56 protein-coding genes and 1 tRNA gene (2 of these 57 running past the window's edge) are annotated in these 56,365 nt (G+C 74.3%); 36 read left to right on the forward strand and 21 right to left on the reverse strand.

The annotated features are described in order from the left end of the window. The 3 genes from O7612_RS15020 to pip form a co-directional block, all read right to left on the reverse strand. Positions 1 to 169: the beginning of an FMN-binding glutamate synthase family protein gene (locus O7612_RS15020; protein WP_282265039.1), read on the reverse strand. 1,406 nt of this gene lie to the left of the window's left edge; the window shows 169 of its 1,575 coding nt (coding positions 1-169); its start codon is at positions 167 to 169; its stop codon lies beyond the left edge, outside the window. Between the two features lie 59 nt (positions 170 to 228). After that, complete coding sequence (locus O7612_RS15025) at positions 229 to 1,428, reverse strand: N-acetylmuramoyl-L-alanine amidase (RefSeq protein ID WP_282265040.1); 1,200 nt, start codon at positions 1,426 to 1,428, stop codon at positions 229 to 231. 154 nt (positions 1,429 to 1,582) lie between these two features. Further along, positions 1,583 to 2,536: a prolyl aminopeptidase gene (pip, locus tag O7612_RS15030; RefSeq protein WP_282265041.1), complete on the reverse strand. Its 954-nt coding sequence runs from the start codon at positions 2,534 to 2,536 to the stop codon at positions 1,583 to 1,585. A gap of 264 nt (positions 2,537 to 2,800) precedes the next feature. On the opposite strand from pip, the gene O7612_RS15035 reads away from it, so the two are divergent. Together O7612_RS15035 and O7612_RS15040 are read left to right on the forward strand one after the other, a co-directional pair. After that, a complete protein-coding gene (locus tag O7612_RS15035) occupies positions 2,801 to 4,423 on the forward strand; it encodes a serine/threonine-protein kinase (protein WP_282265042.1) in 1,623 nt (540 codons plus the stop codon). A gap of 72 nt (positions 4,424 to 4,495) precedes the next feature. Further along, positions 4,496 to 5,554, forward strand: a complete 1,059-nt coding sequence (locus tag O7612_RS15040) for a hypothetical protein (protein ID WP_282265043.1) — start codon at positions 4,496 to 4,498, stop codon at positions 5,552 to 5,554. Positions 5,555 to 5,675: 121 nt separating this feature from the next. Here the strand turns inward: O7612_RS15040 and O7612_RS15045 are convergent, their stop codons facing one another. The 5 genes from O7612_RS15045 to O7612_RS15065 all read right to left on the reverse strand — a co-directional run bounded on the left by O7612_RS15045 (position 5,676) and on the right by O7612_RS15065 (position 10,003). Next, positions 5,676 to 6,098: a YchJ family metal-binding protein gene (locus O7612_RS15045; protein ID WP_282265044.1), complete on the reverse strand. Its 423-nt coding sequence runs from the start codon at positions 6,096 to 6,098 to the stop codon at positions 5,676 to 5,678. Positions 6,099 to 6,276: 178 nt separating this feature from the next. Then, positions 6,277 to 6,909: a class F sortase gene (locus tag O7612_RS15050; RefSeq protein ID WP_282265045.1), complete on the reverse strand. Its 633-nt coding sequence runs from the start codon at positions 6,907 to 6,909 to the stop codon at positions 6,277 to 6,279. 138 nt (positions 6,910 to 7,047) lie between these two features. Then, a complete protein-coding gene (locus O7612_RS15055) occupies positions 7,048 to 7,536 on the reverse strand; it encodes a hypothetical protein (RefSeq protein WP_282265046.1) in 489 nt (162 codons plus the stop codon). Between the two features lie 415 nt (positions 7,537 to 7,951). After that, entirely contained in the window at positions 7,952 to 8,809 is an 858-nt protein-coding gene (locus tag O7612_RS15060) for a class I SAM-dependent methyltransferase (protein WP_282265047.1), read from the reverse strand. 96 nt (positions 8,810 to 8,905) lie between these two features. After that, positions 8,906 to 10,003 (reverse strand): serpin family protein, encoded by a 1,098-nt coding sequence (locus tag O7612_RS15065; protein ID WP_282265048.1) that lies wholly within the window; start codon positions 10,001 to 10,003, stop codon positions 8,906 to 8,908. Between the two features lie 166 nt (positions 10,004 to 10,169). Between O7612_RS15065 and O7612_RS15070 the strand changes: the two genes are divergently transcribed. Then, on the forward strand, positions 10,170 to 11,357 hold the full coding sequence (locus tag O7612_RS15070; RefSeq protein ID WP_282265049.1) for a lycopene cyclase family protein: 1,188 nt from the start codon (positions 10,170 to 10,172) through the stop codon (positions 11,355 to 11,357). A 19-nt stretch (positions 11,358 to 11,376) separates the two neighbouring features. On the opposite strand, the gene O7612_RS15075 is transcribed toward O7612_RS15070, so the two are convergent. Next, positions 11,377 to 12,483, reverse strand: a complete 1,107-nt coding sequence (locus O7612_RS15075) for a serine hydrolase domain-containing protein (RefSeq protein WP_282265050.1) — start codon at positions 12,481 to 12,483, stop codon at positions 11,377 to 11,379. Positions 12,484 to 12,624: 141 nt separating this feature from the next. On the opposite strand from O7612_RS15075, the gene rnhA reads away from it, so the two are divergent. Then, positions 12,625 to 13,101, forward strand: a complete 477-nt coding sequence (rnhA, locus tag O7612_RS15080; RefSeq protein WP_282265051.1) for a ribonuclease HI — start codon at positions 12,625 to 12,627, stop codon at positions 13,099 to 13,101. A gap of 46 nt (positions 13,102 to 13,147) precedes the next feature. Here the strand turns inward: rnhA and O7612_RS15085 are convergent, their stop codons facing one another. Then, positions 13,148 to 13,399: a hypothetical protein gene (locus tag O7612_RS15085; protein WP_282265052.1), complete on the reverse strand. Its 252-nt coding sequence runs from the start codon at positions 13,397 to 13,399 to the stop codon at positions 13,148 to 13,150. A 160-nt stretch (positions 13,400 to 13,559) separates the two neighbouring features. Then, positions 13,560 to 14,432, reverse strand: a complete 873-nt coding sequence (locus tag O7612_RS15090) for a pentapeptide repeat-containing protein (protein ID WP_282265053.1) — start codon at positions 14,430 to 14,432, stop codon at positions 13,560 to 13,562. Positions 14,433 to 14,637: 205 nt separating this feature from the next. On the opposite strand from O7612_RS15090, the gene O7612_RS15095 reads away from it, so the two are divergent. Beyond that, positions 14,638 to 16,113, forward strand: coding sequence for an NAD(P)/FAD-dependent oxidoreductase (locus tag O7612_RS15095; protein WP_282265054.1), 1,476 nt, complete (start codon positions 14,638 to 14,640; stop codon positions 16,111 to 16,113). A gap of 49 nt (positions 16,114 to 16,162) precedes the next feature. Further along, positions 16,163 to 17,062, forward strand: a complete 900-nt coding sequence (locus tag O7612_RS15100; RefSeq protein ID WP_282265055.1) for an SDR family oxidoreductase — start codon at positions 16,163 to 16,165, stop codon at positions 17,060 to 17,062. An 18-nt stretch (positions 17,063 to 17,080) separates the two neighbouring features. Here the strand turns inward: O7612_RS15100 and O7612_RS15105 are convergent, their stop codons facing one another. Further along, positions 17,081 to 18,529 carry a cryptochrome/photolyase family protein gene (locus O7612_RS15105; RefSeq protein ID WP_282265056.1) on the reverse strand — a complete coding sequence of 483 codons (1,449 nt, stop codon included), beginning with the start codon at positions 18,527 to 18,529 and terminating at the stop codon, positions 17,081 to 17,083. Positions 18,530 to 18,794: 265 nt separating this feature from the next. Between O7612_RS15105 and O7612_RS15110 the strand changes: the two genes are divergently transcribed. The 5 genes from O7612_RS15110 (at position 18,795) to O7612_RS15130 (ending at position 23,520) form a co-directional block, all read left to right on the forward strand. After that, the gene (locus O7612_RS15110; RefSeq protein ID WP_282265057.1) at positions 18,795 to 20,120 is read left to right on the forward strand and encodes an MFS transporter; all 1,326 of its coding nucleotides are present in this window, start codon (positions 18,795 to 18,797) and stop codon (positions 20,118 to 20,120) included. A 116-nt stretch (positions 20,121 to 20,236) separates the two neighbouring features. Then, positions 20,237 to 21,325, forward strand: coding sequence for an S-(hydroxymethyl)mycothiol dehydrogenase (locus O7612_RS15115; RefSeq protein WP_282265058.1), 1,089 nt, complete (start codon positions 20,237 to 20,239; stop codon positions 21,323 to 21,325). Continuing rightward, positions 21,322 to 21,951, forward strand: a complete 630-nt coding sequence (locus O7612_RS15120; protein WP_282265059.1) for an MBL fold metallo-hydrolase — start codon at positions 21,322 to 21,324, stop codon at positions 21,949 to 21,951. The genes O7612_RS15115 and O7612_RS15120 overlap by 4 nt, the downstream gene beginning before the upstream one ends. Before the next feature lie 94 nt (positions 21,952 to 22,045). Beyond that, positions 22,046 to 22,504, forward strand: coding sequence for a VOC family protein (locus O7612_RS15125; protein ID WP_282265060.1), 459 nt, complete (start codon positions 22,046 to 22,048; stop codon positions 22,502 to 22,504). Between the two features lie 323 nt (positions 22,505 to 22,827). After that, positions 22,828 to 23,520, forward strand: coding sequence for a hypothetical protein (locus O7612_RS15130; protein WP_282265061.1), 693 nt, complete (start codon positions 22,828 to 22,830; stop codon positions 23,518 to 23,520). Between the two features lie 58 nt (positions 23,521 to 23,578). Here the strand turns inward: O7612_RS15130 and O7612_RS15135 are convergent, their stop codons facing one another. The 3 genes from O7612_RS15135 to O7612_RS15145 all read right to left on the reverse strand — a co-directional run bounded on the left by O7612_RS15135 (position 23,579) and on the right by O7612_RS15145 (position 27,162). After that, entirely contained in the window at positions 23,579 to 25,204 is a 1,626-nt protein-coding gene (locus O7612_RS15135; RefSeq protein WP_282265062.1) for an alkaline phosphatase D family protein, read from the reverse strand. Between the two features lie 175 nt (positions 25,205 to 25,379). Further along, a complete protein-coding gene (locus O7612_RS15140; protein ID WP_282265063.1) occupies positions 25,380 to 26,795 on the reverse strand; it encodes an MFS transporter in 1,416 nt (471 codons plus the stop codon). A gap of 130 nt (positions 26,796 to 26,925) precedes the next feature. Next, positions 26,926 to 27,162: a hypothetical protein gene (locus O7612_RS15145; RefSeq protein ID WP_282265064.1), complete on the reverse strand. Its 237-nt coding sequence runs from the start codon at positions 27,160 to 27,162 to the stop codon at positions 26,926 to 26,928. Between the two features lie 131 nt (positions 27,163 to 27,293). Between O7612_RS15145 and O7612_RS15150 the strand changes: the two genes are divergently transcribed. After that, entirely contained in the window at positions 27,294 to 28,448 is a 1,155-nt protein-coding gene (locus tag O7612_RS15150; protein ID WP_282265065.1) for a geranylgeranyl reductase family protein, read from the forward strand. Positions 28,449 to 28,501: 53 nt separating this feature from the next. Here O7612_RS15150 and O7612_RS15155 read toward each other — a convergent pair whose 3' ends face one another. Beyond that, positions 28,502 to 29,536: an NAD(P)-dependent alcohol dehydrogenase gene (locus O7612_RS15155; RefSeq protein WP_282265066.1), complete on the reverse strand. Its 1,035-nt coding sequence runs from the start codon at positions 29,534 to 29,536 to the stop codon at positions 28,502 to 28,504. Positions 29,537 to 29,614: 78 nt separating this feature from the next. Here O7612_RS15155 and O7612_RS15160 point away from each other — a divergent pair, with 78 nt between their 5' ends. After that, positions 29,615 to 29,800: a hypothetical protein gene (locus tag O7612_RS15160; protein ID WP_282265067.1), complete on the forward strand. Its 186-nt coding sequence runs from the start codon at positions 29,615 to 29,617 to the stop codon at positions 29,798 to 29,800. Positions 29,801 to 29,860: 60 nt separating this feature from the next. Here O7612_RS15160 and O7612_RS15165 read toward each other — a convergent pair whose 3' ends face one another. Then, a complete protein-coding gene (locus tag O7612_RS15165; protein ID WP_282265068.1) occupies positions 29,861 to 31,663 on the reverse strand; it encodes a 5'-nucleotidase C-terminal domain-containing protein in 1,803 nt (600 codons plus the stop codon). A 225-nt stretch (positions 31,664 to 31,888) separates the two neighbouring features. Between O7612_RS15165 and O7612_RS15170 the strand changes: the two genes are divergently transcribed. Then, positions 31,889 to 32,791 (forward strand): SDR family oxidoreductase, encoded by a 903-nt coding sequence (locus O7612_RS15170; protein WP_282265069.1) that lies wholly within the window; start codon positions 31,889 to 31,891, stop codon positions 32,789 to 32,791. Between the two features lie 64 nt (positions 32,792 to 32,855). Here the strand turns inward: O7612_RS15170 and O7612_RS15175 are convergent, their stop codons facing one another. Continuing rightward, positions 32,856 to 33,509: a nucleotidyl transferase AbiEii/AbiGii toxin family protein gene (locus O7612_RS15175; protein ID WP_282265070.1), complete on the reverse strand. Its 654-nt coding sequence runs from the start codon at positions 33,507 to 33,509 to the stop codon at positions 32,856 to 32,858. Continuing rightward, positions 33,506 to 33,835, reverse strand: a complete 330-nt coding sequence (locus tag O7612_RS15180; RefSeq protein WP_282265071.1) for a hypothetical protein — start codon at positions 33,833 to 33,835, stop codon at positions 33,506 to 33,508. The genes O7612_RS15175 and O7612_RS15180 overlap by 4 nt, the downstream gene beginning before the upstream one ends. A gap of 389 nt (positions 33,836 to 34,224) precedes the next feature. On the opposite strand from O7612_RS15180, the gene fdh reads away from it, so the two are divergent. The 8 genes from fdh to O7612_RS15220 all read left to right on the forward strand — a co-directional run bounded on the left by fdh (position 34,225) and on the right by O7612_RS15220 (position 43,613). Beyond that, positions 34,225 to 37,530, forward strand: coding sequence for a formate dehydrogenase (gene fdh / locus O7612_RS15185; protein ID WP_282265072.1), 3,306 nt, complete (start codon positions 34,225 to 34,227; stop codon positions 37,528 to 37,530). After that, positions 37,523 to 38,614 (forward strand): 4Fe-4S dicluster domain-containing protein, encoded by a 1,092-nt coding sequence (locus O7612_RS15190; RefSeq protein ID WP_282265073.1) that lies wholly within the window; start codon positions 37,523 to 37,525, stop codon positions 38,612 to 38,614. The genes fdh and O7612_RS15190 overlap by 8 nt, the downstream gene beginning before the upstream one ends. Positions 38,615 to 38,631: 17 nt before the next feature. Further along, on the forward strand, positions 38,632 to 39,801 hold the full coding sequence (nrfD, locus tag O7612_RS15195) for an NrfD/PsrC family molybdoenzyme membrane anchor subunit (protein ID WP_282265074.1): 1,170 nt from the start codon (positions 38,632 to 38,634) through the stop codon (positions 39,799 to 39,801). 77 nt (positions 39,802 to 39,878) lie between these two features. Next, a tRNA-Sec gene (locus O7612_RS15200) sits at positions 39,879 to 39,974 on the forward strand. Between the two features lie 22 nt (positions 39,975 to 39,996). Then, positions 39,997 to 41,295 (forward strand): L-seryl-tRNA(Sec) selenium transferase, encoded by a 1,299-nt coding sequence (selA, locus tag O7612_RS15205; RefSeq protein ID WP_282273919.1) that lies wholly within the window; start codon positions 39,997 to 39,999, stop codon positions 41,293 to 41,295. A gap of 1 nt (position 41,296) precedes the next feature. Then, positions 41,297 to 43,054: a selenocysteine-specific translation elongation factor gene (selB, locus tag O7612_RS15210; RefSeq protein WP_282265075.1), complete on the forward strand. Its 1,758-nt coding sequence runs from the start codon at positions 41,297 to 41,299 to the stop codon at positions 43,052 to 43,054. 62 nt (positions 43,055 to 43,116) lie between these two features. Then, on the forward strand, positions 43,117 to 43,314 hold the full coding sequence (locus O7612_RS15215; protein ID WP_282265076.1) for a hypothetical protein: 198 nt from the start codon (positions 43,117 to 43,119) through the stop codon (positions 43,312 to 43,314). A 140-nt stretch (positions 43,315 to 43,454) separates the two neighbouring features. Then, positions 43,455 to 43,613: an amidophosphoribosyltransferase gene (locus O7612_RS15220; RefSeq protein ID WP_282273920.1), complete on the forward strand. Its 159-nt coding sequence runs from the start codon at positions 43,455 to 43,457 to the stop codon at positions 43,611 to 43,613. Positions 43,614 to 43,707: 94 nt separating this feature from the next. Here the strand turns inward: O7612_RS15220 and O7612_RS15225 are convergent, their stop codons facing one another. Then, the gene (locus tag O7612_RS15225; RefSeq protein WP_282265077.1) at positions 43,708 to 44,364 is read right to left on the reverse strand and encodes a hypothetical protein; all 657 of its coding nucleotides are present in this window, start codon (positions 44,362 to 44,364) and stop codon (positions 43,708 to 43,710) included. A 135-nt stretch (positions 44,365 to 44,499) separates the two neighbouring features. Here O7612_RS15225 and O7612_RS15230 point away from each other — a divergent pair, with 135 nt between their 5' ends. Beyond that, positions 44,500 to 44,700, forward strand: coding sequence for a hypothetical protein (locus tag O7612_RS15230; protein WP_282265078.1), 201 nt, complete (start codon positions 44,500 to 44,502; stop codon positions 44,698 to 44,700). 137 nt (positions 44,701 to 44,837) lie between these two features. Here O7612_RS15230 and O7612_RS15235 read toward each other — a convergent pair whose 3' ends face one another. Then, the gene (locus O7612_RS15235) at positions 44,838 to 45,755 is read right to left on the reverse strand and encodes a universal stress protein (protein WP_282265079.1); all 918 of its coding nucleotides are present in this window, start codon (positions 45,753 to 45,755) and stop codon (positions 44,838 to 44,840) included. A gap of 194 nt (positions 45,756 to 45,949) precedes the next feature. Between O7612_RS15235 and O7612_RS15240 the strand changes: the two genes are divergently transcribed. The 13 genes from O7612_RS15240 to O7612_RS15300 all read left to right on the forward strand — a co-directional run. Beyond that, entirely contained in the window at positions 45,950 to 47,116 is a 1,167-nt protein-coding gene (locus tag O7612_RS15240) for a PP2C family protein-serine/threonine phosphatase (protein ID WP_282265080.1), read from the forward strand. 47 nt (positions 47,117 to 47,163) lie between these two features. Then, the gene (locus tag O7612_RS15245) at positions 47,164 to 47,634 is read left to right on the forward strand and encodes a MarR family transcriptional regulator (RefSeq protein ID WP_282265081.1); all 471 of its coding nucleotides are present in this window, start codon (positions 47,164 to 47,166) and stop codon (positions 47,632 to 47,634) included. A gap of 277 nt (positions 47,635 to 47,911) precedes the next feature. Continuing rightward, positions 47,912 to 48,547: a CDP-alcohol phosphatidyltransferase family protein gene (locus tag O7612_RS15250; protein WP_282265082.1), complete on the forward strand. Its 636-nt coding sequence runs from the start codon at positions 47,912 to 47,914 to the stop codon at positions 48,545 to 48,547. Continuing rightward, entirely contained in the window at positions 48,544 to 49,464 is a 921-nt protein-coding gene (locus O7612_RS15255; RefSeq protein WP_282265083.1) for a DUF881 domain-containing protein, read from the forward strand. Before O7612_RS15250 ends, O7612_RS15255 begins: the two co-directional genes overlap by 4 nt. Continuing rightward, complete coding sequence (locus O7612_RS15260) at positions 49,461 to 49,793, forward strand: small basic family protein (RefSeq protein WP_067311500.1); 333 nt, start codon at positions 49,461 to 49,463, stop codon at positions 49,791 to 49,793. Before O7612_RS15255 ends, O7612_RS15260 begins: the two co-directional genes overlap by 4 nt. Before the next feature lie 9 nt (positions 49,794 to 49,802). Next, on the forward strand, positions 49,803 to 50,753 hold the full coding sequence (locus O7612_RS15265; protein ID WP_282265084.1) for a DUF881 domain-containing protein: 951 nt from the start codon (positions 49,803 to 49,805) through the stop codon (positions 50,751 to 50,753). Between the two features lie 54 nt (positions 50,754 to 50,807). Further along, positions 50,808 to 51,188 (forward strand): glycine cleavage system protein GcvH, encoded by a 381-nt coding sequence (gene gcvH, locus O7612_RS15270; protein WP_282273921.1) that lies wholly within the window; start codon positions 50,808 to 50,810, stop codon positions 51,186 to 51,188. Between the two features lie 221 nt (positions 51,189 to 51,409). Next, a complete protein-coding gene (locus tag O7612_RS15275) occupies positions 51,410 to 51,862 on the forward strand; it encodes an FHA domain-containing protein (RefSeq protein ID WP_067311506.1) in 453 nt (150 codons plus the stop codon). A gap of 50 nt (positions 51,863 to 51,912) precedes the next feature. Then, the gene (locus O7612_RS15280) at positions 51,913 to 52,608 is read left to right on the forward strand and encodes a MerR family transcriptional regulator (RefSeq protein WP_282273922.1); all 696 of its coding nucleotides are present in this window, start codon (positions 51,913 to 51,915) and stop codon (positions 52,606 to 52,608) included. 179 nt (positions 52,609 to 52,787) lie between these two features. Continuing rightward, positions 52,788 to 53,252 (forward strand): bifunctional nuclease family protein, encoded by a 465-nt coding sequence (locus O7612_RS15285; RefSeq protein WP_282273923.1) that lies wholly within the window; start codon positions 52,788 to 52,790, stop codon positions 53,250 to 53,252. Between the two features lie 212 nt (positions 53,253 to 53,464). Next, positions 53,465 to 54,076 (forward strand): MerR family transcriptional regulator, encoded by a 612-nt coding sequence (locus tag O7612_RS15290; protein ID WP_282265085.1) that lies wholly within the window; start codon positions 53,465 to 53,467, stop codon positions 54,074 to 54,076. 405 nt (positions 54,077 to 54,481) lie between these two features. Continuing rightward, positions 54,482 to 55,675, forward strand: a complete 1,194-nt coding sequence (locus tag O7612_RS15295; RefSeq protein ID WP_282265086.1) for a nitric oxide synthase oxygenase — start codon at positions 54,482 to 54,484, stop codon at positions 55,673 to 55,675. A gap of 2 nt (positions 55,676 to 55,677) precedes the next feature. Then, on the forward strand, positions 55,678 to 56,365 hold the 5' portion of the coding sequence (locus O7612_RS15300) for a globin domain-containing protein (RefSeq protein WP_282265087.1). Its footprint extends 539 nt past the window's final position; only the first 688 of its 1,227 coding nucleotides appear in the window; the start codon lies at positions 55,678 to 55,680; its stop codon lies beyond the right edge, outside the window.

Below are 56,365 nucleotides of genomic sequence, written 5' to 3' on the forward strand. Positions count from 1 at the left end.
CCACGATGTACTGCCGCAGTTCCGGCCCGATCGCCTCCAGCAGGTAGCGGGCCCGTCCCACCAGCGGGAAGTTGCGGAGCAGCGCGTGGTCGCGCTGGAGGACGTCCCGGGCGGCGAGGCCGGCGACGGCGGCGGCGATCACGGGTACGGTGCGGTTGGCCCACGTCATGCCGGCCACACTCCCCGTTGCCGCCGCCGCCCAAACGGCCCGTCCGCGCGGCGCGCGGTTCAGCGGTGGTGGAACGACTGCCGGACGACGCCGCCGACCAGGGCGCACCAGGTGCCGGTGGGAACCCGGCCGGTGCGGGGCAGCCCGTGCAGCGTCTGGATGTCCTGCACGGCCCGGCGGGTGGCGTGGTCGTACGTGCCGGTGACGGTGACCTCGGCGTAGCCCTTCCAGTTCAGGATGAACTGCACCGCCTGCACCGGCAGCCCGGTGGCGTTCCAGTCCAGTTCCGGGACGAGCGTTTCCCAGGTGGGGCCGGTCAGGGTGGCGTCGACGTCGACCGGGATGCCGTTGCGGGCCTGCCAGTCGGCGATCGCGGCGATGGTGGCGGCGTCGAAGGTGCCGTTCGGGGTGACCGGGTAGCCCCGGTGGGCCAGCAGGTACTGGGCGACCTGGACGGCGGGGGAGCTGACGAAGCGCCACAGGTCGGGCCAGCGGCGGGCCGGTACGTCGGTCAACCGGGTGCCGAGCCGCCGGAAGACCCGTCGGCGCACCCCGGGGAAGAGCCGGTAGAACTGCGCGCCGGGGCAGAGGGTGGTGCGGAAGTCCCAGTGGCCGAAGATGTCGTGGGCGTGCAGCCCGTACTGCCGGCAGACGGTGGTGCAGAGCCGCACCAGCGAGTCGAGCAGTTCCTGCGGCGGGGTGTCGGTGACGTAGGTGCCCTCGTTCTCGATGCCGATGGCCCGGCCGTTCTCGCCGGGGCAGTGCGCCGAGACCATCTGCCGGTCGCCGGCCCGCAGCCGGTCCAGGCTGCCGTGCCGTCCCTCCAGGACGTACCCGCCCCGGCTGACGGTGAAGTGCTGCCCGGTGTCGGACCAGCCGTTGCCGTCCATGTGCAGGTCCTGGCAGTCGTGGGCCAGCTTGACCGCCTGCTCCCGGGACTGGTCGGTGACGTTCGGGAAGGCCATGTGGTGCACGATGATCTTGTTGGTGGGGATCGTGCTGACCGACAGCGGGTCGGCCGGCGGCCGGGCGCCCCACCCGGCGCAGTCGATGATCCAGTCCAGGTCGGCCCCGGGCGCCGCCGCCGCGGGGGACGGAAGGGCCAGGTCGGACCCGACGACCGCGACGGTGGCCGCGCCGAGGCCGGCCCGCAGCAGGGTACGGCGGTCGAGTGCGGGGCGTACGGCGGGCATGGCGGCTCCTCGGCGACCGGCGGCGGCACCGCCGGCGAAGGTGAAGACGATCTCCAGCGGGTGCACGTGAAGTGGAGGATATTGTCACCACGCCGGTCGGCGCTAGGGGGCAGCATCGATCGATATCGTGCCGCCGGCCCGGTCCGTGCCGCCGGCCCGCCCGTCCGAGCGCCGGTTGGCCCGGCACCGGATCACCCGCGTCACCGGCCGTCGGGGTGGGTCAGTCGGCCGTGGCGAAGTGGTCGAGGGCGGCCAGCAGGTGCCGGCGGGTCGCCGCGGTGCCGAAGTGGCCCGCCTCCTCGACCAGGTGCAACCGCGAGCCCGGCCACGCCCGGCGCAGCTGCCACGCGGTGACCGGTGGGCTGCCCAGGTCGACCCGGCCGTGGATCAGCACCCCCGGGATCCCGGCCAGCCGGCCGGCGTCGCGGATCAGCTCACCCTCGGTCAGCCAGGCCCCGTGCGAGAAGTAACGGGTGCAGATCCGGACCATGGCGATCCGGTCCGCCGACGGCCGGTCGCCGTACGGGTTGCCCACCCCCTCGGTGGAGACCAGCGCGTCCTCCCAGGCGCACCAGTCCAGCACGGCGCGCTCCCGTACCGCCGGGTCCGGGTCCTCCACCAGCCGGGCGTACGCGCCCACCACGTCGTCGTCCGGGCCGACACCGCCCCCGGCGAGGAACCGTTCCCACTCCCGGGGGAAGTACCGGCCGACGCCCCGGTAGAGCCAGTCGATCTCCGACCTGCGGGTGGTGGTGACGGCGGCGATGACGATTGCGGACACCCGCTCCGGGTGCCGCTGCGCGTACGCCAGCAGCAGCGTCGAGCCCCACGAACCGCCGTGCAGCAGCCACCGGTCGACGCCGAGGTGTTCCCGCAGCCGCTCCATGTCGGCGACCAGGTGCGCGGTGGTGTTGTGCCGCAGGTCGGTGGCCGGGTCGGCGGCGTGCGGGGTGCTGCGCCCGCAGTTGCGCTGGTCGAACAGGACCACCCGGTAGCGGGTCGGGTCGAAGTTCCGTCGGGGCCAGGGGCCGCAGCCAGAGCCCGGTCCACCGTGGACGACCAGCGCGGGCCGACCGGCGGGGTTGCCGCACACCTCCCAGTAGACCCGGTTGCCGTCGCCGACGTCGAGCAGCCCGTGGTCGTACGGCTCGATCGGCGGGTACCGCTCGTCCATCGGTGGCCTCCCCGGGGCGTGGGATACGTCAGCACCGCCACCCTACGGCCGGGCGGGTCACCACCGTCGCCGCCCACCGGGCCGGCGGCGGCCCGGCCGCCGGGGCGTCGACAACGCCCGGGTGACCGGAACTATTCTCCGGGGACGGACGTCCGGACGCGAGGAAACAACCGTTGCGCCGATGGACCGCAGCTCGCCCCGGGTAAGAATGATCAGTGTGGCCCTGACCTGTGACCAGTCCCGGCGGACCGGAAAGGCCGGCGGGTGACCGGCGACTGGCGGTTGTCCGGCTACACCCCGGTACGGCAGCTCGGCGCGGGTGCGTCCGGCCGGGTGCTGCTCGCCACCCACGACGCCACCGGCACCCCGGTCGCCATCCGGTACCTGCCCGCGGCCCTCGGCGACGACCCCGCCTTCCGGCTGGCCTTCCGGGAGCAGGCGCGACTGCTGGTCGACGTGGACGCCCCGCACGTCTGCCGCCTCTTCGAGTACGCCGAGTCGCACGCCGCCGCGGCGATCGTGACCGAACTCGTCAACGGTGTGACGCTGCGTCACCTGCTGCGTGCGCACGGCCCCACCGGGCCGGAGGCCGCGCTCCGGGTTCTCAAGGGTTCCCTCGCCGGGCTCGCCGCCGCGCACGCCCGGGGCGTGGTGCACCGCGACCATCGCCCGGAGAACGTCCTGGTCGGGGTGGACGGCCGGACCAAGCTCACCGGCTTCGGCCTCGCCCCGACCCCCGGTGGCGGCCACGGCGTCCCGCGCCACCTGGCCCCCGAACAGTGGACCGGCGCACCCGCCGAGCCGGCCGGCGACATCTACGCCGCCACCGCCACCTTCTTCGAGTGCCTCACCGGACGGCCACCCTACGACGGCCCGGACCTGGCCACCCTGCGCGCCCAGCACGCCGCCGCGCCGGTGCCGACCGGGCCGACCCCCGCGCCGCTGCACGACCTGCTCCGGCACGGGCTGGCCTGGTGCCCGGCCGACCGGCCCCAGCCCGCCGAGATCTTCCTCGCCGAACTGGAGCACACCGCCGCCCGTTCGTACGGCGGGGACTGGGAGGAGCGCGGGCGGCGTCAGTTGGCCGAGCGGGTCGCGCTGCTCGCCGCGTCCCTCCCCTTCCCCGACGGCGTCCCGGTGCCCGCCGCCGTCAGCGTCGCGACCGAACCCCACGCCACCCGTCGGGGTGGCACCCGCAGCGCCCTGGTCGGGGTGGGGCTGACCGCGGTCCTGCTGACCGGCGTCGTCGGGGTGACCTACGCGGCCCGCCGACCCGGGCCGGTCACCCTCGCCGACGGCACCGCCGTGCCGGGGGCGACCGCCGCCGCCACCCGCAGCGCGGCCCCGCTCGCCGCCGCGCCGGCGATCACCGTCGTGCCGCCGGAGCCGAGCCGCAGCCCGACCCCGGCGGCCACCACCACCGACCCGGCACCCACCACCACCCCGAGCCGGCCCACCGCCGCGACCACCACCCGGGGACGCACCCCGGGCCCCACGCCGGCGGCGACGCCTGTCAGCCCGCTGCTGCCCCCCGACATGTTCGCGCCCACGGTGTCCGCGGTGGACGCCAGCTCGGCCATCGTGGAGCCGCAGGGCTGCCCCGAGACGGTCACGTCGACCACGGTCACCGCCAGGGTGGTCGACGACCGGGCCGGCGGCGACCTGCTCCGGGTGGTGTTCCGCTACACCCTCGACGGGGTGGTCCGCACGGTCGGGATGGACCAGACCGCCCCGGACACCTTCCGGGGCACCCTCGGTGACCTGCCGGTGCCCGCGTCGGTGACCAGGATTCCGGTCGAGGTCATCGCCGTCGACGACGCCGGCAACGCCTCCGCGCCCGCCGGCCCGATCGTGGTGTCGCTGCTGTCCACCTGCACCTCGGGCTGAGCGCCGGGGTTTCCGGCGTCCCGGCCGCGGGTAGCTTCGGGGGTCGGCCAAGCTGACGGTGGAGGACGACGGATGACGGACAATTTCGGCGACGCGGTGGGCGACGCGGTGCGGGCGGTGCTGCTCTTCCTGCCCAAGGCGGTCGCCTTCGTGGCGATCCTGGTGGCGGGTTGGCTGGTCGCCAAGGCCGTCCGCAAGATCGTCGACAAGGTGCTGGAACGGGTGCGCTTCGACCGGGCGGTCGAGCGGGGCGGCATCAAGACCGCCCTGGCCCGCTCCCGCTACGACGCCAGTGACATCGTCGCCAAGCTCGCCTACTACGGGGTTCTGCTGGTGACCCTGCAACTCGCCTTCGGCATCTGGGGGCCCAACCCGATCTCCGACCTCATCGCCGGGGTGATCGCCTGGCTGCCGCGCGCCTTCGTGGCGATCGTCATCGTGGTCGTCGCCGCCGCGATCGCCAACGCCGTGAAGGACATCATCAGCAGCGCGCTGGGCGGCCTGTCCTACGGCCGGGTGCTGGCCAACATCGCCTCGGTGTTCATCCTCGGACTGGGGGTCATCGCCGCGCTCAACCAGATCGGCGTCGCCACCGCGGTCACCACGCCGGTCCTGGTCGCCGTGCTCGCCACCGTCGGCGGCATCCTCGTCGTCGGGGTCGGTGGCGGGTTGATCCGCCCGATGCAGGCCCGCTGGGAGTCCTGGCTGACCCGCGCCGAGCAGGAGTCCCGCACCATCGCTGCCCATGCCCGGGCGTACCAGGCGGGCCGGCGGGACGTCGAGGCCCGACTGAGCCCGCAGCCGCCGGCCGGACCCACCGCGTCGCCCGCTGCCGGGGTGACCGCCCCGCCGACGGCGCTGGACGACGACGCCGAGCGGACCCAGGTCGTGCCCCGTCCCGACGAGGCGGAACTCACCCAGGTCCTGCCCCGCGCCGACGATGCGGAGCGGACCCAGGTGGTGTCCCGCCCCGCCGACGCCACCCCGGCCGTGGCCGCCGACGGCACCGACCCGGTCGCCGCCCCGAAAACCGTGGTGCCGCGACAGGCCGGGTCGGCCGACGGGTCCACCACGGACAGCGACGCCACCATGGTCATCCCCCCGCTGGACCCCGAACCGCCCCGACGCTGACGGTGGCCGGGCCGGTGGGGGAGCCTGCGCGTCGGTCGCGCCGAGGCGGCACGCGCCGGCGGCCGCCACCGACGGACACGTGGTGGCGGTCCCGGCGGCGGGCGTGCCGTGCCTGCGGAGGCTAACCGGGGCCGTCGGGCAGCGCGTCGAGGTAGACCCAGCCGCCGTCCTCCCGGACGAACCGGCTGTGCTCGTCGACCGTCCCGGGCCGCCCGGCGGCCCGGTAGTGGGCGCGGAACGCCACCGTGCCGGCGCTGTCGAGCAGGCCACCGCCGGTGCGCTCGAGGATCTCCAGCCGGGTCCACCGTTGGGCGGGATCGAGTCGCAGCCGCGCCGGCCGGGTGCTGGAGTGCCAACTCCGCAGCAGGTAGTCGGGATCGCCGACGGCGAAGGCGCTGAACCTCGAGCGCATCAGCGCCTCGGCCGTGCCGGCGGTGCCGTCGCCCCGGTGCAGCGGTCCGCAGCAGTCGGGGTACGGCAGGCCGGTGCCGCACGGGCAGGCCGGTGGGGTGCCGCCACGTCGGCGGGGTGCAGTCTTCGCCACGGTGCCCATCCTGCCGGACGCCCGGAACCGACGACCGGCCCGGCCCGGCCCGGCCCGGCCCGGGCCGCGTCGCCCGCCGCTGGGTGTCCTGGGCGCGGGTACGCGGAGAGGTCGTCGCGGGTGGTGATCCGGTCGGCGCGGCCGCCGACGGTGCGGTGGTGGGCGGCGGCCCCGACGGTCAGCCGACCGCGGTGGCCCGGACGACGATGTTGTCGGAGTAGTCGCCGGACCGCTCGTCGAACCGCCCCCCGCAGGTGACCAGCCGCAACGTCGGTCCCGGTCCGCCCGGACCGTAGACCAGCCCGGTGGGGAAACTCCGCTTCGGGTACGCCCCGACACCGTCGACGGCGAAGGTGACCGTCCGCCCGTCGGCGCGGGTGACCCGGACGGTGTCGCCGGGGCGCAGCCGGCCGAGCGCGAAGAAGACCGCCGGTCCCTCCCGGGTGTCGACGTGTCCGACGAGGACGGCGTTGCCCGCCTCGCCGGGGCTGACGCCGGGGCGGTACCAGCCGGCGACGGCGGGGCGGTCCAGGGGCGGCACCTCGAGGACGCCGTTCGGGTCACCGGCCACCGGCACGAGGTCGGCGTGCACCCCGATGCCCGGGATGTCGAGGCGTACCGGGGTGGACCGGGGTAGTGGCGGGATCGGCGAGCGGCTGCCGTTGCCGCCGCTGACGTCGATGCTCGGCTGGGGTGGTCCGACCGGACCGACGGTCAGCCCGGCGGCGAGCAGGGCGATCCCGGTGGTGCCGCTGACCGCGACCGCCGCGATCGCGGTGCGGGTCCGGGCTGCCCGTTCGCGTACGCCCATCGCCCGTCCTCCCCGACGTCCGATGTGGTCGGGGTGCCCGTACCGGTCCGTGCCGGTGCGGGCACCCGTCCCAGGGATGGTGTGTCCCGTCGGCGGGCGACGCCGGTCACGGCCGGGTCGTCGGCGCCGACTGCGTGGTCAGGCGACGGTGGATGCCGCCCGGCGTCGGCGGCGCAGCAGGACGGTCGCGCCGAGCGCCGCCGCGCCGGCGAGCGCGCCACCGGCGGCCAGGAGGCCGGTGTTGTCGGTGCCCCCGCCGCCACCGGCGGGGGCCGCGCCGATCGGGGTGACGGCGAAGGTGGCGCTCCCCGCCGAGCTGCCGTCGCCGCAGGTGGCGGCGACGGTGTAGGTGCCGAGGGTGAAGCCGGCGGTGAAGAGTTCGGCGCTCAGCCCGCCACCCGCCGCGGCGGTGGTGGAGCGGACGTTCTGGTCCCGGTCCGGGCCGGTGACCCGGAAGATCACGTCACCCGATTTCGGATTGCAGGTGGTCGCGGTGAGCACGACCGTTCCGCCGACCGGGGTGGAGGCCGGCGACACCGTGGTGTCCGCGAGCGCGGCCGTCGGGAGCAGGAGCGTGCCGAGTCCCACGCCGAGCGCCGTCGATACGAGAACCTTCTGTGCCTTCATAGCGTCTTCCCTCACTTTTCGTCCGCTGTCTGCGTGGGACGTCGTTCGGGTGGCCAACTCCGTAACTAGCACCGGTGTGCCCAACACTAGGAGGGTTGGCCCCTCGTGCCGGGCTGAATGAGAAATCTTCGTTGCCGTCACGTGTTTTCCCCTGCGCTGCCGAGCGGTGGGAACGCCCGGACAGGACGGACACCGGACCATTCGACGCCGTGGCCGGATCGTCCGGAAAGCTGCTTGCGGGTCCGACCCTGGTGCGTGGTCAGTCCGCCCACCCCACAACCCAGCCTCCTAGGATGCCTTACGCGACGTGCGCCCCACCCCGGAGACCGCACCCGACCCACGGGGGAGCTACGCCCCTCCCGCCACGACCGGCTGTCCGACGACCACCATCCCTGCGCGGGAGCGCCCGCCGGGGTCAGCGGCGGCGGGCCTGGAGGGTGTACGTCTGGGGGAGCCGCCACGGACGTTCCGCCAGCCGCCACTCGCCGTGCTCGTCGCGGACCTGCCGCCCCGGAACGGCGTCCCAGGGGGCGCTGTCGTGCTCGCGCAGCATGGTCAGCTCCAACCCCGCGTCGAGCAGGGCGGTGACGACCTCACCGAGACCGTGGTTCCATTCGTGGGTGGTGTTGTTCGTGAAGGTCGCCTCGGTGCTCACGTAGGTGCCGTCGCCCTGCCACACCAGCGGTTCGGCCCGCTCGAAGTACGGGTGTTCCACCGTCAGCAGGCCGTCGGGGCGGGTCTCGTCCAGCGCCCACAGCATCGGGTGCCCCTCGCGCAGGAACAACCGCCCACCGGGGCGCAGCAGGGCGGCGACCACACCGGCCCAGCGGCGGACGTCCGGTAGCCAGCACAGCGCACCGATGCCGGTGTAGACCAGGTCGAAGCCGCCCGTGCCGAGGACGTCGGGCGCGTCGTAGACGTCGGCCTGGACGAAGTCGACGGCCGCGCCGGTTCGGGCGGCCAGCAACCGGGCCTGGGCGAGGGACTCGCCGGAGAAGTCGAGCCCGGTCATCCGCGCGCCGAGGCGGTGCAGCGACACGGTGTCGGTGCCGATGTGGCACTGCAGGTGCACACCGCGCAGCCCGGCCACGTCACCCAGGCGGGGCAGGTCGAACCGCACCACCTCGCTGAGGTACGCCGGGTCGGCGGTGAAACGGTCCACGGCGTAGTCGGGCGAGGCGGCGTGCGCGGCGGCCCGGTCGTCCCAGTTGGCCCGGTTGAGCGCGCGGTAGTCGGTGTCGGGCCGGTGCTCGCCCTGGTCGTCGTCGGTCACCGGCTGACCGTGCCAGATGCCGGGTGCCCGTTCAACGGCAATTCGCGTCACCGTGACCCGTGCCGGCCCGCCGGGTGACCGGCCGTCGGGGGTGGCTCAGCCCGGCGCGGGGTCGGTGACCCAGCCGGTGACCAGCACCAGACCGGTGGGACGGTGCACGGCGAGGAAACCGAACGGCCGGTCGACGTCGAAGCACCAGCGTCGGCGGCGGACCGTGGCACGGGGCGCCGCGCCACCGGCCCGCAGGCTGATCGCGGTGACCGCCGCGGCGCGCAGGCCGGTGGCGGTGAACTCGGCCATGGCGCTCTGCCGGGCGGCCGAGACGGACAGCCGGGGACTGACGTCGGGGAAGTGGTCGCCGTCGCGGGCGGCGGTGGCCAGGCCGAACAGGTCGGCGTGGTGGAGCAGGTCGTGGTCGCCGGTCACGGTGAACCCGACGGTGCGTACCAGCAGCTCCGGCCGGTCGTCGGAGGCCTCGACGGTCTCCTGGGTGACGCCGGGTCCGACCGCCGGGGGCAGCGTCGCGGGGTGGTCGAGGGCGCCGAGCGCGGCCGGTAGCACCCGGGCCGGCGGCTGCCCGGTCGGGCCGAGGACGAGCAGCACGTCGACGTCGGCCGTCCCGGTGACGGTGAGCAGGCTGACCGCTCCGATGGCGGTGCCGGCCACCCGGAGCGCGGCCGGATCCCCGCCGGGCCGGTGCAGGCCGGCGAGCCGGCGGCCCTGCCACGGCCCGGTCGTCGGCTCGGATCGGGCCGGCCGGAACGGGGTGGCCCAGTCGACGAGCACGGTCAACGCGTTGGCCAGCACCAGTGCGGTGCCCGCGCCGACCGGGACCGGCATCCGGTCGATCAGACCGTCGGTGTGCCGGTGCGCCCACCGGTCGAGCAGCGGCTGGTCGACCGCCGGGTCGCCGGTCAGCTCGCCCCGGATCGAGGCGTCCAACCCGGTGCGCCACCGGGGCCCGAGCGGCAGGCCGGCGCGGGACCAGAAGCCGGTGGCCAGTCGGGTGGTGGGGGAGTCGACCGGTGGCTGGGGGACGGGGGCGACGGCGCGCAGCTCGTCGCGGGCCGGGCCGGTCGCGTACCGGGCGAGCAGGTCGAGCAGCGGGTACAGCCCGGCGCCGGACAGGACGGTCTGCCGGTCGTCCAGGCGGGACGCCCAGTGGGCGGTGAGGACGTTGGCGGGCGGGCTCATGGGGCGGCAGGGTACCCGGCTCGGCGTGCCGCCGTCCGGTGCCGCTCCCGGTGGAGCCGCCCGTGTGGTGCCGTTCCCGGTCGGGGTGCCACCCCGCCGACCCACGGGTGGCCCGGCGGGGTGGGGTCCGTGCCGGTGGTGTCCGGTGGTGTGACAGCGTGACCGGGTGAGCGTGCGCGTACCGGTCGACGTGGACCTGGCCGTCGTCGGTGGCGGTGGGGCCGGTTCGCTGGTCCTCGCCGCGCTGGCCCGGCACGCGCCACCGGGGCTGCGGGTCGCCGTGGTGGATCCGGTGCGCAAGCGCGGCCAGGACCGCACCTGGGCGTTCTGGGGCACCCCCGGTGGTGACCTGGAGCCGATGCTCAGCGCGAGCTGGTCGCGGGTGGAGGTGACCACGCCGGCCGCCGCGCGGGTGCTGGACCTGGCCCCCCTGCGGTACGCGATGCTGCGTTCCGCGCCGCTGTACGAGCGGGCCGCCGAGGCGGAACTGCGGCTCGGTGCGGCCCGGTACGACGCGGCGGTGGGGGCGCTCGACGACGACGGCACGTCGGTGACCGTGCGGGACACCGACGGGCGGGTGGTGCTGCGGGCCGGGTGGGTGCTGGACTCGCGTCCCCGCCCGCCCCGTCGGCCCGGCCGGACGTCCTGGTTGCAGCACTTCCGGGGCTGGTGGTTGGAGTCGGCGACCCCGGTGTTCGATCCGGGGCGGGCGGTGCTGATGGACTTCCGCACCCCGCAGCCGGCCCGGGGGGTGTCGTTCGGTTACGTGCTGCCGGTCAGTGACCGGTTCGCCCTGGTCGAGTACACCGAGTTCTCCCCGGCGGTGATCTCCGACGCGGAGTACGACGCCGGGCTGCGCGGTTACGCGGGGCTGCTCGGGGTGGACCTGGCCGCGTTGCGGGTGCGGGAGGTCGAGGACGGGGTGATCCCGATGACCGACGCGCCGTTCGACCGTCGGCCGTCGCCCCGGGTGGTGCGGCTGGGCACCGCCGGTGGGGCGACCCGCCCGTCGACCGGGTTCACCTTCTCCGCCATGCACCGGCAGGCCGGGCAGGTCGCCGCCGCCCTGGCGGCCGGTCGGCCGCCGGTGCCCCGGCCGGCGTACCCGGGGCGGCACCGGTGGATGGACGCGGTGGCGTTGCGGGCGTGGGACTCCGGCGCGGTGGGTGGTCCGGAGTTCTTCGACCGGCTCTTCGACCGGAACCCGGCGTCGCGGGTGCTGCGGTTCCTCGACGGGGCGACCGGCCCGGTGGAGGACCTGGCGGTGATGTGGTCCAGTCCGCTGCTGCCGATGACGTCGGCGGTGTGGGGCGACGCCGCCGGCCGGTTACGCGCCCGGTGGTCCCGGCGCTGAGCGGGTCGCCCCGGGCCGGTCAGGTCGCGGCGCGCACCGTGTCGCGGATCAGCACCCGCAGGCCCTCCATCGGGTCGCCGTCGTTCGCGCCGAGCCGGTTGCGGGTCGCCGCCACGGTGAGGCCCAGTCCGGGGTACGCGTAGGCGAGGCTGCCGCCGCTGCCGGAGGTGCCGAACGAGCCGTCGTCGTCGACCGTGTAGCCGAGACCGTAGGCCGTCTCCTGCCCGAACACCCATTCGACGCCCCGGACGGCCACCGTGCCGAGCTGGCGCAGCCGGTCGTCGGAGACCAGGCGTACCCCGTCGACCTCGCCGATGAGGGCGGCGAGCATCCGGGCGGCGGCCCGGGCGGTGAGGGTGCCGACGGCGGGCACGTCGGCGCGGAGCACCTCCGGTCGGCTGCCGATGGCGGCGTCGGGCCGGACGGCGGGTGGGGCGACGGCGTCGAAGTTCGGCAGGTGGGCGGAGGCGAACCGCATCAGGTCGGCCAGCCCGTGGTCCTCCAGGGTGGCCAGCCGGGGCAGGTCCGCCCCGGGCACCCCGAGGAACAGTTCCCCGGGTATGCCCAGCGGGGCGGCGACGTCCTCGGCCAGCACGGTGGAGATCCGTCGGCCGGTGACCCGGCGGACCACCTCGCCGACCAGCCAGCCGTACGTCCACGCGTGGTAGGCGATCCGTTCGCCGGGCGCCCAGCGGGGCACCGCGTCGGCGACCAGCGCGCACATCCGGTCCCAGTCGGTGAAGTCGGCCGGGGTGACGTCGGCGGGCAGGGCCGGCACCCCGGCGGTGTGGGTGAGCACGTGCCGCAGGGTGACGGTGTGCTTGCCGTGCCGGGCGAACTCCGGCCAGACGTCGGCGAGGCGCAGGTCGTAGTCGAGTCGGCCCTGTTCGGCGAGCACGTGCACGACGGTGCTGGTCAGGCTCTTGCCGGTGGAGGCGCTGAAGATCGGGGTGTCGGCGGTCAGTGGTCGTCCGGTGGCGGTGTCGGCGGTCCCGGCGGCCTCGTCGACGATCAGCCGGCCGTGCCGGTAGGCCGCCACCTGCACGCCGGCCTCCCGGCCCGAGTCGACCAGCGCGTCGATGGTCCTGCGGACCTCGGCCCGTAGGGCGGTTCCGGCATCGGTCATGGGGGTGCACTCTGCCAGAGGAGGGCGGGAATCCGCCGCCGGTTTCCAGCCGGTCGGGGTCGGCGCGACGACCGCCGGGACGTCGTGACCCGCCGCCCGGCGGTGGACCCGGTGTGCGGCGGCCGGGGTAGGTTCGGCGGCATGGTGGACGGGGCGGCCGGCAGGGTCGTGGAGATCTGGACCGACGGGGCGTGCAGCGGTAACCCCGGGCCGGGCGGGTGGGGTGCGCTGCTGCGCTACGGCGGGCACGAGCGGGAGTTGTGCGGTGGTGAGGCCGGCGCGACGACCAACAACCGGATGGAGCTGACCGCCGCGATCGAGGCGCTGGAGGCGTTGACCCGGCCGGCCACGGTGCGGCTGCACACCGACAGCACGTACGTCCGCAACGGCATCACCGGTTGGCTGGCGGCGTGGCGGCGCAACGGTTGGCGTACCGCGGCCGGGCAGCCGGTGAAGAACGCCGACCTGTGGCAGCGGTTGGCGGCGGCGGGTGCCCGGCACGAGGTGAGCTGGCACTGGGTGAAGGGGCACAGCGGTCACCCGGAGAACGAGCGTGCCGACGCGTTGGCCAACCGGGGGATGACGCAGGCGCGTTCGGCGGCCGGCGCGTCCCGCTGAGGCCGGTCCGCGCCGCCGCCGACCCGCACCGCGACGGTGGGCGGGGCTACTCGGTGGGCGGGTGGGCCGCTTCCTGCTCGGCGGGGTCGCCCGCGCCGGAGACCGCTGTCACGTCGTAGCCGGCGCGGCTGGTGTCGCGGGCCGACAGGTGCTCCTCGGCGGGCAGGTCGGCGAAGTCGTCGCCGGTGTCCCCGCCGTCGCCCAGCGATTCGCCCGGTGGGCGCAGCGACGCCTCGTACGCCGGCACGCCGTCCGGTTCGTCGGTGTCGGCCCGGTCGGTGCGCGGTTGCTCGGTCATAGCCGTCTTCCTGCCCGCCAGGCCGCGCCGCAAACCCGCGCACCGCACCTCGCCGGGCGGCCACCGGGTCGGCGGGTGGTGTCGTGGGCCGGCCCGCTGGGCCGTTCCACCGGCGTCGGGTCGGCGGGTCGTGTCGCCGGCCCGGCGGCGTGCGCCGAGGTCAGCGGCGCGGCCGGCGGCGGGTGGTGCCGGTGGGACGGGCGGCGGGCGGCCGGACCGGGGTGAGGGTCAGCCCGGTCCAGTGCCCGGGGCGCCGCAGTGTCGGGGGGAGGACGGTACGCCGGTCGCCGCTGGCCGCGTCGAGCTGGGACTGGTGCAGGAACAGGGTGCTGGACAGGTCCGCCCCGCGCAGGTCCGCGCCGCGCAGGTCGACGCCCGTGACGTCGGCCCGACGCAGGTCCGCGCCGCGCAGGTCGGCCCCGACCAGGCAGGCCCCGCGCAGGTTCGCCCCGTGCAGGTCGACGCCGCGCAGGTTCGCGCCGAGCAGCATCGCGCCCCGCCGGTCGACCCCGCCGGTGCCGGCGCGGGCGGTGTCGCTGGCCGCCGAGAGCAGCGGGTTGACCCTGCCCCGGTGGGCGTCCACGTCGACCGTGGCCAGTTCCGCGGGGCTGCCGGCGGCCAGGGCGTCGGTGGCGTCCCGGGCGGTGCGCAGCTCGTCGCGCAGCGGACCGGGTGGGGTGAGGGTCAGCGCCTCGGTGAGGTACCAGAGCAGTTCGTGCAGGGGCCGGGCGACGGTGAAGGCGGCGAACATGCCGGCGGCGGTGGCCGGGTCGTCGCGCCAGTCCCGCCCGGGGTAGGTGACCTGGCTGACCCGCTGGCCGGCGCCGAAGCAGTCGAACACGACGCAGCCGGGGTAGCCGCGTTCGCGCAGCTCGTCGTGGATGCCGCAGCGGGAGTCGACGCGTAGGTGGGGGCAGGGCTGGCCGGCGGGTTTGGGTCGGGCGAAGTCGGCGGAGGCGGCGAAGGCGGGGGCGACGCAGCACAACCCGACGCAGCGGGCGCAGTCGCCGCGCAACCCGGTGGTTTCCGCCATGGTGTCCGCCGTCCCCCTGTCCGGTCGCCGGTGCCGGGTGCCCCCGGCGCGTGCCAGCGACCATTGTCCGCCGTCCGGTGCCGCCGTCACCGACCGGGCTGCGGGTGGTCACCCGCGCGGGGAGGCGGGCACCGGCCGGGACGGGTGCGGGGCACCCGCGGTGCGGGGTATGGTCCGGTCACCGCCGCGGACCCCGGAGGATGCGATGGCCACCGAGCATGTCGACGTGCTCATCGTGGGTGCGGGGCTGTCCGGGGTGGGGGCCGCCTGCCACCTGCGGCGCGAGTGTCCGGGCAGGACGTACGCGGTGTTCGAGGCGCGCGGGGCGATCGGCGGCACCTGGGACCTGTTCCGCTATCCGGGTATCCGTTCCGACTCGGACATGTTCACCCTCGGCTACTCCTTCGCGCCGTGGACCGACCCGAAGGCCATCGCCGACGGTGACGCCATTCTGCGCTACGTCCGGGACACCGCCCGCCGGTACGGCGTCGAGGAGCACGTCCGGTTCCGGCACCGGGTGCTGCGCGCCGGATGGGACAGCGCCACCGCCCGGTGGACGGTGCACGCCCGCCGCGAGGACACCGCTGAGGAGGTGGTGCTGACCTGCGACTTCCTCTACGCCTGCACCGGGTACTACCGGTACGACGCGGGGTACACGCCGGCCTTCCCGGGCGTCGAACGGTACGCGGGGCGGGTGGTGCACCCGCAGCACTGGCCGGCGGACCTCGACCTCACCGGCCGGCGGGTGCTGGTGATCGGCAGCGGCGCGACGGCGGTGACCCTGGTGCCGACGCTGGCGCAGCGGGCCGGACACGTGACCATGCTCCAGCGTTCCCCCACCTACGTCCTCGCGTTGCCGTCGCGGGACCGGCTGGCCGACGCGCTGCGCCGGTGGTTGCCGGCCCGGCTGGCGTACCCGCTGGTACGGGGGAAGAACGTGCTGGTCGGGGCCGCCAGTTACCAGTTCAGCCGGCGGGCGCCGAAGCTGACCCGGTCGTTGCTGCGCCGGGCGGCGCGGCGGCTGCTGCCGGTCGGGTACGACGTGGACCGGCACTTCTCGCCCCGCTACGACCCCTGGGACCAGCGGCTCTGTGTGGCCCCCAACGGTGACCTGTTCGCGGCCCTGGCCGCCGGTCGGGCCTCGGTGGTCACCGACACCGTGGATACGTTCACCCCCGCCGGTGTGCGGCTCGGCTCCGGCGACGAGCTGGCCGCCGACGTGGTGGTCACCGCCACCGGGCTGCGGCTGCTCGCCCTCGGGGGGATGACGCTGAGCGTGGACGGTACCGACGTCGATCCGGGGCGGACGGTGGCGTACAAGGGGATGATGCTCTCCGGGGTGCCGAACTTCGCGTTGACCGTCGGCTACACCAACGCCTCCTGGACGTTGAAGGCCGACCTGGTCGCCACCTACGTCTGCCGGCTGCTGCGCCACCTGGACGCCACCGGTCAGCAGGTGGTCACCCCGGTCGCGCCGGCCGACGGCGAGCTGTCGCCGCTGATCGACCTGCGGTCCGGGTACGTGGTGCGCAGCCTGCACACGCTGCCCCGGCAGGGGGCGCGGGCACCGTGGCGGCTGTATCAGAACTATCCCCGGGACGTCCTGCTGATGCGGTACGGCCGGCTCGTCGACGAGGGGGTGCGGTTCTCCCGGGCGACCGCCGGGGCTCCGGCCGGCTGACCCGGCGCACCCCCGTTCCCCGTCCCGCCCCCCGCAGCAAGGAGACCGTGTGCGTAGCTTCGACTTCACCGCCGGGACCGCCGTGGTCACCGGCGCCGCGAGCGGCATCGGCGAGGCGCTGGCCCACGGGCTGGCCCGGCGGGGCAGCGACCTGGTCCTGCTCGACCGCGACGGCGACCGGCTCGACGCGGTGGCCGCCGCTCTCCGGGCCGCCCACCGGGACCGTCGGGTCGAGACCCAGCTGGTCGATCTGGCCGACCTGTGCGCCACGGCCCGGGTGGCCGAGGAGATCCGCGCCCGGCATCCCCGGATCCGGCTGCTGGTCAACAATGCCGGGGTGGCCCTCGCCGGCCGGTTCGACCAGGTCACCATGGACGAGTTCCACTGGGTGGTCGACGTCAACTTCCGGGCTCCGGCGCAGCTCACCCATGCGTTGCTGCCGGCGTTGCGGGCCGAACCCGGCGCGCACATGGTCAACGTCTCCAGCCTGTTCGGCCTGATCGCCCCGGCCGGGCAGACCGCCTACGCGGCCAGCAAGTTCGCCCTCCGGGGTTTCACCGAGGCGTTGCGGTACGAGCTGGTCGACGAGGGGATCGGGGTGACCTCGGTGCACCCGGGCGGGGTGGCCACCCGGATCGCCCGGCACGCGCGGATCGGCAGCGGGGTGGCCCGGGAGGAGTTCGAGGCGGCGCGGCGGCAGTTCGAGCGGCTGCTGTCCATCCGGCCCGAGCGGGCCGCCGAGGTGATCCTGCGTGGGGTGCGGCGGCGACGCGGCCGGGTGCTGATCGGCTGGTCGGCGAAGCTGCCCGATCTGCTGGCCCGGGTCGCGCCGGGTTCCCACGGCCGGGTGCTCGCCGCCGGGATCCGCCTCGCGGGCGGCCCGGCCGCACCGGCCCTGGCCACCCGTGCGCCGGCCGCCGCCGAGCTGCCCACCGGGGAGGTCGCCTGAGCGGGTCCGCCGGACGGGTCAGGGTGGGCTGCCGCCCCGCTTCTCCTCCTGGGCCAGCACCGCCTCCCAGTGGTTCGGGTCGTCCCGGGCGGCCAGTTCGGCGGCCAGCCGCGGATCGGTGACCAGTGTCTCCCGGTTGCGGTGCAGGAACGCGGCGAAACCACCGGTGTACGGGCAGGCGTCGTCGCCGAGTTCCCGGTCCGGCCGGTAGCGGCAGCCGGTGCAGTAGTCGCTGATCTCGTCGATGTACCGCCCGTCCACGGCGTACGGGCGGGTGTCCACCCGGGGCAGCGCGGCGTGCTGGCTCAGGCCGAGCACCGTGGCGTTCATGATCCACCCGGTGCTGTCGACGAAGCTGCGCTGGAACCAGTCGACCAGCTCGGCCGGCCGCCAGCCACGCTGCAACGCGTGGTTGCCGAGCACCAGCAGCCGTTGGGCGTGGTGCGCCCAGCCCCGGTCGCGGACCCCGGCGAGCACGTCGGCGAGGCACCGGGCCTCCACCGCCCCGGCGTCCAGGTCGACGAACCACTGCGGCAGCGGCTCGGTCGCGGCCAGCCGGTCGCTGCCCGGGCGGGGTGGCTCGGCGTACCAGTAGAGCTGCCAGAGGAACTCCCGCCAGCCGAGCACCCCCCGGACGAACGCCTCCACCGAGGCCAGCGGGGCGTCCCCGGCCCGCCACGCCGCCTCCGCGCGCCGCACGGCCACCCCGGGGTCGAGCAGCCCGAGGTTGAACGAGGAGGAGAGCAGGCCGTGTGCCAGGATCGGATCCTCGGCGCTCATCACGTCGCCGTAGCGGCCGAACTCGGGCAGCCGGTACCGCAGGAAGTGGTCGAGCCGCCGGTCCGCCTCGGCATGGCTGGCCGGTTCGCTGCGGGGGGCGTCCCGGCCGACGAACCGGACCCCGTCGCGTTCCCACCGGTCCAGGTCGGCGCGCACCTCGGCGTCGATGTCGTCCTCGAGGACCGGCGGTGGGGGTGGGACGTCCAGGGTGTGCCCGGTGGGGGTGGCGGCCCCGCCGCCGGCCGGTGCCGGTCCGGTGAGCACACCGTGCCGTCGGGTGGCCCACCGGTAGAAGTCGACCATCCGGAGCTGTCCGCGTCGGGGCCGGTCGGCCCAGCCGGCGAAGTCGGCCCGGTCGGTGACGAAGCCCCGGGGCGGCAGGACGGTCAGCCCGGGGACGGACCGGGCGAAGTCGAGGGTCGCCCGGGTGGTCGGGTGACAGACCTCGACCGGCCCGTCGACCGACGCCAGGGCCTCCCGGAACGTGCCGGTACGCAGCAGCACCGCCCGGTCGCCGAGTTCGGCGGCGCGGTGCCGCAGGGCGCTGAGCACCAGGTGCGCCTTCTGCCGGTGCAGCCGCCGTCGCCGGAACAGCTCGCTGACCTCGACCAGCAGCACCGGTTGGCGGTCGTCGTCCAGGAAGTGCGGCCCGAGTTGATCGGCGAGCAGCCACCGGCGGGGAGACATTGGTCGATTGTGCCCAGTCGTCCGGTCACCGCGCGTGGCGGGGTCGGTCGTCGGGGTGATCGCCGGTGGTGGCCCGTCCGGTCGGTGCCGGTTGCCCCGGGTGGCAGTGGTGCGGGCCACCGGTGGCGCACCCGCCGCCGGCCCCCGGCGGCCCGGGGCCGCACCATGGCGGTATGACGGATCGTGGCACGTCGAGGCGGACGACCGTCGGGTGTGGCCGGCGGCCGCCGGCCGGGGTGGGACCGGCGGCGCGGCGGTGAGCGGCGTGCCCGGATCCGCACGCCGGGGTGCCCTGGTCTGGGCGGTGGCCGTGAACGCCTACCTGGCGGCGGTGTTCCACCGCAGTTCGCTGGGGGTGACCGGGGTGGACGCCACGGACCGGTTCGACATCAACGCCTCCGCGCTGGCGGTGTTCTCGGTGGCCCAGCTCGCCGTGTACGCGGCCATGCAGATCCCGGTCGGGGTGCTCCTGGACCGCTACGGTTCGCGTCGGCTGCTGGTGGCCGGCGGTGCGTTGATGGTGGCCGGGCAGCTCTGCTTCGCCGTCGCCACCGACGTCCGGCTGGCGGTCGTCGCCCGGGTGCTGGTGGGTCTCGGTGACGCGATGACCTTCATCAGCGTGCTGCGGATCGTGGCGTTCTGGTTCCCCGGCCGGCGCAATCCGCTGCTGGTGCAGCTCACCGGCACCTTCGGTCAGGTCGGCGCGATCCTCGGCGCGGTGCCGCTGGTGGCGTTGCTGCACCACGCCGGCTGGACCCCGGCGTTCCTGGTCGCCGCCGGGTTCGGGGCGACGGCGGTGCTGCTGGTGCTGGTCGTGGTCCGGGACGCCCCGCACGTGGGGCCGGGTGTCACCGCGATCCCCGCGCTGGCCACCGTACGCCGGGAGCTGGCCGCGGCCTGGGCCGAGCCGGGCACCCGGCTGGGCCTGTGGTCGCACTTCGTCGCCCAGTTCTCCGGGGCGGTCTTCGCGCTGCTGTGGGGCTACCCGTTCCTGGTGCAGGGGCAGGGACTGCCGCCGACCGTCGCCGCGTCCCTGCTCACCCTGATGACCGTCGGGGCGTTGCTCGCCGGCCCGCCGGTCGCCTACCTGTGCGCCCGGCACCCGTTCCACCGGTCGGTGCTGGTCTTCGCGGTCGCCGGGACCAGCGCCGGGGTGTGGGCGGTGGTGCTGGCCTGGCCGGGGCGTTCCCCGCACTGGCTGCTGGTGGTCCTGGTGCTGGTGCTGGCCCTCAACGGCCCGGGCGCGGTGATCGGCTTCGACTACGCCCGGACGTTCAACCCGGTGCACCGCATCGGCAGCGCCACCGGCATCGTCAACGTGGGCGGGTTCGTCGCCTCGATCGTGCTGGTGCTGGCGATCGGGGTGGTGCTCGACCTGACCACCCCGGCGGGGGCGACCGCCCCGCCGCTGGACGCGTTCCGCTGGGCGTTCGCCGTGCAGTACCTGCTCTGGGTGCTGGGCACGGTCCAGGTGCTGCGGTACCGCAACGCCGCCCGTCGTCGTGCCGGGGGTCCGGCAGCGGGCCGGGTGGCGGGGGCCGGACGGCGCGGTGCGCGTACCCCCGGGGGACCGGCCCGACGGTGGGGGTGACCGGCCGGCGGGCGGCGAGTCCGGCGGACCGATGGGGCGGGCGGCATGATCGCGGTAGGTTCGGCGGTGGGCGCGGACCATCCGGCCGTCGGGCCGGCAACCAGGGAGGACACAGCGTGAGCCAGGAAGTCCGGGGCATCATTTCACGGAGCAAGGGCGCTCCGGTCGAGGTCACCACCATCGTGGTGCCCGACCCGGGGCCCGGCGAGGCGGTGGTGCGGGTGCAGTCCTGCGGGGTCTGCCACACCGACCTGCACTACCGCGAGGGCGGCATCAACGACGACTACCCGTTCCTGCTCGGCCACGAGGCGGCCGGGGTGGTGGAGCAGGTGGGCGAGGGGGTCACCGAGGTCGCCCCGGGCGACTTCGTGGTGCTCAACTGGCGGGCGGTGTGCGGCGAGTGCCGGGCCTGCCGGCGGGGTCGGCCGTGGTACTGCTTCAACACCCACAACGCCGCCCAGAAGATGACCCTCACCGACGGTACCGAGCTGACTCCGGCCCTGGGCATCGGCGCTTTCGCCGAGAAGACCCTGGTGCACGCCGGCCAGTGCACCAGGGTCGACCCGGCGGCCCGGCCCGCCGCCGTGGGGCTGCTGGGCTGCGGGGTGATGGCGGGCCTCGGCGCGGCGATGAACACCGGGCAGGTCACCCGGGGCGACTCGGTGGCCGTCATCGGCTGCGGCGGGGTCGGCGACGCGGCGGTCGCCGGGGCGGTCCTGGCCGGGGCGACCACGATCGTCGCGGTGGACACCGACGGCCGCAAGCTCGACTGGGCGCGCAGGTTCGGCGCGACCCACACCGTGGACGCCTCCGCCGAGGACGCCGTCGAGGCGATCCGGGCCGCCACCGGCGGCTTCGGCGCGGACGTGGTGATCGACGCGGTGGGCCGCCCGGAGACCTGGAAGCAGGCGTTCTACGCCCGGGATCTCGCCGGTACCGTCGTGCTGGTCGGGGTGCCCACCCCGGAGATGACCGTCGAGCTGCCGCTGCCGGACGTCTTCGGCCGGGGCGGCGCGCTGAAGTCGAGCTGGTACGGCGACTGCCTGCCCAGCCGGGACTTCCCGCTGCTCACCCAGCTCTACCTGCAGGGCCGGCTCGACCTGGACGCCTTCGTCACCGAGGAGATCGCCCTGGACCGGGTGGAGGAGGCGTTCCACCGGATGCACGACGGCGACGTGCTGCGGTCGGTGGTGGTGTTCCCGTGACCGCCCGGGTCGACCACGCCGTCACCTCCGGCACGTTCTCCCTCGACGGGCAGACCTTCGACGTCGACAACAACGTCTGGGTGGTCGGCGACGACACGCAGTGTGTGGTGTTCGACGCCCCGCACGACGTGGCGGCGATCCGCCGGCTCGTCGGCGACCGCCGGGTGGTGGCGATCCTGGCCACCCATGCCCACGACGACCACGTCCGGGTCGCCCCGGAACTGGCGAAGGCCACCGGTGCGCCGATCCTGCTGCACCCCGACGACCGGGTGCTGTGGGATCTGGTGCATCCCGGTCTGGCCCCGGACGGGGAGTTGTCCGACGGGCAGGAGATCACCGTCGGTGACACGGTGCTGCGGGTGCTGCACACTCCCGGCCACAGCCCCGGCGCGTGCAGCTTCCACGCTCCGGCGCTCGGCGCGGTGTTCACCGGTGACACCCTGTTCCAGGGCGGTCCGGGGGCGACCGGCCGGTCGTACAGCGACTTCGCCACGATCGTCGAGTCGATCCGCACCCGGCTGCTCACCCTGCCGGCGGACACGGTGGTGCACACCGGGCACGGCGACGACACCAGCATCGGCGCGGAGGCTCCCCACCTCCAGCAGTGGCTGGCCCGCGGCCACTGAACCGCCGCGGCCGGGGCCGGCCCCGCCTCCGACGGTGGCTGGCCCCGGCGGGGCGGCACAAGGCGTCCCGCCCCGCCGGCCTAGGATCGGCCGGGTGACCGACGACGACCGCCCCCCGGGGGTACGCCAGCTGCGCCTGGTGGTGGAGGCCGAGGACTACGACGCGGCGGTGGCGTTCTTCCGGGACGCGCTGGGCCTGCCCGAGCAGGCCGCGTACTCCGGTGCGGGGGACGCCCGGGTGGTGATCCTGGAGGCGGGCCGGGCGACCCTGGAGATCGCCAATCCGGCGCAGAAGCGGATGATCGACGACGTCGAGGTGGGCCGTCAGGTGGCCCCGGGGCTGCGCCTGGCGTTCGAGGTGGACGACACCGCCGCGGTCACCGGCCGGCTGGTCGCCGCCGGAGCCACCGAGGTCGCCCCGCCCACCGTCACCCCCTGGCACTCGCTGAACTCCCGCCTCGACGTGCCCGCCGGCCTTCAGCTCACCGTGTTCCAGGAGTTGCGGGACCTCGACGAGCGGTCCACCGCCGACGGCTTCGGCACCGACGGCTGACGTCGGTCCGGTTCGCCCGCCCGGCGGGCCTGCCGCCGCCCACCCCCACCCCCGCTCCCGCGCGAACGGCCGGGCCGTGCCGGTTGACCGGCCCGTAACCGATGGGAAAATTCGAGTGATTTGTCCGGTATTGACCCTGCGTGTGTGACCTGTCGGTGACCCGGACCACAGCCCCGGGCGTCAGCGGCGTTTCCGGAATGCCCGACAAAGCCGGCTGGTTGTGTCCCCCATATGCCGGTCGGCACACCCGCGGCCGGCGCGGTAGATCCCCCGAGGCCCGCTCACCCCGGAGCGTGGTCGCCACGATCGAAAGGGCAACCATCGTGAAGCTGGACTTCACTCGATGGCTCCCGGCCATCGCGAAGGACCGCAGGACCGCACTGAGCATCGCCGGCGTCGCCGCCCTCGGTGGCCTGGCGTTCGGCCCGGCGGCCGTGGCCGCCCCCCTGACCACCGGCCCCCACGAGGGTGCCCGCGCCGCGATCGACCTGGCCACCGGCAAGAGCCGGGAGAGCCGCCCCGCCGAGTCCGGCCTGACCATGGGCAGCCGGACGGCCGACGTCCCCGCCGGCAAGCCGCGCACCGAGGACCTCGTCCCGCACGGGTTGGAGGGCGCCCAGTCCCGCGTCCCGCTGGACGACGCGCAGGTCGCCAACGCCAAGGCGATCATCGCCGAGGCCAAGCGGACCGGGGTGGGGGAGCGCGGCGCGGTGATCGGCGTGGCCACCTCGCTCCAGGAGTCGAAGCTGTACAACCTGGGGCACCTCGGCGCGTACAACGACCACGACTCGCAGGGGCTGTTCCAGCAGCGGCCGTCGTCGGGCTGGGGCACGCCGGAGCAGATCACCGACCCGGGGTACGCCTCCCGGGCGTTCTTCGAGGCGCTGAAGAACGTCCCCGGCTGGCGGGACCTGCCGCTGACCACCGCCGCGCAGACCGTGCAGGTCTCGGCCTACCCGTACGCGTACGCGCAGTGGGAGCAGCAGGCCGCGGACCTCGTCCAGCAGCACTGGTGACCGACACCGACCGACCGGCCGGCCCCGCCCCGGGGACCGGCCGGTCGGCGTCGGCACGTCACGCCGGGGCGTCCTCCCGGCGCAGCTTCGCCGAGCCGGTGCCCACCGAGAACCCGGCGGCCCAGCGGCTCGCGCTGTCGGCCCGGGTCCGGTCGAGCAGGTGGTACCAGTCCATCCGGCAGCGCTGCGGGGTCACCTCCAGCACGCCGTAGCCGTGCCCGTCCAGCTCCGTCCACTTCACGTGCGGGTTCGTCGACCGCAGCAGGGTCGCCCCGAGCAGGCTCAACCCGCTACCGGCCGGCAGGCCGAGGAAGTCGTCGAGGTTGTCGCTGGTCACCGAGGGCACCACGAACTCGGCGGCGGCCGGGTCGGTCAATCCCGTCGACCGGGTGGTCACCTCGCTGGCCCACGAGGTGTGGATGTCGCCGGTGAGGAAGACCACGTCGCGGGTCGCGGTGGCGCGCAGGTGGTCGACCAGCCGGTTGCGGTCGGCGTTGTAGCCGTCCCACTGGTCGGGGTTGAGCACCGCGCCGTTCTGCGGGATGCCGAGCAGCTTGCCCAGCGGGCCGAGCAGCCACGCCGGCAGCGAACCCAGGTCGACCCGGGCCATCATCACCGGGTTGCCGACCAGCTTCCACTGTGCCGTGCAGCCGGACAGCCCGTCGGCGAGCCACCGCAACTGGGCCGCGCCGGCGATGGTGCGGGACGGGTCGTCCACGGCCGTGCCGTCGGCCTGCCGCGACCGGTACGACCGCAGGTCCAGCATGGACAGCTCGGCGAGCCGGCCGAAGCGCAGCCGCCGGTAGATCGCCCCGTCCGCGCCGATCCGCACCGGCATCCACTCCTGGTACGCCTGCCGCGCGGCGGCCACCCGGTCGGACCAGGTGCCCTCGGTGCCCGGGGTGTGGTTCTCCGCGCCGCCGGACCAGGCGTCGTTGGCGACCTCGTGGTCGTCCCAGGTGATCACCCAGGGCAGGGCGGCGTGCAGCGCCTGGAGACCCGGGTCGGTCTTGTAGAGCCCGTGCCGGATCCGGTAGTCGGTCAGGGTCAGCGCCTCGTGCTTCGGTTCGACCGGGCGGACCACCGTGCCGCCGGCGTCGAACTCGCCGGTGCCGTACTCGTAGAGGTAGTCGCCGAGATGCACGACCAGGTTGAGGTCGCCCCGGTCGGCCAGTCGCCGGTAGGCGGCGAAGTGCCCGGCCTCCCAGTTCGCACAGGACACCACCCCCAGTCGCAGCCGGTCGATCGCCGCGTCGGGCGGTGGGGCGGTCATCGTCCGCCCGGTCGGCGACCAGCCGTCGCCGTGGCCGAACCGGTACCAGTACGTCGTCGCCGGGGCCAGGCCGGTCACCGCGACCTTGACGGTGTGGTCGCGGGCCGGACCGGTCGGCGACACGCCCTGGGCGGCCACCGTGGCGAAGTCCGGATCGGTGGACACCTGCCAGCGGACGTCGACGTCCGGCCCGAGCCCGGAGCCGGGCACCGCCTCCGGGACGGGGGTGACCCGGGTCCAGAGCAGGATGCCGTCCGGCAGCGGATCGCCGGAGGCGACCCCGTGCCGGAACGCGCCGGCCGCCGCGTGGGCGGAACCGCTCGCGGCCAGGGTGGTGCCGGCGAGGACGGCGGTGCCGGCGGAGGCACCGGCGAGGCGCAGCAGGGTACGACGGTCGAGGGTGTTCGTCATGGTCTATGTGTCTACCGGTTGCTGCGGTGTGTGCGCAGCCCCGTGCGGTGAGTGTTCGCCGACGGTTCCCCCCGTCGTCGGCGGGGCCCGTCCGTCGCCGGCCACGGCTGCCGGCGACCCGCCACCGGGGTCGGGGGCGGTGCGGGGCCTCACCGGCGGTGCGCCGCCCGGTGGTTCACCGGCGGTGCGCCGCCCGGTGGTTCAGCACGATGTCGACCGCCGCGGCGACCAGGGCCAGCGCGACGATGCCGATGGCCAGCAGCAGGGAGTGCCGGAACGCGGTGGACCACTGGCCGTCGGTGTCGGCCAGCGAGGAGAAGAACAGCGCGCCGACGGCGGCGATGCCGGCGGCCGAGCCGATGCGTTGCCCGGTCTGCAGCATCCCGGCCGCGCTGCCCGCCTGCGGCACCGGCACCTCGGAGAGGGTCAACGTCTGGTTCGGGGTGATCACCAGACCGCTGCCGAGTCCGGCGAGCAGCAGCGGCAGCGCGGTGAGCAGCGGCACCGACCCGTGCGGGGTGCCGCGCAGCACGAGGACCACACCGGCCAGTCCGACCAGCACCATGACCAGCCCGATCCCGACCAGCGGCCGGCCGAACCGGGTGACCAGCCGGCCGCCCAGGGCGGCGGCCAGCGCCGAGCCGAGGGCGAACGGGGTGATCGCCAGGCCGGCGACCAGCGCGCGGTAACCGAGACCGTTCTGCAGGTAGAGGGTGAAGATGAAGAAGATCGCGGTGAACCCGCCGAAGTAGATGAGCGCGATCACCGCACCGATGGTGTACGACCGCAGCCGGAACAACCCCAGGTCGAACAGGGGTGTACGGGTGCGCCCGTACCGGTGTTCCCAGCCGCCGAAGGCGGCCAGCAGGACGAGCCCGGCCGGGATCAGCGCCCACTTCCACGGGCTGGGCCACTGTTCCCGCTGTACCAGGGGCAGCAGCAGGCACGTCACGCCGGTGCCGAGCAGCAGCACCCCGACCGGGTCGAGCCGGTGGCGGTCGAGCCGGCCGGCGGCCCGGGTGGGCAGCAGCCGCCAGCCGAGCAGCACCGCGACCACGCCGACCGGCACGTTGACGAAGAAGACCCACCGCCAGCCGTGCGCCTCCCCGCCGAGCTGGATGAGCAGGCCACCCAGCAGCGGGCCGACGGCGGTGGAGATGCCGATGGTCGCGCCGAGCAGCCCGAACGCCCGACCGCGCTCCGCGCCCCGGAACAGCTGCTGGATCAGGCCGGTCACCTGGGGGTTGACGATGCCGGCGGCGACGCCCTGGAGCAGTCGGGCGGCGACCAGCCAGCCGGGGGACTGGGCCAGCCCGGCCAGCGCGCTGGTGACGGTGAACAGGGCGACCCCGACCACGAAGGCGTTGCGCCGGCCCCGGGCGTCGCCGAACCGCCCGGCGGGCACCAGGACCAGCCCGAACGTCAGCGCGTACCCGGAGAGCACCCACTGCAGGTCGCTGGGGCTGGCCTGCAACGCCCGGTCCATCGAGGGGACGGCGACGTTGACGATGCTGACGTCCAGCAGGGTCATGAACGCGGCGACGAGGCCGACCCCGAGGGCCTGCCAGCGGCGGCGGTCGGGCGGGTTCACCTCGGCACGGCGATCGGGCGCGGCACGGCGGTCGCGCACGGACCGGTGATCGGGCATGCCGCAGCGCTACCCCGGGGCCGACCGGCCAAACCGGCGGGCGGGGCGACCGACCGGCGGTGCCGACCCGCGCTCACGCCGGCTGGCGGGCACACCAGCGCGGACCGAAGTCCAGTCCGGCCAGCGGCGAGTCCTCGCGGTGCAGCAGACCCTTCTCGGTGAGCAGGCGCAGGGGCGCGTGGACGTCCTGCTCGGCCAGCCCCGCCTCCTCGGCGATCAGGTCCGGGTACGGCACCTGGCCGCGGGTCTCCAGCACGGTCACCGCCTCGTAGACGCGGACCTCGGCCTCCGACAGACGTACCTGCTGCATGGTGCCCTCCTTGCCGTCGGCCCGGCCGGCCGGTCGGGCGGTCCGGCTTACCCGCTGGCCGCCCGACAATGCCTGCCGTCCGGGCCGGTCGTGCGGGACTCCGGCCGGGGCGGTGCCCTAGGCTGGCCGACATGATCATCTGGGATCTCGTTGTCGTCGGCGCGGGGCCGGCCGGGCTCAGCGCCGCCCGGGAGGCCGCCGCGGCCGGGGTGCGGACGCTGGTGCTGGACCGGGCCGTGCATCCCCGCTACAAGACCTGCGGCGGTGGCCTGATCGGCACCTCGCTGTCGGTGGTCGCCGGCCGGATCGAGGTGCCGGCACACGACCGGGTCGACCGGGTGACCTTCACCAGCGACGGCCGGCGGGCCTTCACCCGCCGGCACGGCACCCCCCTGGTGACCATGGTGCGTCGGGAGGAGTTCGACGACCGGCTACGGGCGGCGGCGGTGTCCGCCGGGGCCGAGGTGCGCGGGGGTGTCGCCGTCCGCGCCCTCGACCAGGACCCCGACGGGGTACGCGTCCGACTGGCCGACGGCACCACGGTGACCGCCCGTACGGTGATCGGGGCGGACGGCTCCGCCGGGGTCACCGCCCGCCACGTGGGGGTCCGCTACGGGCAGGTGGACCTGGGGCTGGAACGGGAGCTGCCGGTGTCGCCGACGCAGGCGGCCCGCTGGCGGGGGCGGCTGCTGCTGGACTGGGGACCGTTCCCCGGCTCGTACGGCTGGGTCTTCCCCAAGGGCGACCGGCTCACCGTCGGGGTGATCGGTGCCCGGGGCGAGGGCGACCGGACCAGGGCCTACCTGCGGGACCTCCTCGACCGGCTGGGCCTGGCCGGGGTGCCCGCCGAGCACGACTCCGGACACCTGACCCGCTGCCGGGTCGACGACGCGCCGCTGCGCCACGGCCGGGTGCTGGTCGCCGGGGACGCCGCCGGGCTGCTGGAGCCGTGGACCCGGGAGGGGATCAGCTACGCGCTGCGTTCCGGGACGCTGGCCGGCGCGGCCGTCGCCGCCGGTGACCTGGACCGCTACCCCCGGGACGTGCACGAGCGCCTGGTGCCGTCGATGCGGGCCGGTCGGCGGCTGCTGGCGGTGTTCGCCCGTCGCCCGCTGCTCTGCCACGCCTTCCTGGCGACCCCGGCCGGCTGGGCGATGTTCGTCCGGTTCTGCCAGGGCCGGGTGAGCTTCGACCGGACCCTGGACCGGCCGCCGGTGCGGGCCGCGCTGGCCCTGCTGGACCGGCTGCCCGCCCGGGACGGCCGACCGCGGCCGCCCGGCTCCTGACCCGCCGTCACCGCCCGGCGGCCCGCCCGGCCGTGGCGGCGGGACCACGCGGGTCAGGGCACGATCACCGCGCGGCCGTGGATCTCCCCCGCGCGCAGCAGGTCGTACGCCTGCGGGGCGCGGTCCAGCGGGAAGGTCTGCACGTCGGCGGTGAGCAGCCCGGCCCGACCGAGGGCGATCACCTCCTGGAGTTCGGCCCGGGTGCCCCAGAACGGGACCTCGACGCTGGTCTCGAGCGGCACGGTGGGCGGCTCGTCGGCGACCGGCCGCACCGGCAGGGTGCCGCCGCCCAGCCCCACCAGTAGCAGCCGGCCGCCGGTGGCGACCACGCCGCGGGCGGTGGCGAGGGTGGCGTCCGCCCCGACGCAGTCGACGACCACGTCCGCGCCGTCCGGCGCGGGGCCGACGAGTTCCCGGATCCGGTCGACCGTGTCCGGACCGGCCGGCACCACGTGGTGCGCGCCCACCCGGGTGGCCAGGTCCAGGGCGGCGACCTCGCGGTCCACCGCGATGATCCGCACGGCGGTGGTGGCGGCGAGGATCTGCACCGCCATGTGCCCCAGCCCGCCGATGCCGATCACCACGACCGACGTCCCGGGTCGCAGCGCCGGCCGGGCCAGCTCGATCGCGTGGTACGGGGTCAGCCCGGCGTCGGTCAGCGGCGCGGCCTGGGTCAGCTCCAGGTCACCGACGGGCAGCAGCCGCGATGCGGGCACCGCCACGTACTCGGCCAGCCCGCCGTCGCGGCTGAGTCCGACGCCCCCGACGGGCACCGTGCGGCACTGGTTCTCCCGGCCGCGCAGGCAGCCCCGGCAGGTGCCGCAGCCGATGATCCCGTAGACGGCGGCCCGGTCACCGGCGGACCAGCCGACGACGCCGTCGCCGACCGCGTCCACGGTGCCGGCGATCTCGTGGCCGAGGGTGATCGGGGTGGGGAACACCCCCGGCGCGGCGTCGAGGATGTGCAGGTCGGAGTGGCAGGCGCCGACCGCGCCGACGCGTACCAGCACCTCACCCGGCCCTGCGGTGGGGGCCGGCACGTCGAGGAGTTCGAGCACGCCGGGAGCGGTCATCCGTACCGCGCGCATGGTGTGTCCTTTCGTCGGCGACGGTTCCGCGCGGTTACCCCTCCCGCCGGCCTTGATGCCCGGCGCACACTGTGGGTCATGAGCGAGCCCACCGAACCGTTCACCGACGAGCAGTACGCCTTCCTGCGGCACGTGCGCTTCGGTGAGCTGCCACCGCCGGTACGCCCCGAGGACCGGCTGGCGGCGACCGAGACCGACCCGCCGCGGTACCAGCCCGACCCCACCCCCGGCCAGTACGAGCAGGACCTGCGCTCGGGCGGCTGAGCCGTCAGCCGGCTCGACGGGTCCGCGGCGAGCCCGGACCCGTCGAGCCGGGCCTCCCGGTCAGAAGACCGGCACCCCCGCGCGGACCAGCCGCCAGTTCGGGACGAAGAAGTCGGCCGGGTCGATGGTGCCCCGGGCCTGCGCCCAGTCGATCAGCAGCTGGCGGATCTCCTGCTGCGCGTTGTAGACCTGGTTCTTGACGATGCCGGGGAAGTTCCCGCCGCCGCTGCGCCGGTAGTTGTTCACCGCGACCACGAACTGCGCGTCGGCGGCGACCGGGCTGTCGGTGCCCGGCAGCACCAGTCGGGTGATCCGCTGCCCGACCGGCCGCGAGACGTCGATGTCGTAGTCCAGCCCGGAGATGACGTCGTAGTTGTAGTCCGGCACCGCCGGGTCGCTGATCGTCGCCGGGTCGACCGGCGCACCGACCGCCACGGTGGTGAAGTACTTCGCCGAGAACTCCAGGTACGCCTTCACCTCGGCCCCGGTGAGCACCACCGCCTCCAGGGTGTTGTCGTAGACGTACAGTCCGGCGACGTCCCGGATCCGCACGTCGCCCTGCGGGAAGACGGCGGTGCGGCTGAACGGCGCGGCGATCGACAGCACCGGCAGCGCCGCGTACGGGGTGCCGGCGAGCGCGCCGGTGACCACCTCGGTCTGGACGTGGTTGATGAAGTCCAGGATCGGGGTGTCCCGGTAGCGCGACTCGGCGGCGGACAGCTCCTGCGTGGACCGGGCGACCACCGTGTTGACGTAGCCGACCGTCTTGGCGTGCTGGCCCCGGACGGCGGCGAGCACCTTCGGGTCCTCGACCACGGTGTTGGTGTTGAGCATGGTGGCGCGCTTGCCGACGACCTTCCAGCGGCCCCGCTCCCGGGTCAGGGTGAAGTCCATCCTGGTCAGCCGCTGGCCCCACTTGGACGGTTCGGCGGTGAGCACCTGCGCGCCGGTGGCGGTGTTGGTGACGAACTTCTCCACCACCTCGTTGTGGGCGTGGCCGAAAAGGATCGCGTCGATGCCGGGGACCTGCTGGGCGATCAGCGCCACCGGGTTCTCGTTGGGCAGCTCCGGACCGTAGCTGGAGGTGCCGCTGTCGCCGCCGTGGGCGGAGACGATGACCAGGTCGGCGCCCCGCTGCCGGATGACCGGCACCCACTTCGCCGCGGTCTGCACCATGTCGGGGAAGACCAGCTTGCCCTCGACGTTGCCCTTGTCCCAGATGGCCACGCCGGGGTTGGTCAGGCCGAGGATGCCCACCGTCAGCGTCGGTGAGCCTGGCCCGCCGGGCCGGACCCGCTTGAGCACGTACGGCCGGAACGCCGGCCTGCCCGTCTTCGCGTTCACCGCGTTCGCGGCCAGCGCGGGGAAGCCCAGCTGGTCGATCCAGGCAGCCAGCAGCGGCAGCCCGTAGTTGAACTCGTGGTTGCCCAGCGTCACCGCGTCGTACCGCAGGATGTTCATCGCCCGGGCCATCGGGTGCGTCGCGCCGGTGTCGGTGATCGGCTCCTGTTTGGCGTAGTACGTGGCCAACGGGGTGCCCTGGATGGTGTCACCGGCGTCGAGGACCAGGGTGGCCCGGCCCCGGCGCTCGGCGCGGACCTGGTTGACCAGGGTGGCCAGCTTGGCGATGCCGACGTCGTTGTGCTTGCTGTCGTCGAACTCGGCGTCGCGGTAGTAGTCCCAGTTGTAGACGTTGCCGTGGGTGTCCGAGGTGCCCAGCACGGTCAGGTCCCAGGTCTTCGGACCGGTCGGGGTCGTCCGCCCGGCCGCCCGGACGGGTGTGCCGGCGATCAGCGGGGCGGTCGCCGCGGCGGCGGCGACCGCCAGCAGCTGGCGGCGCGAGGCGCCGGAGGAGGAGGTCATGAGATGCCCTTCCATGGGGGAGGCGGCGCCTCGTGGACGCCGCTGCGCACCATAGCCACCGGTGGCTCCGGCTGCCACAGTGGTTGCGACTGTTCGCCCGTGGCCACCCCGCCGGTCATCTCCCGGTCGGTCCGGCGACCCCCGGCCCCGGTTGTTTCCGCCCCACCCCTCGGGGTAGGTGAGCCGGAGACCCGGAACGGACGAAACCAGGCAGGGAGCCGCACGGTGAGCCAGGACCAGTACACCCCGCAGGACCCGACCGACCAGTACGGCCACCGGGACGGCCAGCCGGCCCAGCAGCAGTCGGCACCCGGCCGGACCGGGGCGATGGATCCCGAGCCCGACCACGGCGAGACGTCGTACCGGGGCAGCGACCGGCTGGTGGGCAAGCGTGCGCTGATCACCGGCGGCGACTCGGGCATCGGCCGGGCGGTGGCGATCGCCTTCGCCCGGGAGGGTGCCGACGTGGTGGTCTCCTACCTCGGCGGGGAGGAGGACGCCGACGCCCGGGAGACCGTCCGGCTGATCGAGGAGGCCGGTCGGCGGGGGGTCGCGGTGCGCACCGACCTGACCGACGAACGGAACTGTGTCGACCTGGTCGACCGGACGGTGGCCGACCTCGGCGGGCTGGACATCCTGGTCAACAACGCGGCCTACCAGATGGCCCAGGACGAGGGCATCACGTCGATCAGCACCGAGCAGTTCGACCGGGTGATGAAGACCAACCTGTACGCCATGTTCTGGCTCTGCCGCAGCGCCGTGCCGCACCTGAAGGAGGGGGCGACGATCATCAACACCACCTCGATCCAGGCGTTCGACCCGTCGCCGCCGCTGCTGGACTACGCCACCACCAAGGCGGGCATCGCCAACTTCACCAAGGGGCTCGCCGCGCAGCTCGCCGACCGGGGGATCCGGGTGAACGCGGTCGCTCCCGGTCCGATCTGGACGCCGCTGATCCCGGCGACCATGCCCGAGGAGAAGGTGGCGCAGTTCGGCACCGACACCCCGCTGGGTCGGGCCGGTCAGCCCGCCGAGCTGGCCCCGGCGTACGTCTTCTTCGCCTCCCAGGAGTCCAGCTACGTCACCGGGGAGATCCTCGGCGTCACCGGTGGTCGTTTCACCAAGTGAGCTGTTCACCCGCGCCGGGCCGGGTCCGCCCCGGTCCGGCGCGGAGGCGCTGCGGCGGCGGGGGTCAGCGGGGCCAGCCGGCCAGCCGGCGACGTACCTGCGCGATCTGCGCCGGGTCCAGACCGTAGCGGGCGAGTCGCCGGTCCGGCAGCCGGTCCAGGTAGCGGCCGGCGGCCCGGACGTCCTCGTCGGCCAGCGCCGGGTCCACCTGGCGGGCCAGGGCCAGCAGCGTGTCGACCGGGTAGTGCGCCAGCGCGGCGGCCACGTCGATGTAGTCGCGGGCCTCCCGCCGGTTGACCAGGGCGGCGGTCTTGTTGGCGATCAGGTCGCGGACGTCCATCACCGGTCCGAGGTCCATCACCACCGGTGAGCGGTACCGGTCGAGCCGGGCCAGGCTGAGCCGGATCCGCCGGTCGCCCCGACCGACCACGAAGTCCCGGATGTCCCGGTCGAAGCCCTCGAACAGCGCACCGAGGCCGCTGTCCGGATCGGCGACCGCGACGGTGTAGCCGGCCCGCTCCAGCGCGGCGCGCACCTCCTCGGCAGCCGCCTCGGCGGCCCCCTCCACGTCGGCGAACAGGTCGACGTCCTCGGTGGGGCGGGTGACCAGGCCGTGCGCCGCCCAGGCCACCCCACCGCCGAGCACGAACCGGTGCCGCCCGGCCGCGGTGAGGGCGACCCGGGCGACCTCCCGGTAGAAGTCGTGCAGGTGGGTCACGCGGCGCGCAGCGCCCGGTGCCGGCTCTCCCAGGCCTGGCGTACCCCCCGGGGCAGGTTGAGCAGTCGCCAGACCCGGCGCAGGGTCGGCCCGTCGACCAGCGTCCGCAGGTCGTCGGCGCGGGTGGTCTCCCGCAGCACATTCTCGTACAGCCAGAGCAGATCGTCCGGTTCGGCCAGGTCGAAGGTGCGCTCGCTGCTCCACATCAGCCGGATCGGCAGCTCCACCACCCCGCCGGTGGGGCCGGTCAGCTCCGTCAGGGTGCGCGCCACCACCACCGGACGGCCCGGCCGGGCCAGGTGGGCGGTCGCCAGGGTGGCCTGCATGGTGTCAGGGTAGCGCCGCGCGGGCGGCCCCGGGAGCGCGACGCCCGGCGGGTACGCCCGCACGGGCCGTTCCCGACCCTGCGCGGTGGCGGGCGGGCAGCCCTGCGGTGCGGTATCCTCGAACGCAGGAGCGTCGGTGTGTCCAGTGTCCCCGGGCCTCACCTGAATTGCCGTCGCGGAGTTCCGTTCGGCTGGAGCCGCGTTGCGCCACGCGCCGAGAGGCGACATGCACGCCGGCGCTCCGCCACCGTGAAACGGCGCTGCCCCCGACCCGCCCGGTCGGGGGCAGCGCCGTTTCAGTGTACGGAGATCCGCGCACCCGGGTCGCATCCTCCGTCGCGCTGCCCTATGTTCAGGGGGTCGGTCCATGCCGGGGAGGGAGGTGCGCGGTGGGTCTGCGGACGTTCATCGCGGGCTGGCCGGTCTACCGGCAGCTCACCGGCACCGACCCGTTGGGTCGGGGCGCGGCGGCGCAGTCGGACCGCTCCGCCGGGCTGACCGCCCGCACCGAGACCGCCGAGCGGGTGGCCCGCTCGGTCTGTCCGTACTGTGCGGTGGGCTGCGGGCAGCGGGTCTTCGTCGCCGACGGTCGGGTCACCCAGATCGAGGGCGACCCGGACAGCCCGATCTCCCGCGGTCGGCTCTGCCCGAAGGGGTCGGCCAGCAGGAGCCTGGTCACCAGCCCGCTGCGGCAGACCACGGTCCGCTACCGGCGGCCGTACGCCACCGAGTGGGAGGACCTCGACCTCGACACCGCGCTCGACATGATCGCCGACCGGATCCTCGCCGCCCGCGAGCAGACCTGGGAGGACGTCGACAGCGAGGGCCGGCCGCTGCACCGGACGCTGGGCATCTCCAGCCTGGGCGGGGCGACGCTGGACAACGAGGAGAACTACCTCATCAAGAAGCTGTTCACCGCGATGGGGGCGCTCCAGATCGAGAACCAGGCCCGCATTTGACACTCCGCCACCGTCCCCGGTCTGGGGGCCAGCTTCGGTCGCGGTGGCGCGACGGACTTCCAACAGGACCTCGCCAACGCTGACGTCATCGTCATTCAGGGTTCGAACATGGCCGAGGCCCATCCGGTGGGCTTCCAGTGGGTCATGGAGGCCAAGCGGCGTGGCGCGAAGGTCTTCCACGTCGATCCCCGGTTCACCCGTACCAGCGCGGTGGCCGACTCGTACCTGCCGATCCGGGCGGGCACCGACATCGCCCTGCTCGGTGGCGTGGTGCGCTACATCCTGGACAACGAGCTGGACTTCCGGGAGTACGTGCTGGCGTACACGAACGCGGCGACGATCGTCAGCGAGCAGTTCGCCGACACCGAGGACGGCGACGGTCTGTTCTCCGGTTACGACCCGGACACCGACAGCTACACCCAGACCAGCTGGCAGTACGCCGGGCACGAGCGCGACTCGGGCAGCGGGCACACCGCCAAGGAACGCGACAACGCCGCCGGCCTGCGGCACGAGTCGCACGGCGCGGAGGTGGACGGGCGGGTCCAGCGGGACGAGACCCTTCAGCACCCGCGCTGCGTCTACCAGATCCTGCGCCGGCACTTCGCCCGCTACACCCCGGAGATGGTGGAGCGGGTCTGCGGCATCCCGGAGGAGAAGTTCCTGGAACTGGCGCGGGCCTGGACGGAGAACTCCGGCCGGGACCGCACCGGAGCGCTGGTCTACTCGGTGGGCTGGACCCAGCACAGCGTCGGCGTGCAGTACATCCGTACCGGGGCGATCATCCAGTTGCTGCTGGGCAACATGGGCCGGCCGGGCGGCGGCATCCTGGCGCTGCGCGGGCACGCCAGCATCCAGGGCTCGACGGACATCCCGACCCTGTTCAACCTGCTGCCCGGGTACCTGCCGATGCCGCACCACGCCGACCACCCGACGTTCGACGAGTGGGTGGACAGCATCCGGCACCCCGGCCAGAAGGGCTTCTGGGGCAACGCGCGCGCGTACGCGGCGAGCCTGCTCAAGGCGTACTGGGGGGACGCGGCGACCCCGGAGAACGACTTCTGCTACGACCACCTGCCCCGGATGACCGGCGACCACGGCACCTACCAGCAGGTACTGAACATGATCGACGGCAAGATCAGGGGATACTTCCTGCTCGGCCAGAACCCGGCGGTCGGCTCGGCGCACGGGCGGGCGCAGCGGCTCGGCATGGCCAACCTGGACTGGCTGGTGGTCCGCGACCTGTTCATGATCGAGAGCGCCACGTTCTGGAAGAACGGCCCCGAGGTGGCCACCGGCGAGATCGTCCCGACCGAGTGCCGCACCGAGGTGTTCTTCCTGCCGGCCGCGTCGCACGTGGAGAAGGAGGGCACCTTCACCCAGACCCAGCGGCTGTTGCAGTGGCGGGAGAAGGCCGTCGAGCCGCCCGGCGACGCCCGCTCCGAACTGTGGTTCTTCTACCACCTGGGCCGCCGGCTGCGGGAGAGGCTGGCCGGCTCCCCGCACCGGCGCGACCGCGCCCTGCTCGACCTGGCCTGGGACTACCCCACCCACGGCCCGCACGACGAGCCGAGCGCCGAGGCGGTGCTACGCGAGATCAACGGCTACGACGTGGCCACCGGCCGCCCGCTGTCCTCGTTCACCGAGGCGAAGGACGACGGCTCCACCGTGGTCGGCTGCTGGATCTACTCCGGCGTCTACGCCGACGGCGTCAACCAGGCCGCCCGCCGCCGGTCCCGGCACGAACAGGACTGGGTGGCCGCCGAGTGGGGCTGGGCGTGGCCGGCGAACCGGCGCATCCTCTACAACCGGGCGTCGGCCGATCCGCAGGGCCACCCGTGGAGCGAACGCAAGAAGTACGTCTGGTGGGATCCGCAGGCCGGCGAGTGGACCGGCTACGACGTGCCGGACTTCGAGAAGACGAAACCGCCGACGTACCGGCCGCCGCAGGGGGCGTCCGGCCCGGCGGCGCTGGCCGGCGACGACCCGTTCGTCATGCAGGCCGACGGCAAGGGCTGGCTGTACGCGCCGAGCGGGGTGCTCGACGGCCCGCTGCCGACGCACTACGAGCCGGCGGAGTCGCCGATGCGTAACCCGCTCTACGGCCAGCAGGCCAACCCGACCCGCAAGGTCTACGCCCACCCGGTGAACTCGGTGAACCCGAGCCCGCCGCAGGAGCACAGCCAGGTCTTCCCGTACGTGTTCACGGTCAGCCGGCTCACCGAACACCACACCGCCGGGGCGATGAGCCGGACGGTGCGTCCGCTGGCCGAGCTGCAACCGGAGATGTTCGTGGAGGTGTCCCCGGAGCTGGCCGGCGAGGCGGGTCTGACCCACCTCGGCTGGGCACACCTGATCAGCGGGCGCGCGGTGATCGAGGCGAAGGTGCTGGTCACCGACCGGCTCACCCCGTTGCGGGTGGACGGCCGGGTGATCCACCAGCTCTGGCTGCCGTACCACTTCGGCTACGAGGGTCTGGTCACCGGCGACTCGGCCAACGACCTGTTCGGCATCACCCTGGATCCGAACGTACTCATCCAGGAGAGCAAGGTCGGCACCTGCGACATCCGTCCGGGCCGGCGGCCGACCGGGCCACCCCTGCTGGACCTGGTCGAGGACTACCGTCGACGGGCCGGGATCGTGCCCGGTGACCGCCCGCCGACGGTGACGACCCCGGTACTGCGGCCCGCCGGTCGAAGCGACGACGGCCCACGGGAGAAGGGCGCCGACCATGCCTGACGCCAACAGCCTCTACGGCCCGCTCGATCCGGCCCCGGACGCGGGCTGGACGGCTGCCGGCCCCCGGATGGGGTTCTTCACCGACACCAGCGTCTGTATCGGCTGCAAGGCCTGCGAGGTGGCCTGCAAGGAGTGGAACGCCGTCCCCGAGTCCGGCTTCGACCTGCTCGGCATGTCGTACGACAACACCGGCGCGTTGACCGCGAACTCCTGGCGGCACGTGGCCTTCATCGAGCAGCCGGTGCCGGCCGGTCCCGGCAGCCCGCCGTTCGCCGGCACCCCGACGGGCGGGTCGTCCACCGCCGTGTCGGCGGCGGTCGCCGCCGACACCACCGGCGTCAGCGGCACCGACCCGGGCGTCCCGCCGGGCAGCGCCGACGCCGCCGCCCGAATGGCCACCGCCCCCGACGGCGCCGGTGGAGGGTCGGCCGGCGGGGCCGTCGGCACGGGCACCCGGTTCCTCGGGATGCCCGGTGCCGCGCCGCCCGGCCGGAGCACGGGCGTCGAAGCCCGCACCGACTTCCGCTGGCTGATGATGTCGGACGTCTGCAAGCACTGCACCCACGCCGCCTGCCTGGACGTCTGCCCCACCGGGTCGCTGTTCCGCACCGAGTTCGGCACGGTGGTGGTGCAGGAGGACATCTGCAACGGCTGCGGCTACTGCATCTCCGCCTGCCCCTACGGGGTGATCGACCAGCGTCGGGGCGACGGCCGGGCGTGGAAGTGCACGCTGTGCTACGACCGGCTCGGTGCGGGTATGACCCCGGCCTGCGCCCAGGCCTGCCCCACCGAGTCCATCCAGTACGGTCCGCTCGACGAGCTGCGCGAGCGGGCCGCGCGGCGGGTCACCGCGCTGCACGAGCGGGGCGTGCCGCAGGCCCGGCTGTACGGCCACGACCCGACCGACGGCGTCGGCGGCGACGGCGCGTTCTTCCTGCTCCTCGACGAGCCCGAGGTGTACGGCCTGCCGCCGGACCCGGTGGTCACCACCCGGGACCTGCCGAGGATGTGGCGGCGGGCCGGGCTGGCCGCGCTGGCCATGACGGCGGCGGCCGTCGCCGCGTTCGTCGGCGGGTCGTCGTGAGCGCGGGCCGCAGGCCGGTGGGGGAGCGGTTCCAGGGCTTCCGCGAGCGGCTGGCGGCCGACGGTGTGTTCCGGCCGCAGCGGTCCTCGGCCCGGCTCGGCCACGGGGCGAAGGTCGGTGCCGGTCCGGCCGGCGCGGCCGACGTCGTGGGTGCCGCCGACCCGCCGGTCGTCGTTCCGCCCCGGGACGAGCCGCCGGTGGCGCGGCGTCGGCGCGGCCGGGGTGGGCGTGGCGGCGAGGAGTTGCAGGTCCCGGCGGCGGAGTTCACCTCCTACTACGGTCGGCCGATCCTCAAGGCCCCGGTGTGGCGGTGGGACATCCCGGCGTACCTGTTCACCGGCGGGCTCGCCGCCGGGTCGTCGCTGCTGGCCGCCGGCGGGCAACTCACCGGCCGGCCGGCGCTGCGGCGGGCCGGTCGGGCCACCGCGTTGGGCGCGGTCACCGCCAGCGCCTACTTCCTCGTCAACGACCTGGGGCGGCCGGAACGGTTCCACCACATGCTGCGGGTGGCGAAACCGACCTCACCGATGTCGGTGGGCACCTGGATCCTCACCGCCTACGGACCGGCCGCCGGGCTCGCCGCCGTCGCCGAGGGCGCCCGGCTGCTGCCGGACCGTGGCCTGTCCGGGGTGGCCCGTCGACTGCTGCCGCCGGCCGGGCAGGCCGCCGGACTCGCCGCCGCCGCCGTCGCGCCCGCGCTGGCCACGTACACCGGGGTGCTGCTGGCCGGGACGGCCGTGCCGTCCTGGCACGAGGCGTACCCGGAGCTGCCGACCATCTTCGCGGGCAGCGCGCTGGCCAGCGGCGCCGGGGTGGGCTTGCTCGCCGCGCCCTGCGCGCAGGCCGGGCCGGCCCGTCGGATGGCGGTGGCCGGGGCGGCGCTGGAGCTGTGGGGCGCGCACGCGGTGGAGAGCCGGCTGGGCCTGCTCAGCGAGCCCTACCGGCTGGGCACGGCGGGGCGGCTGCTGCGCGCCGGCCGGCTGCTCACCGCCGCCGGGGTGGTCGGCGCGCTGGTCGGCCGGCGCAGTCGGGCACTGTCCGCGCTGTCCGGCGCGGCGCTGCTGGCCGCCTCGGTGGCCACCCGCTTCGGCATCTTCCACGGCGGGGTGGCCTCGGCCCGGGATCCGAAGTACACGGTGCTGCCGCAGCGGGAACGGATCCGCCGCCGCGGGACCGGCCAGGTCTGACCCCTCGTCGCCGCGAAGCGGGGCAGGTCTGACACCTCGCCACGCCGCCCGGGCGGCCCTGTGGTTGACTCGGGGGCGGAGGCGTTCAGGTGGCTGGTGCCCCTCCCAGCCTTCAAAGCTGGTGTGGTCCGGGATCCGGGCCAGGCGGGTTCGATTCCCGTCCGTCTCCGCCAACCTCCGGGGGAGATGACACGCATGGGTGAGGCGGCGACCGATCCGCGTCGGCGGGTGCCGCGCACCGACGTGCTGCTGGCCGACCCCGGGCTGGCCGCCGCGGCGGCCACCCTCGGCCGGGACCGGGTCAAGGTCGCCGTCACCCGCGCCCAGCAGCGGGCCCGGCACGGGGAGATCACCCCCGAGCAGGTCCGCGACGCCGCCCTCGCCGCCCTGCCCGCCCCGGTGCCCCGGGTGGTGCTCAACGCCACCGGGGTGGTGCTGCACACCAACCTCGGTCGGGCCCCGTTGTCCGCCGCCGCCGTCGACGCGCTGGTCGCCGCCGCCGGCTGCACCGACGTGGAGCTGGACCTGGAGACCGGTCGGCGGGCCCGCCGCGGCCGCGACGCGCTGGCCGCGCTGGCCGCGGCGGTGCCCGACGCCGCCGCCGTGCACGTGGTCAACAACGGCGCGGCGGCCCTGGTCCTCGCGGCGACGGCGCTGGCCGCCGGCCGGGAGATCGTGGTCAGCCGGGGGGAACTGGTGGAGATCGGCGACGGGTTCCGGCTACCCGACCTGCTGGCCAGCACCGGTGCCCGGCTGCGCGAGGTCGGCACGACCAACCGCACCACCCGCGACGACTACGCCCGGGCGGTCGGGCCGGACACCGGTTTCGTACTCAAGGTGCACCCGTCCAACTTCGTGGTCACCGGCTTCACCGCGGCCGTCGGGGTCGGCGAGCTGGCCACCCTCGGCGTGCCGGTGGTGGCCGACATCGGTTCCGGCCTGCTCACCGCCGACCCGCTGCTGCCCGGCGAGCCGGACGCGGCGGGCACCCTGCGGGCCGGGGCGCACCTGGTCACCGCCAGCGGCGACAAGCTCCTCGGCGGCCCCCAGGCCGGGCTGCTGCTCGGCGACGCCGACCTGGTCGACCGGCTGCGCCGGCACCCGCTGGCCCGGGCGCTGCGGGTGGACAAGCTGACCCTCGCGGCGTTGGCGGCCACCCTGCACGGGCCGGCCACCCCCACCCGGGACGCCCTGCACGCCGACCCGGCCGGGCTGCGGGACCGTTGCGAACGGCTCCGCGACACGCTCGGTGCCGAGGGCTGCAAGGCCGAGGTGCGGCCCAGCGTCGCGGTGGTCGGCGGGGGCGGGGCACCCGGCGTCGAGCTGGACTCCTGGGCGCTCAGCCTGCCCGAGCGGTACGCCGCACCGCTGCGCCGGGGCGACCCGCCGGTGCTCGGCCGGGTGGTCCGCGGCCGGCTCCTGCTGGACCTGCGCTGCGTACCGGCCACCGCCGACGGCGCGCTGCGCGACGCGGTGCTGCGGGCGGCCGGCTGAGATGCACGTCGTCGCCACCGCCGGGCACGTGGACCACGGCAAGTCCACCCTGGTCCGGGCGTTGACCGGGATGGAACCGGACCGGTGGGCGGAGGAACGCCGCCGGGGGATGACCATCGACCTCGGCTTCGCCTGGACCACCCTGCCGACCGGCGGCACGATCGCCTTCGTGGACGTCCCGGGGCACGAGCGGTTCGTGCCGAACATGCTGGCCGGGGTGGGTCCGGTGCCGGCGGCGCTGGTCGTGGTGGCCGCCGACGGGGGGTGGATGCCACAGTCGGCCGAGCACCTGGCGGCCCTGCACGCGCTGGGGGTGTCGCACGGGCTGCTGGTGGTCACCCGGGCGGACCTGGCCGATCCCGGGCCTGCGACGGCGCAGGCCCGCGCGCACCTCGCGGCGACGTCGCTCGGCACGGTGGAGTCGGTGGCGGTCAGCGCGGTCACCGGCGTCGGCCTGCCGGAGCTGCGGGCCGCCCTGGGCCGGCTGGTCGGCCGGTTGCCCGCGCCGCGGGTCGACCGTCCGGTGCGTCTGTGGATCGACCGGGCGTTCACCATCCGAGGTAGCGGCACGGTGGTCACCGGCACCCTCGGCGCGGGCCGGCTGCGGGTCGGCGACCAGATGGAGCTGGCCACCACCGGCGAGCCGGTCCGGGTCCGGGGCCTGCACCGGCTCGGGAGCGCCGAGCAGCAGGTGACGGCGGTGGCCCGGGTGGCGGTCAACCTGCGCGGGGTGCCCCGGGACCGGCTCGGCCGGGGCGACGCGCTGCTCACCCCGGACGCGTTCGGCCGCACCGACCTGCTCGACGTGCGGTTGGCCGGTGACCCGGTGGCCGAGCTGCCGGCGACGGTGACCCTGCACGTCGGCTCGGCGGCCGTGCCGGCGCGGGTCCGGCCGCTCGGCGGGGACACCCTGCGGCTGCGGCTGGCCCGCCCACTGCCGCTGCTGGTCGGGGACCGGGCGCTGCTGCGGGATCCGGGCCGGCACCACGTCTGCGGCGGGGTGACCGTGCTGGACGTGGCACCGCCGCCGCTGGCCCGCCGGGGTGCCGCCGCCGCCCGCGCCGCCGTCCTCACCGGCCTGCACGGCCAGCCCGACCCGGCCGGGGAGCTGCGTCGCCGCCGGCTCGTCCGGGCCGGCGAGCTGACCCGGATGGGGATCACCGGTGACGTCGCCCCGGTCGTCGGGGACTGGCTGGCCGACCCCGGGCACTGGCGGCGGCTCGGCGTCCGGCTGGTGGAGGAGGTCACCGCCTGGGCCGGTGCGCATCCCCTGGAGCCCGCAGCCCCGGTGGAGGCGCTGCGGCAACGGCTCGGCCTGCCGGACCGGGCGCTGGTGGAGGCGCTGGTCCGGCCGCCGTTGACGCTGCGGGCCGGCCGGATCGGCGTCGGTGACCCCGGGCTGCCCGAGCTGGTGGCCCGCGCGGTCGACCGGGTCCGCCGCGAGTACGCCGCCCACCCGTTCCGCGCGCCGGAGGCCGACCGGCTCACCGCCCTCGGTCTGGGTCCCCGGGAGGTCGGTGCCGCCGTCCGGGCCGGTGCGCTGCTGCGACTGGCGGAGAACGTGGTGCTGCTGCCCGACGCGGCCGACGCGGCGGTCCGGGTGCTCGCCGGGCTCCCGCAGCCGTTCACCCTGAGCGCCGCCCGGCAGGCCCTGGACACCACCCGTCGGGTGGCGGTGCCGTTGTTGGAACTGCTGGACCGGCGGGGGGCCACCCGTCGGCTGCCCGACGACGCCCGCGAGGTGGTCGGCTCCGGCTGAGACCGGTGGGTGCGGTGACGGAACCACCCTCCAGCCGTCCTCCGGTCGCCTACCGTGACGCCATGGACCCTTCGGCGGTCTGGCGGGACCGGAACCATCGCTGGCGGATCGAGGCCTACCGCGCGCCGGACCTGCGGTTCGCCGTCTTCGCCACCAACGGGCCCACGGAGAGCGCGCCGCTGTGGTTGTTCGGCATGGCGGCGCTGGCCCGCTGGCTGATGACGCACGCGATCTCCCTGGACGACCTGGAGCCCGACTGACCCGCCGGGTGCGGCGGTCGATTCGCCCCGGCGGGCCGGGGGACATCGCCCGGACGGGGGAACCCTGTCCGATGCGTCCGCTTATTCGGGATCCTGCCCGTACCGTGCGGGACGTGAAGGACCGAGGAGTACGGACGTTCCTGGCGGTGCTCGCCGGCCTGGCGGTGCTCTACTTCGGGATGACCGGGCGTTCCACCGGGGACGGCGGGGTGTCCGGCGGGGTGGTGCTGCTGGCGGTGCTGGCCGCTCTGCTGGTGTGGCACCTGACCAGGCCGGCCGGCAACAAGCCGGTCGACTGAGCCGTCGGCCGGCCGGCACGGCGGTCCCGGCCGCTCAGCGCGGCGTCGCGGCGGTGCCGGCGGCTCAGCGCGGCGTCGCGGCGGTGCCGGCCGCTCAGCGCGGCGTCGCGGCCAGCCGGGTCACCTCACCCGCCGACTCCTCGCCGAGCGCCACCCGCACCAGCGCCGACGCCAGCCGGCCGAAGTCCGGCTCGGCGACCAGCCCGGCCAGCCGGTGCGGGTCGGTCGGCAGGCCGAGCCGCTTCGCGCCGGTCAGGGTGCGCCGGTCGGCGTACGGGCGCACGTCCGACCAGACCGTCTGCGCCTCCCGCAGGAAGATGTCCGCCCCGGTCGGGCCGATGCCGGGGAACTCGGTCAGCCGGCGACGTAGCGCCGCCGGCTCACCCCCGGCCTCCCGGTGCAGCCGTCGCAGGTCACCGTGCCAGCGCTCCAGGCACAGCCGGGCGCCGGTGCCCAGCATCGTCGCGGTCCGCTCGTCGTAGCGGCGGTAGTGCCCGCGCCCCAGCGCGTCCACCCGCTCCTGCCAGCCGGCCGCCTCCATCGCCTGCGGGGTACGCCAGCCGGCGGCGAACAGCTCCCGGGCGGCGGCCACCGCGACCCGGGCCCGGATCCGGGTGCTCAGCAACGTGGTGAGCACCAGCAGCTGGTAGAGCGGGCCGGGCCGGTCGGCCAGCGCGATGCCGGCCTCCTCGGCGTAGGTGCGGCTCTGCCGGTCCAACAGCGTCCGGGTCACCCGGCGGTCGTCCCCCATCACCTGGTGGTACCCGTCCTGCCGCAGCTCAGCCCTGCCCCGTGCCGGCAATCCGGGGCCGCATGCGCCGGCCGGTGCCGGGTAACCCGCCGACGGGCGCGGAGCACCGTGCCCGTCGGTGGGAAGGAGACACCCGTGACGAACGTGCAGCAGCCCGAGATGCGGCGCGACGGGAACAACGCGACCGTGCAGGACAGCGAGGGCCCCGGCCCGGCCGGGCATCCCGCCCACCGGTCCACCTCGTCGGGGGACCGGGGCCGGCGGACGCCCCGCGGCCAGGCCTCCCCGTACGGTCCGGGCCGGCCGAGCGCCGACGACCACAGCGACCGGGGCTGACCACCGCCCGTCGGGGTGGTGCGGCGCCGACCGCCCCGCCTGCCGCCCGACCCGGGCGCGACCAGGGCCGGGCGGCACCCGGCCGGGCATGCCCTTACCGTGGGCGGACGACAGCGATCTCCAGCTGCCCGCGCCGGCTACCCGGCCGCCGCCGGCCCGGTCCCGTCGCGGCCCGGGTCGGCGGTGCGCACCACCGCGACCGGGCAGGCGCTGTGGTGCAGCACCCGGTGGCTGACCGAGCCGAGGAGCAGGCCGGTGAACTCGCCGTGGCCCCGGCCGCCGACCACCACCAGCTGTGCCCGCCGGGACGCCTCGACCAGCGCGGCGACCGGCCGGGCGTGCACCGGCTCCGCGTCGACCGGGACGTCGGGGTGCCGCTCGGCGAGCCCGGCCAGGCTCGCGGCGAGCAGTCCCGCCTCCTCGTCGTGCAGCCGGGCCTCGTCGTACACCATGGGCTGGAGGTCCCCCGGGCGGTGGGAGGCCGGATGGGTGTACGCGTGCACGGCCCGCAGGCGCACTCCCCGGGCGGAGGCCTGCGCTGCGGCGTACTCCACCGCCGCGCGGGAGGCCGCCGAACCGTCGACGCCGAGCACCACCGGAGCACCGGGGTGCTCCTCGCCCCGGGCGACCAGCACCGGGCAGCCGGCGTGCGTGGCGACCTGGATCGCCACCGAGCCGACCAGCAGGGCGGTGAACCCGCCGAGGCCCCGCTCGCCCAGCACGATCGTCGTCGCGGTGGGGGACCGGGCGAGCAGCACCGCGGAGGCCTCCCCGTCGACGATCTCGCCGGTCACCGGCAGCCCGGGGTCGACCTCCCGTGCCACGTCGACCGCCTGCTCGACCAGTCTCTCCGCCTGCCGGCGTAGCCCGCCACCGGGTGGGTTCCCGGCGACCGGGTCGACCGGCACCCGCAGCAGGGGCCAGATGAAGGCGTGTACGACGCGCAGCGGCCGGTGCCGGCGGTTCGCCTCCGCCGCCGCGAGCCGGACGGCGCGCAGCGCCGACTCCGAGCCGTCCACGCCCACCACGACCGCCGTGCCGTTCGCCGAGTCCACCCGGTGCACCTCCTGCCTGCGTCAGTATCGCCGCCGGTCGCGGCCGGCGGGGGCGATACCGCGACCGGCCCCGGGCCGGGTACGGCGGTGGGTGGGCCGGGGTGTGGCCGTCCGGCCCGGGTCCGGGGTCGGCGCGGGCCGGACGCTCCGTATGATCCTTGCCCTGTAGCAAGAATCTCGGAGGGGAAACACACATGCCGGATGCGCTCGCAGCGGTGTCGCGTGCGCTACGTGAGGCGGCCCCGGACCGACTGGTGGAGGCCGTCGACCGGGCCCTGCGGTCCGTGCTCGCCGCCGTGCGGGTCGACGTCTTCCTGGCCGACTACCGGATCAGCGGGCTGTGGTCGGTGCTCGACCCGGAGCTGTCCGCCGGTTCCCTCAGCGGTCAGGGGGGCGCGCAGCGCTGCTTCAGCAGCCAGCAACCGGTCCTCGACCCGCACGACGGCGGACACTGCCGGGTGTGGGTGCCGTTGACCGTCTGGGGCGAGCGGCTCGGGGTGCTCCTGGTCGAGCTGGCCGGCGAGCCGGACCGCCCGACCCGGGACCTGATCGTCGACCTGGCCGTCGACCTGGCCACCACGTTGCGGGCGGCCGACCGGGAGACCGACCGGTACCGTCGCACCCGTCGTCGGGAACGGCTGAGCATGGCCGCCGAGATGCAGTGGGACCTGCTGCCGGGGCGCAGCGTCACCGACGAGGCCTTCCTGCTGGCCGGGCAGCTCGAACCGGCGTACAGCGTCGGCGGTGACCACTTCGACTGGTCGGTCGATCCCGGGCGGCTCACCCTCACCGTCCTCAACGGTGCCGGCACGGGGCTGGCCGCGGCGATGCTCACGGCGCTCACCGTCAACGCGATCCGCAACGCGCGGCGGTCGGGCGGTGGCCTGGTGGAGCAGGCCGAACTGGCCTCGGACACGCTGTTCTACCAGCACCGGGGGGACCGGCACGTGGCCACGTTGCTGTTGTCGGTGGACACCGCCACCGGTCGGGCCCGGGCGGTGGACGCCGGTTCGCCGCGCGTGCTGCGGGTGCGGGGGACCACCGTGGAGCGGATCACCCTGGAGCAGCAGCTGCCGCTGGGCATGTTCGCCGAGACCCGGTACACCGTGCAGGAGTTCGACCTGCTGCCCGGCGACCGCCTCTTCGTGGTCAGCGACGGCGTGTACGACGCGCGACCCGGTGGCCAGGAGGCCTACGGTGAGCGGGCGATGGCCCGGTCGATGCGGTCGACGCGGTTGCAACCGGCGCCGGAAGCGGTTGGTACGGTGATGCGCGAGCTGTTCGCATATCATGCCGACACCGATCTACGGGACGACGCCGTCGTCGTGTGCCTGGACTGGTGCGGGCAGCGCGAACGATGATCGGCCGTCAGCGACACACGACAGCGGACAATCGCGGGGGACAGCGGGTGGATCGACCTCCGAATCTTGCCGTGGCGATCGAGGCCGCGGCCGAGGCCTTCGTCGGTGTGCTCGACTCCGCGACCTCGCGCCACCAGGTGACGGTGCCGCCGACCCAGCTACGGGTGCTCGCCTTGATCAGGGACCGGCCGGAGACGAACGTCAACGGACTGGCCGAGCTGCTGGACGTGGTGCCGTCGTCGGCGAGCCGGCTCTGTGACCGGCTGGAGGCCACCGGCCTGCTGCGCCGCACCCCCGACCCGCGGGACCGGCGGGAGGTGCGGCTGGTGCTCACCGCCGCAGCGGTGAGCCTGTTGGGGGAGGTCCGCGAGCGACGGCACCGGGCCGTGCAGGCGGTGCTGGACCGGATGCCGCAGCGCCAGCAGCACGAGCTGCTGCTGGCGCTGCTGGCGTTCGGCCAGGCCGCGGCGTCGGGCACTCCGACGCCGCAGGCCGACGCGGCGGCCCGCACCGCCTGACCCGCGGGACGGACCTGCTCCACTAGCATCCTAGGATGCCTTAGCGGTAGTGGCGTCGCTCACACCGATTCCCGGCACCGGAAACGCACGCACCCCACCGGGGGACCGGAAAGCGCCCGATATAGTGGCTGCCGGTCCGGGCCGTCGACCGTCCGGACCACATCAGGGGAGGTCCCGGCCCGGGATCACCGAGACGCCGGCACCCGCCGGTCCGGTAGCGCACGACTGACCGTGGTGCCCGCTCGGGCGCCCGGAGCGTGCTGCGGAGGGAGGTTCGGTGTCGCGTCGGCCGGCTCGGGCGGAACGTCCGCCCGCGGTGGACGGTGCCGTGGCCGCCACGGACCGGGTGCTCACGTTGCCGAACCTGATCAGCTTCGTCCGGCTGCTCGGCGTACCCCTGTTCCTCTGGCTGTTCCTGGTGGTGGAGGCGGACGTGGTGGCGATCGTGGTGCTCGCCGTCGGCGGCACCTCCGACTGGGTGGACGGGTGGATCGCCCGCCGGCTCGGCCAGGTCAGCCGGCTCGGCGAACTGCTCGACCCGCTGGCCGACCGGCTCTACATCCTCGCCACGCTGCTCGCCTTCACCGCCCGGGAGGTGGTGCCGTGGCAGTTCACGGCGGCGCTGCTGGCCCGGGAGCTGCTGCTGCTCGGCTCGTTGGGGGTGCTGCGCCGGTACGGCTACGGCCCGCCGCCGGTGCACTACGTCGGCAAGACCGCCACCTTCCTGCTCCTGGCCGCCTTCCCGGTGCTGCTGCTGGCGGCGGCCACCACGTCGGTGACGGCGACGACCGCCGCGGCGGTCGGTTGGGGGCTGGCCTGGTGGGGTCTGGTGCTGTACTGGGCGGCCGGGGCGATGTACGTGGTGCAGGCGACCCGGCTGGTCCGGGCGGTACGGCCGGGGGCCGCCACGTGAGCGCACCCCGGGACGGCGCGAAACCGCCGGTGCGGTTGTTCACCCCGGACTTCCTCACCGAGCTGTTCCAGAATCCGCTGGATCCGGGCTACGCCGACGCGGCGGCCCGGCGGCGGGACAGGCCCGCGGCGACCGGGTGGCGGGGTGCCTCGGCGCGGGCGGTGGCGGTCGTGGTGGTGGTCGCGGTGGGTTTCCTGTTCGCGGTGGCCTACCGGGAGACGATGGCCGACGAGCCGAGCCGCAGCCAGGCGCGGGCCGCGTTGATCACGCAGATCAAGCAGCGGGAGGCGGAGACCGACGAGATGACCGCGCGGGCCGGACGGCTGCGCGAGGAGGTCGGTCGGCAGCGGGACGCGGCGTTGAGCGGGTCGCAGGCGGCCCGGTTGCGCAATCTGGAGGCCGGTACGGGGCTCGGTCGGGTGCGGGGGGACGGGGTGGTGGTGCGGTTGTCCGACGCCCCCGCGTCGGACGGCGGTGCGGTGAACGGTGACTCGGGGGCCGGGCCGTCGCGGGTGATCTACTCGGACCTGCAGAAGATCGCGAACGACCTGTGGGCCGCGGGTGCGGAGGCGATCTCGATCAACGGTCAGCGGTTGACGGCGACGTCGACCATCCGGTCGGCGGGGGCGGCGATCCTGGTGGACTTCCGTCCGGTGACGAGCCCGTACGAGGTGTCGGCGATCGGGCCGCGGTCGTTGCGGGACCGGTTCGACGACAGCCGGTCGGCGTACCTGATGCGTCGGGTGGCCCGGGACACCGGGCTGTCGTTCGAGGTCCGTGAGGTGGACGACCTCACGTTGCCGGCCGCTCCGGAGCCACGGCTACGCTACGCGGAGCCGTCGGTCAGTCCGAGTCCGTCGCCGGCGGGTTCGGGTTCGTCCGGTCCGTCTTCCAGCCCCTCCGGAGGTGTCCGATGATCGCGGTGCTGGCGTTGCTCGCCGGTGTGGTGCTGGGGATCTACCTGGATCCGACGGTGCCGGCGGCGTTGCAGCCGTATCTGCCGATCGCGGTGGTGGCCGCGCTCGACGCGGTGTTCGGTGGGGTGCGGGCTAAGTTGGACCGGATCTTCGACGACAAGCAGTTCGTGGTGTCGTTCATCTCGAACGTGCTGGTGGCCGGGTTGATCGTGTATCTGGGTGACCAGTTGGGGGTGGGTGGCCAGTTGTCCACGGGGGTGGTGGTCGTGCTGGGGGTGCGGATCTTCGGAAACGTGGCGGCGATCCGCCGGCACCTGTTCCGGGCGTAGGTTGATGGCGTGAGTGACGAGCATCGGGAGACGGGTACCGGGTGGCCGCAGCCGGCGGTGCCGGTGCCGGCGGGTGAGCCGGATCCGCGTCCGGACGCGCCGGACGCGGACGAGTTGAGTCCGTTGGTGCCGGACGCGCCGTCGTCGGACGTTCCGGTGGAGTCCGGTGACGACGACGGCGCGACGGTGAATCTGGCGGAGGTGTCGGGGTCGGCGTCTGGGGAGCGGTCGTCGGGTGCCGAGGCCTCGTCGGGGGGTACGGGTCGGCGGGTGTCCTCGGCGACGGTGATGATCGCGGCGTTGTTGGCGTTGCTGGGTTTCACGTTGGTGGTGCAGTTGAAGACCACGTCGACGGATCCGACGCTGGCGGCGACCCGGCAGGAGGACCTGGTGCGGATCTTCTCGGATCTGGATTCCCGGGAGAAGCGGTTGCAGCAGGACATTGAGGCGTTGGAGGACAGTCAGCGGCAGTTGCGGTCGGGGGAGCAGGGTCGGCAGGCGGCGTTGGAGGAGGCGACGAAGCGGGCCGACGAGTTGGGCATCCTGGCGGGGACGTTGCCGGCGCGGGGGCCGGGTCTGGCGGTGCGGTTCGAGCCGGGGGGTAAGCCGATCCGGGCGGACCGGGTGTTGGACGCGGTGCAGGAGTTGCGGGGTGCGGGTGCGGAGGCGATGCAGATCTCCGGTGGGGATCGGGCGTCGGCGCGGATCATCGCGTCGACGTACTTCCTGGACGGGCCGGGGGACGTGTTGGTGGTGGACGGGCGGGCGTTGACGGGTCCGTTCACGATCACGGTGATCGGGGATCCGGAGACGATGCGTACCGCGTTGAACATTCCGGGCGGGGTGGCCGCATCGGTTCGCGGTGACGGCGGTAACGTGAGCGTCGAGGATCGTGAGGTCGCCGAGGTTTCGGCGCTGCACGCGCCGTTGAAGCTGGAACACGCCCGTCCGGTCTCCTGACCGGCGCGGCCGCGCCGGGCGGTCCCGGTGCACCGATGGATGAGGGACGCGCTGGTGATTCCTGAGGATCTGCGTTACACCGCCGAGCACGAGTGGGTGGTGGGTGCCGAGGGTGGCACCGTCCGGGTCGGTATCACCCATTTCGCGCAGGATGCGTTGGGTGACATCGTGTTCGTCCAGCTGCCGGACTCCGGTGCGGTGGTGGCGGCCGGTGAGTCGTTGGGTGAGATCGAGTCGACCAAGAGCGTGTCGGAGATCTACGCGCCGTTGAGTGGCACGGTGACGGCGCGGAACGAGGCGCTGGGTGATTCGCCTGAGGTGATCAATTCGGATCCGTACGGTGCGGGTTGGTTGGTGGAGATAGCGCCGACGGATCCGGCGGCGGTGGATGGTTTGTTGTCCGCTGACGCGTACCGTGAGCTCACCGAGAGCTGAGTGGTGTCGTGCCGGGCGTGGGTGATGTTCTCCGCGCGTCCGGTTGCCCTGCATTTCGGCGCTGGCTAGGCTCGCCCAGTCGACCGAGAACCCCAAAATGGTTGTGCGTCGGGTGATTTGCCTACCTGGGCACGGGGAGCCAGCCGCCGGGTGCGTGATCTGCCCGGCGGCATACCCGCCGTCTTCCTGACGCTGACCGAACTGATCCGTGAGGTGGTCCCATGACGCGCCCAGGCGACGAGTTCCCCCCGCTCGACGTCACTTCGACGCTCAATCTCGGTTCGTTGGACGAAGTGCTGGAGGGTCCGGACACCGATGTGGTGCCGAGTCGGATGTCCGGCTCACTGCCGCCGGGTATGGCGCTGCTGGTGGTTCGTCGGGGCCCGAATGCGGGTGCCCGGTTCCTGCTGGACCATGATGTGACGACGAGTGGACGGCATCCGGACAGCGACATCTTCCTCGACGATGTGACGGTGTCCCGGCGGCATGCGGAGTTCCATCGGGATTCGGGGACGTTCACGGTGCGGGACGTGGGGAGCCTGAACGGCACCTACGTGAACCGGGAGCGGGTCGAGGCGGCCACGTTGAGCAATGGTGACGAGGTGCAGATCGGTAAGTTCCGGGTGGTCTTCATCGCCGGTCCTCGCCCGGAGGAGGAGGCCGGCCGGGGGTGAACGAGCCTGCGGCCTCCATGCCGTCCGGGGCGGCCCGGTCGCACCCGCTGATGAGTATCGGTGAGGTGTTGGGTCAGCTGCGGGTGGAGTTTCCGGACGTGACGATTTCGAAGTTGCGGTTCCTTGAGGCCGAGGGCCTGGTGGAGCCGCAGCGGACGGCGGCGGGTTACCGGAAGTACAGCTGGGACGACGTGGCCCGGTTGCGGTTCGTGCTGACGGCGCAGCGGGACCAGTACCTGCCGTTGCGGGTGATCCGTGAGCAGTTGGCGCAGTGGGACGGCGACGACGGGGCGTCGGGGCGTCAGCGGCCGACGTTGGTGGCGGTGGGTCCCGGTGGTGAGGTGCCGGGCCGGTCGGTGGAGGAGCCTGAGTCGCAGGTGCGGCTCGGGCGGGCCGATCTGGTGGCGCGGAGTGGGATCGCCGAGTCGACGTTGGGTGAGTTGGAGCGGCTGGGTGTGTTGGTGCCGGATCCGCCGGGTTGGTACGACGCGGACGCGTTGATCATCGCGCAGGCGGTGGCGGGGTTGGCGGCGTACGGGTTGGAGCCTCGGCATCTGCGGGGTTACCGGTCGTCGGCGGATCGTGAGATCGGTCTGTTCGCGCAGTTGGTGGCGCCGTTGGCGCGGCAGTCGGATCCGGCGGCGCGGGCGCGGGCGGCGGAGACGGCGCGGGAGTTGGTGGCGTTGTCGCAGCAGTTGCACGCGGCGTTGGTGCGGGTGGGGTTGCGGTCGACGTTGGGTCGGTGAGGTGTCGGCCGGGTGTCGTGGTGGTGTGTGCGGTGGGTTCTGCCCCGGGAAGCGTGCCGTACGCTTGCCGGGGTATCCCCTTTTCTGGCGCGGTTGCTGTGCTGGTACGGATGGGGCGGCCGTGTACCGTGCAGGGACAGGGCGCGGCGGGTGTAGGTGACAACGACACGGAGGCGGCGGTGCGCGAGCTGAGCGTGGTCGGGGTTCGGGTGGAGTTGCCCAGTAACCAGCCGATCGTCCTGCTCAGGGAGGTCGAGGGTGACCGCTATCTGCCGATCTGGATCGGTGCGGTGGAAGCTACGGCGATCGCCTACGAGCAGCAGGGGGTCAAGCCGGCCCGGCCGTTGACGCATGATCTGTTGCGGGACGTGCTGGTGGCGTTGAAGGCGCCGTTGCAGGCGGTGGAGATCACCGAGTTGAAGGAGAACGTCTTCTACGCCGATCTGTTGCTGGGTGACGGGGTGCGGGTGTCCGCCCGGCCGAGTGATTCGATCGCGTTGGCGTTGCGGGTGGGTGCGCCTATTCGTTGTGCGGAGCAGGTCCTCGGTGAGGCGGGGATCGTGATTCCCGACGAGCAGGAGGACGAGGTGGAGAAGTTCCGGGAGTTCCTGGAGCAGGTGCGTCCGGAGGATTTCGCCGGCTGATCGTGGGCTTGGCGTGGGTGCCGTGGTGGCGGTGCCGGTGGTGTGGTGTGTCGTCGCCCCGTGCCGGCCGGGGCGACCCGTGCCGCTCGTCGCGCGGCGTGTCGCGGCGGTTTCTCCGTGGTAACCCCTGGGTGCGGCGTTAGTGTTGCCGTGTCGAGGGGTGCACGTCGTGGGAAACGGCGTGTCGCCGCACTGACGGGGAGGTTGTCGGGATGCACGAGCCGCGGGATCCTGAGCCGGCTGTGGAGCGGGGCGAGTCTCCGGTGGGGTCGTCGCCGGTGCCGGTGGACGGTGATGGTGCGGTCGGCTACCGGGGCGTGACGGCCTGTCACGCGGTGGGGATCAGTTACCGTCAGTTGGACTACTGGGCGCGGACGACGCTGGTGGTGCCGAGTGTGCGGGACGCGTCGGGTTCGGGTACGTCGCGTCTGTACTCGTTTCGGGACCTGGTGGTGTTGAAGGTCGTCAAGCGGTTGCTGGATGCCGGGGTGTCGTTGCAGAACATCCGTAAGGCGATCGAGGCGTTGCGGTCGCGCGGGGTGGAGGACCTGGCGGGGATCACGTTGATCTCGGACGGGACGACGGTGTACGAGTGCCGGTCTCCGGAGGAGGTGGTCGACCTGTTGCAGGGTGGCCAGGGGGTGTTCGGTATCGCGATCGGTGGGGCGTTCAAGGAGATCCAGGGTTCGTTGTCGCATCTGCCGGCGGAGCCGGCGGTGGCCGGTGGTGGGGTGGCGGCTTCCGGTGGGGCCGAGGAGGGTCCGTCGTCCGGTGTGGTGGGTGACGAGTTGGCGGCGCGGCGGGCGCGGCGCAGGGCGGGTTGACCGGGGTGGGTGGGACGCCGCGGCCGGTTTCCGGTCGCGGCGTTGTCGTCTGCGGATACTGACGGATGTCGTATCGATGTGTGTCGTGACCTGGTCGGTTTCTCGCCGGGGGGTCGGGTGGGTGACTGTCCAGGATGGATGCTTAGGGCGCGGTTCGTGGTGTTGACACCGGTGGTGGTGGCAGGAATCCTGTCCAGGGCGATCACCACAGGCACCGATCGGTCACGGTGAGTGATGGTTGGTGGTGGCGTCGAGCTGATGCGTGGACCATGGTGCGGGGATCGCAGCCGCGGTCGCGCCGAGGACGGGAAACGAACCGAAGTGCACACTGATCACTATGTCGGCCTGGGCTCCGGGCGGGTCGGCGGTGCTGTCGCCGAGCACGCGCCCGGGCCACGGTGTCCGGTGACCACCGCGCCGTCTCCGGGGGAGCCGGTCGGCGCCGGGGTGGACGTGGCGGCGGAGGCGGCGGAGTTTCTCGACGCGTTGTACGCCGAGCAGCGGTTGCCGGGGTTGGCGGCGCGGCTGGCGGAGGTGCGCGAGGAGATCGCGTTGACCGGTTCGTACCGGCACACCCGGGAGGAGCTGGTGTACGGCGCGCGGGTGGCGTGGCGGCAGTCGGCGCGGTGTGTGGGGCGGGTCCGGTGGGCGGGGTTGCGGGTCCGGGACCGTCGGCACGTGACGACGGCGGCGGGTATCGCCGAGGAGTTGGCGGCGCATCTGGCGGCGGGGGACAACGGTGGCCGGATCCAGTCGGTGATCACGGTGTTCGCGCCGGATCGGCCGGGGGTGGGTCCGCGGGCGCGGATCTGGAACGACCAGCTCGTGCGGTACTGCGGTCATCCGCGGGGTGACGGGTCGGTGTTGGGGGATCCGGCGCAGGTGGGGATGGTCCGGGCGGCGCGGCGGCTGGGGTGGCGTCCGCCGCCGGTGCCGGGGCGGTTCGACCTGGTGCCGTGGGTGATCGAGACGGCGCACGAGTCGCCGACGGTGTGGGAGGTGCCGCGGGATCTGGTGCGCGAGGTGGCGTTGAGTCATCCGGACCATCCGTGGTTCGCGGACCTGATGCTGCGTTGGCACGCGCTGCCGGTGATCAGTAACATGCGTCTGCGTATCGGTGGGGTCGACTACAGTTGCGCGCCGTTCAACGGTCACTACCTGGGCGACGAGATCGGAACCCGCAACATGGGCGACCGGGACCGCTACGACCAGTTGCCGGTGGTGGCGGCGGGGTTGGGGTTGGACACGTCGCGGGAGGACACGCTGTGGCGGGAGCACGCGGCGTTGGTGTTGAACCAGGCGGTGTTGCACTCGTTCCGGGTGGCGGGGGTGCGGGTGTCCGATCCGCACACCGAGTCGGAGTTGTTCATGAAGTTCTGTGCGCAGGAGGAGCGGGCGGGTCGGCCGGTGCACGGTGACTGGTCGTGGCTCAACGGCAGTGTGGGGTGGGCGGCGTTGCACGCGGTGCACCACCGTTACTACGACACCCGGGTTCCGAATCCGAATCTCTGGCAGACTGACCGCGCGTACGAACCGGATGGTGTGGTGGAGATGACGTTGCGTGAGCGTCACGACCTGGCTCGCGCGCAGGAGGACTGAGGATGGACAACGCGGCGTTGCGCCAGAGTTGGGGCCAGTTCTCCGCTGCCGGCCCGGAGGCGGCGAAGTATTTCTATGCCACGTTGTTCGTGGTGGCGCCGGAGGCCCGGTCGATGTTCCCGACGAACATGCAGTACCAGGAGGACAAGCTCCTGGCGGCGTTGGGGCACATCATCACCAGTTTGGACGATCCGGAGGCGTTGGCGGTGTTCGCGCAGCGGTTGGGCGCCGACCACCGTCGGTTCCATGGGCGGGACCAGCGGGGCAATCCGGTGGTGTTGGGGGAGCGGCACTACGTCTGGGTGGGGCAGGCGTTGCTGGCGACGTTGGAGCGGTTCCTCGGCCCGTACTTCACTCCGGCGTTGCGGGCGCAGTGGGCGGCGGCGTACGAGTTGGTGGCGAAGCTGATGCTCGACGGCGCGGCGGAGGCGGAGCGGACGTCGCCGCCGCACTGGGAGGCGGAGGTGTTGTCGGCGGAGCGGCGGCGGGCCGACATCGTGGTGTTCACGGTGCGTCCGAACTACCTGTGTGCGTACCGGCCGGGTCAGTCATTGCCGGTGCAGGTGCCGCAGTTGCGGACCTGGCGGTACCTGTCGCCGGCGAACGCGCCCCGGGCGGACGGGACGATCGAGTTCCACGTGCGGGCGACGGGCCGGTTCTCCACGCATCTGGTGCGCCGGTTGCGGGCGG

Source organism: Micromonospora sp. WMMD987 (genome assembly GCF_029581435.1).
GTDB lineage: Bacteria > Actinomycetota > Actinomycetes > Mycobacteriales > Micromonosporaceae > Micromonospora > Micromonospora rifamycinica.

Excerpts from the sequence above, each read along its gene's own strand:
- O7612_RS15190 (WP_282265073.1), top strand. The coding sequence starts at position 37,523 with ATGCCTGACGCCAACAGCCTCTACGGCCCGCTCGATCCGGCCCCGGAC.
- O7612_RS15240 (WP_282265080.1), top strand. The coding sequence starts at position 45,950 with ATGCCGGATGCGCTCGCAGCGGTGTCGCGTGCGCTACGTGAGGCGGCC.
- O7612_RS15165 (WP_282265068.1), bottom strand. The coding sequence starts at position 31,663 with ATGACCTCCTCCTCCGGCGCCTCGCGCCGCCAGCTGCTGGCGGTCGCC.
- selA (WP_282273919.1), top strand. The coding sequence starts at position 39,997 with ATGGGTGAGGCGGCGACCGATCCGCGTCGGCGGGTGCCGCGCACCGAC.
- O7612_RS15275 (WP_067311506.1), top strand. The coding sequence starts at position 51,410 with ATGACGCGCCCAGGCGACGAGTTCCCCCCGCTCGACGTCACTTCGACG.
- O7612_RS15085 (WP_282265052.1), bottom strand. The coding sequence starts at position 13,399 with ATGACCGAGCAACCGCGCACCGACCGGGCCGACACCGACGAACCGGAC.
- O7612_RS15055 (WP_282265046.1), bottom strand. The coding sequence starts at position 7,536 with ATGAAGGCACAGAAGGTTCTCGTATCGACGGCGCTCGGCGTGGGACTC.
- O7612_RS15050 (WP_282265045.1), bottom strand. The coding sequence starts at position 6,909 with ATGGGCGTACGCGAACGGGCAGCCCGGACCCGCACCGCGATCGCGGCG.
- selB (WP_282265075.1), top strand. The coding sequence starts at position 41,297 with ATGCACGTCGTCGCCACCGCCGGGCACGTGGACCACGGCAAGTCCACC.
- rnhA (WP_282265051.1), top strand. The coding sequence starts at position 12,625 with ATGGTGGACGGGGCGGCCGGCAGGGTCGTGGAGATCTGGACCGACGGG.
- O7612_RS15135 (WP_282265062.1), bottom strand. The coding sequence starts at position 25,204 with ATGACGAACACCCTCGACCGTCGTACCCTGCTGCGCCTCGCCGGTGCC.
- O7612_RS15215 (WP_282265076.1), top strand. The coding sequence starts at position 43,117 with ATGGACCCTTCGGCGGTCTGGCGGGACCGGAACCATCGCTGGCGGATC.
- O7612_RS15065 (WP_282265048.1), bottom strand. The coding sequence starts at position 10,003 with ATGAGCCCGCCCGCCAACGTCCTCACCGCCCACTGGGCGTCCCGCCTG.
- O7612_RS15260 (WP_067311500.1), top strand. The coding sequence starts at position 49,461 with ATGATCGCGGTGCTGGCGTTGCTCGCCGGTGTGGTGCTGGGGATCTAC.
- O7612_RS15150 (WP_282265065.1), top strand. The coding sequence starts at position 27,294 with ATGATCATCTGGGATCTCGTTGTCGTCGGCGCGGGGCCGGCCGGGCTC.
- O7612_RS15225 (WP_282265077.1), bottom strand. The coding sequence starts at position 44,364 with ATGGGGGACGACCGCCGGGTGACCCGGACGCTGTTGGACCGGCAGAGC.
- O7612_RS15280 (WP_282273922.1), top strand. The coding sequence starts at position 51,913 with ATGAGTATCGGTGAGGTGTTGGGTCAGCTGCGGGTGGAGTTTCCGGAC.
- O7612_RS15290 (WP_282265085.1), top strand. The coding sequence starts at position 53,465 with ATGCACGAGCCGCGGGATCCTGAGCCGGCTGTGGAGCGGGGCGAGTCT.
- O7612_RS15155 (WP_282265066.1), bottom strand. The coding sequence starts at position 29,536 with ATGCGCGCGGTACGGATGACCGCTCCCGGCGTGCTCGAACTCCTCGAC.
- O7612_RS15105 (WP_282265056.1), bottom strand. The coding sequence starts at position 18,529 with ATGTCTCCCCGCCGGTGGCTGCTCGCCGATCAACTCGGGCCGCACTTC.
- O7612_RS15040 (WP_282265043.1), top strand. The coding sequence starts at position 4,496 with ATGACGGACAATTTCGGCGACGCGGTGGGCGACGCGGTGCGGGCGGTG.
- O7612_RS15090 (WP_282265053.1), bottom strand. The coding sequence starts at position 14,432 with ATGGCGGAAACCACCGGGTTGCGCGGCGACTGCGCCCGCTGCGTCGGG.
- O7612_RS15160 (WP_282265067.1), top strand. The coding sequence starts at position 29,615 with ATGAGCGAGCCCACCGAACCGTTCACCGACGAGCAGTACGCCTTCCTG.
- pip (WP_282265041.1), bottom strand. The coding sequence starts at position 2,536 with ATGGACGAGCGGTACCCGCCGATCGAGCCGTACGACCACGGGCTGCTC.
- O7612_RS15145 (WP_282265064.1), bottom strand. The coding sequence starts at position 27,162 with ATGCAGCAGGTACGTCTGTCGGAGGCCGAGGTCCGCGTCTACGAGGCG.
- O7612_RS15180 (WP_282265071.1), bottom strand. The coding sequence starts at position 33,835 with ATGCAGGCCACCCTGGCGACCGCCCACCTGGCCCGGCCGGGCCGTCCG.
- O7612_RS15075 (WP_282265050.1), bottom strand. The coding sequence starts at position 12,483 with ATGACCGATGCCGGAACCGCCCTACGGGCCGAGGTCCGCAGGACCATC.
- O7612_RS15095 (WP_282265054.1), top strand. The coding sequence starts at position 14,638 with ATGGCCACCGAGCATGTCGACGTGCTCATCGTGGGTGCGGGGCTGTCC.